At 69.8% G+C, this 56,643-nt stretch carries 51 protein-coding genes, 1 tRNA gene and 2 pseudogenes (1 of these 54 only partly in view); 38 read left to right on the top strand and 16 right to left on the bottom strand.

Annotation, left to right across the window (positions count from 1 at the left end):
- The first annotated feature begins 47 nt into the window (after positions 1-47).
- The gene (locus AC1RS9_RS05755; RefSeq protein WP_006943945.1) at positions 48-518 is read left to right on the top strand and encodes a GatB/YqeY domain-containing protein; all 471 of its coding nucleotides are present in this window, start codon (positions 48-50) and stop codon (positions 516-518) included.
- 88 nt (positions 519-606) lie between these two features.
- On the opposite strand, the gene AC1RS9_RS05760 is transcribed toward AC1RS9_RS05755, so the two are convergent.
- Entirely contained in the window at positions 607-939 is a 333-nt protein-coding gene (locus AC1RS9_RS05760; RefSeq protein WP_006943975.1) for a WhiB family transcriptional regulator, read from the bottom strand.
- Positions 940-1,137: 198 nt separating this feature from the next.
- On the opposite strand from AC1RS9_RS05760, the gene AC1RS9_RS05765 reads away from it, so the two are divergent.
- The 5 genes from AC1RS9_RS05765 (at position 1,138) to AC1RS9_RS05785 (ending at position 6,005) form a co-directional block, all read left to right on the top strand.
- Positions 1,138-3,525: a transglycosylase domain-containing protein gene (locus AC1RS9_RS05765; protein ID WP_006943977.1), complete on the top strand. Its 2,388-nt coding sequence runs from the start codon at positions 1,138-1,140 to the stop codon at positions 3,523-3,525.
- Positions 3,526-3,641: 116 nt separating this feature from the next.
- A complete protein-coding gene (gene sp36 / locus AC1RS9_RS05770; RefSeq protein WP_006943980.1) occupies positions 3,642-3,797 on the top strand; it encodes a Sp36 family protein in 156 nt (51 codons plus the stop codon).
- Positions 3,798-3,800: 3 nt separating this feature from the next.
- Complete coding sequence (locus AC1RS9_RS05775; protein ID WP_074041258.1) at positions 3,801-4,265, top strand: RidA family protein; 465 nt, start codon at positions 3,801-3,803, stop codon at positions 4,263-4,265.
- A gap of 8 nt (positions 4,266-4,273) precedes the next feature.
- Entirely contained in the window at positions 4,274-5,170 is an 897-nt protein-coding gene (locus AC1RS9_RS05780; RefSeq protein WP_074041257.1) for an NUDIX hydrolase, read from the top strand.
- Positions 5,171-5,183: 13 nt separating this feature from the next.
- On the top strand, positions 5,184-6,005 hold the full coding sequence (locus AC1RS9_RS05785) for an MBL fold metallo-hydrolase (RefSeq protein ID WP_492920800.1): 822 nt from the start codon (positions 5,184-5,186) through the stop codon (positions 6,003-6,005).
- A 72-nt stretch (positions 6,006-6,077) separates the two neighbouring features.
- Here the strand turns inward: AC1RS9_RS05785 and AC1RS9_RS05790 are convergent, their stop codons facing one another.
- A complete protein-coding gene (locus tag AC1RS9_RS05790; protein WP_492920802.1) occupies positions 6,078-6,755 on the bottom strand; it encodes a Crp/Fnr family transcriptional regulator in 678 nt (225 codons plus the stop codon).
- Between the two features lie 215 nt (positions 6,756-6,970).
- Here AC1RS9_RS05790 and nth point away from each other — a divergent pair, with 215 nt between their 5' ends.
- Complete coding sequence (gene nth, locus AC1RS9_RS05795; protein ID WP_006943929.1) at positions 6,971-7,804, top strand: endonuclease III; 834 nt, start codon at positions 6,971-6,973, stop codon at positions 7,802-7,804.
- A complete protein-coding gene (locus AC1RS9_RS05800) occupies positions 7,804-8,484 on the top strand; it encodes an NUDIX hydrolase (RefSeq protein WP_074041255.1) in 681 nt (226 codons plus the stop codon). Before nth ends, AC1RS9_RS05800 begins: the two co-directional genes overlap by 1 nt.
- Positions 8,485-8,611: 127 nt before the next feature.
- Here the strand turns inward: AC1RS9_RS05800 and AC1RS9_RS05805 are convergent, their stop codons facing one another.
- From AC1RS9_RS05805 to acs, 3 genes are all read right to left on the bottom strand, one after another.
- On the bottom strand, positions 8,612-9,016 hold the full coding sequence (locus AC1RS9_RS05805) for a phage holin family protein (protein WP_006943992.1): 405 nt from the start codon (positions 9,014-9,016) through the stop codon (positions 8,612-8,614).
- Positions 9,017-9,168: 152 nt separating this feature from the next.
- Complete coding sequence (gene nhaA / locus AC1RS9_RS05810) at positions 9,169-10,536, bottom strand: Na+/H+ antiporter NhaA (protein WP_115296936.1); 1,368 nt, start codon at positions 10,534-10,536, stop codon at positions 9,169-9,171.
- Positions 10,537-10,854: 318 nt separating this feature from the next.
- Positions 10,855-12,804: an acetate--CoA ligase gene (gene acs / locus AC1RS9_RS05815; RefSeq protein ID WP_281712292.1), complete on the bottom strand. Its 1,950-nt coding sequence runs from the start codon at positions 12,802-12,804 to the stop codon at positions 10,855-10,857.
- Positions 12,805-13,027: 223 nt separating this feature from the next.
- On the opposite strand from acs, the gene AC1RS9_RS05820 reads away from it, so the two are divergent.
- The 8 genes and pseudogenes from AC1RS9_RS05820 to AC1RS9_RS05855 all read left to right on the top strand — a co-directional run.
- Complete coding sequence (locus AC1RS9_RS05820; RefSeq protein ID WP_006944034.1) at positions 13,028-13,888, top strand: Fic family protein; 861 nt, start codon at positions 13,028-13,030, stop codon at positions 13,886-13,888.
- A gap of 402 nt (positions 13,889-14,290) precedes the next feature.
- Positions 14,291-15,265 (top strand): CpaE-like family protein, encoded by a 975-nt coding sequence (locus AC1RS9_RS05825; protein WP_006943999.1) that lies wholly within the window; start codon positions 14,291-14,293, stop codon positions 15,263-15,265.
- Positions 15,256-16,374, top strand: coding sequence for a TadA family conjugal transfer-associated ATPase (locus AC1RS9_RS05830; RefSeq protein ID WP_231729428.1), 1,119 nt, complete (start codon positions 15,256-15,258; stop codon positions 16,372-16,374). Before AC1RS9_RS05825 ends, AC1RS9_RS05830 begins: the two co-directional genes overlap by 10 nt.
- On the top strand, positions 16,371-17,069 hold the full coding sequence (locus AC1RS9_RS05835) for a type II secretion system F family protein (protein ID WP_006944015.1): 699 nt from the start codon (positions 16,371-16,373) through the stop codon (positions 17,067-17,069). The genes AC1RS9_RS05830 and AC1RS9_RS05835 overlap by 4 nt, the downstream gene beginning before the upstream one ends.
- A complete protein-coding gene (locus tag AC1RS9_RS05840; protein ID WP_006943927.1) occupies positions 17,066-17,686 on the top strand; it encodes a type II secretion system F family protein in 621 nt (206 codons plus the stop codon). Before AC1RS9_RS05835 ends, AC1RS9_RS05840 begins: the two co-directional genes overlap by 4 nt.
- A gap of 78 nt (positions 17,687-17,764) precedes the next feature.
- The gene (locus AC1RS9_RS05845; protein WP_006943941.1) at positions 17,765-17,977 is read left to right on the top strand and encodes a DUF4244 domain-containing protein; all 213 of its coding nucleotides are present in this window, start codon (positions 17,765-17,767) and stop codon (positions 17,975-17,977) included.
- 209 nt (positions 17,978-18,186) lie between these two features.
- A complete protein-coding gene (locus tag AC1RS9_RS05850; protein WP_038569562.1) occupies positions 18,187-18,507 on the top strand; it encodes a TadE family type IV pilus minor pilin in 321 nt (106 codons plus the stop codon).
- Positions 18,504-19,007 (top strand): annotated as a pseudogene (locus AC1RS9_RS05855) (Rv3654c family TadE-like protein); the annotation flags it as partial. The gene AC1RS9_RS05850 and the pseudogene AC1RS9_RS05855, both read left to right, overlap by 4 nt.
- A gap of 93 nt (positions 19,008-19,100) precedes the next feature.
- On the opposite strand, the gene AC1RS9_RS05860 reads toward AC1RS9_RS05855, so the two are convergent.
- Positions 19,101-21,641 carry a DEAD/DEAH box helicase gene (locus tag AC1RS9_RS05860; RefSeq protein ID WP_144694275.1) on the bottom strand — a complete coding sequence of 847 codons (2,541 nt, stop codon included), beginning with the start codon at positions 21,639-21,641 and terminating at the stop codon, positions 19,101-19,103.
- Positions 21,642-21,805: 164 nt separating this feature from the next.
- On the opposite strand from AC1RS9_RS05860, the gene AC1RS9_RS05865 reads away from it, so the two are divergent.
- Both AC1RS9_RS05865 and AC1RS9_RS05870 read left to right on the top strand, forming a co-directional pair.
- Positions 21,806-22,144, top strand: coding sequence for an STAS domain-containing protein (locus tag AC1RS9_RS05865; protein ID WP_492920808.1), 339 nt, complete (start codon positions 21,806-21,808; stop codon positions 22,142-22,144).
- A gap of 69 nt (positions 22,145-22,213) precedes the next feature.
- Positions 22,214-23,767 carry a DUF7059 domain-containing protein gene (locus AC1RS9_RS05870; protein WP_006943956.1) on the top strand — a complete coding sequence of 518 codons (1,554 nt, stop codon included), beginning with the start codon at positions 22,214-22,216 and terminating at the stop codon, positions 23,765-23,767.
- 104 nt (positions 23,768-23,871) lie between these two features.
- On the opposite strand, the gene AC1RS9_RS05875 is transcribed toward AC1RS9_RS05870, so the two are convergent.
- Positions 23,872-24,684 carry a dioxygenase family protein gene (locus tag AC1RS9_RS05875; protein WP_259878681.1) on the bottom strand — a complete coding sequence of 271 codons (813 nt, stop codon included), beginning with the start codon at positions 24,682-24,684 and terminating at the stop codon, positions 23,872-23,874.
- 314 nt (positions 24,685-24,998) lie between these two features.
- On the opposite strand from AC1RS9_RS05875, the gene topA reads away from it, so the two are divergent.
- Positions 24,999-27,821, top strand: coding sequence for a type I DNA topoisomerase (topA, locus tag AC1RS9_RS05880; RefSeq protein ID WP_115296943.1), 2,823 nt, complete (start codon positions 24,999-25,001; stop codon positions 27,819-27,821).
- 61 nt (positions 27,822-27,882) lie between these two features.
- Here the strand turns inward: topA and AC1RS9_RS05885 are convergent, their stop codons facing one another.
- A complete protein-coding gene (locus tag AC1RS9_RS05885) occupies positions 27,883-28,446 on the bottom strand; it encodes a dienelactone hydrolase family protein (RefSeq protein WP_115296944.1) in 564 nt (187 codons plus the stop codon).
- A gap of 95 nt (positions 28,447-28,541) precedes the next feature.
- On the opposite strand from AC1RS9_RS05885, the gene AC1RS9_RS05890 reads away from it, so the two are divergent.
- The 6 genes from AC1RS9_RS05890 to AC1RS9_RS05915 all read left to right on the top strand — a co-directional run bounded on the left by AC1RS9_RS05890 (position 28,542) and on the right by AC1RS9_RS05915 (position 34,055).
- Entirely contained in the window at positions 28,542-29,189 is a 648-nt protein-coding gene (locus tag AC1RS9_RS05890; RefSeq protein WP_115296945.1) for a hypothetical protein, read from the top strand.
- Positions 29,190-29,222: 33 nt separating this feature from the next.
- Positions 29,223-29,990, top strand: a complete 768-nt coding sequence (locus AC1RS9_RS05895) for a MerR family transcriptional regulator (RefSeq protein ID WP_062256044.1) — start codon at positions 29,223-29,225, stop codon at positions 29,988-29,990.
- Between the two features lie 236 nt (positions 29,991-30,226).
- Positions 30,227-31,033 (top strand): dTMP kinase, encoded by an 807-nt coding sequence (gene tmk, locus AC1RS9_RS05900; protein WP_082740423.1) that lies wholly within the window; start codon positions 30,227-30,229, stop codon positions 31,031-31,033.
- Complete coding sequence (locus tag AC1RS9_RS05905; RefSeq protein WP_062256042.1) at positions 31,030-32,211, top strand: DNA polymerase III subunit delta'; 1,182 nt, start codon at positions 31,030-31,032, stop codon at positions 32,209-32,211. Before tmk ends, AC1RS9_RS05905 begins: the two co-directional genes overlap by 4 nt.
- 23 nt (positions 32,212-32,234) lie before the next feature.
- Complete coding sequence (locus AC1RS9_RS05910) at positions 32,235-33,800, top strand: alpha/beta hydrolase (RefSeq protein ID WP_492920813.1); 1,566 nt, start codon at positions 32,235-32,237, stop codon at positions 33,798-33,800.
- 181 nt (positions 33,801-33,981) lie between these two features.
- A tRNA-Thr gene (locus AC1RS9_RS05915) sits at positions 33,982-34,055 on the top strand.
- Positions 34,056-34,172: 117 nt separating this feature from the next.
- Here AC1RS9_RS05915 and AC1RS9_RS05920 read toward each other — a convergent pair.
- From AC1RS9_RS05920 to AC1RS9_RS05940, 5 genes are all read right to left on the bottom strand, one after another.
- On the bottom strand, positions 34,173-35,894 hold the full coding sequence (locus AC1RS9_RS05920) for an AMP-binding protein (RefSeq protein WP_074045732.1): 1,722 nt from the start codon (positions 35,892-35,894) through the stop codon (positions 34,173-34,175).
- A gap of 60 nt (positions 35,895-35,954) precedes the next feature.
- A complete protein-coding gene (locus AC1RS9_RS05925; RefSeq protein WP_062256035.1) occupies positions 35,955-36,563 on the bottom strand; it encodes a response regulator transcription factor in 609 nt (202 codons plus the stop codon).
- A 55-nt stretch (positions 36,564-36,618) separates the two neighbouring features.
- Positions 36,619-37,827 (bottom strand): sensor histidine kinase, encoded by a 1,209-nt coding sequence (locus tag AC1RS9_RS05930; RefSeq protein WP_006943976.1) that lies wholly within the window; start codon positions 37,825-37,827, stop codon positions 36,619-36,621.
- Positions 37,828-37,933: 106 nt separating this feature from the next.
- Entirely contained in the window at positions 37,934-38,782 is an 849-nt protein-coding gene (locus AC1RS9_RS05935; protein WP_074040176.1) for an ABC transporter permease, read from the bottom strand.
- 166 nt (positions 38,783-38,948) lie between these two features.
- The gene (locus AC1RS9_RS05940; protein ID WP_062256031.1) at positions 38,949-39,869 is read right to left on the bottom strand and encodes an ABC transporter ATP-binding protein; all 921 of its coding nucleotides are present in this window, start codon (positions 39,867-39,869) and stop codon (positions 38,949-38,951) included.
- Positions 39,870-40,030: 161 nt separating this feature from the next.
- Here AC1RS9_RS05940 and AC1RS9_RS05945 point away from each other — a divergent pair, with 161 nt between their 5' ends.
- Together AC1RS9_RS05945 and AC1RS9_RS05950 are read left to right on the top strand one after the other, a co-directional pair.
- Positions 40,031-41,002, top strand: coding sequence for a hypothetical protein (locus AC1RS9_RS05945; RefSeq protein ID WP_143181503.1), 972 nt, complete (start codon positions 40,031-40,033; stop codon positions 41,000-41,002).
- 3 nt (positions 41,003-41,005) lie between these two features.
- Positions 41,006-41,158 carry a hypothetical protein gene (locus AC1RS9_RS05950; protein ID WP_171969913.1) on the top strand — a complete coding sequence of 51 codons (153 nt, stop codon included), beginning with the start codon at positions 41,006-41,008 and terminating at the stop codon, positions 41,156-41,158.
- Positions 41,159-41,246: 88 nt separating this feature from the next.
- On the opposite strand, the gene AC1RS9_RS05955 is transcribed toward AC1RS9_RS05950, so the two are convergent.
- A complete protein-coding gene (locus tag AC1RS9_RS05955) occupies positions 41,247-42,176 on the bottom strand; it encodes a bile acid:sodium symporter family protein (protein WP_253184159.1) in 930 nt (309 codons plus the stop codon).
- A 323-nt stretch (positions 42,177-42,499) separates the two neighbouring features.
- Here AC1RS9_RS05955 and AC1RS9_RS05960 point away from each other — a divergent pair, with 323 nt between their 5' ends.
- On the top strand, positions 42,500-43,888 hold the full coding sequence (locus tag AC1RS9_RS05960) for an MFS transporter (protein ID WP_131941699.1): 1,389 nt from the start codon (positions 42,500-42,502) through the stop codon (positions 43,886-43,888).
- A gap of 38 nt (positions 43,889-43,926) precedes the next feature.
- A complete protein-coding gene (locus AC1RS9_RS05965; protein ID WP_131941697.1) occupies positions 43,927-45,195 on the top strand; it encodes a TerD family protein in 1,269 nt (422 codons plus the stop codon).
- A 36-nt stretch (positions 45,196-45,231) separates the two neighbouring features.
- Here the strand turns inward: AC1RS9_RS05965 and AC1RS9_RS05970 are convergent, their stop codons facing one another.
- Positions 45,232-46,464, bottom strand: coding sequence for a CapA family protein (locus AC1RS9_RS05970; RefSeq protein ID WP_492920818.1), 1,233 nt, complete (start codon positions 46,462-46,464; stop codon positions 45,232-45,234).
- Positions 46,465-46,779: 315 nt separating this feature from the next.
- Positions 46,780-47,370, bottom strand: a complete 591-nt coding sequence (locus AC1RS9_RS05975) for an inorganic diphosphatase (protein WP_006943947.1) — start codon at positions 47,368-47,370, stop codon at positions 46,780-46,782.
- A gap of 126 nt (positions 47,371-47,496) precedes the next feature.
- Between AC1RS9_RS05975 and dacB the strand changes: the two genes are divergently transcribed.
- The 9 genes and pseudogenes from dacB to folK all read left to right on the top strand — a co-directional run.
- Entirely contained in the window at positions 47,497-48,894 is a 1,398-nt protein-coding gene (gene dacB, locus AC1RS9_RS05980; protein WP_131941693.1) for a D-alanyl-D-alanine carboxypeptidase/D-alanyl-D-alanine endopeptidase, read from the top strand.
- A 781-nt stretch (positions 48,895-49,675) separates the two neighbouring features.
- Positions 49,676-49,849: pseudogene (locus tag AC1RS9_RS05985) on the top strand (ferritin); the annotation flags it as partial.
- A 91-nt stretch (positions 49,850-49,940) separates the two neighbouring features.
- A complete protein-coding gene (locus tag AC1RS9_RS05990) occupies positions 49,941-50,996 on the top strand; it encodes a zinc-dependent metalloprotease (RefSeq protein WP_062256020.1) in 1,056 nt (351 codons plus the stop codon).
- On the top strand, positions 50,993-52,054 hold the full coding sequence (tilS, locus tag AC1RS9_RS05995) for a tRNA lysidine(34) synthetase TilS (protein ID WP_312295457.1): 1,062 nt from the start codon (positions 50,993-50,995) through the stop codon (positions 52,052-52,054). Before AC1RS9_RS05990 ends, tilS begins: the two co-directional genes overlap by 4 nt.
- A 73-nt stretch (positions 52,055-52,127) precedes the next feature.
- Entirely contained in the window at positions 52,128-52,679 is a 552-nt protein-coding gene (gene hpt, locus AC1RS9_RS06000) for a hypoxanthine phosphoribosyltransferase (RefSeq protein ID WP_144694260.1), read from the top strand.
- Positions 52,680-52,916: 237 nt separating this feature from the next.
- Positions 52,917-54,965 carry an ATP-dependent zinc metalloprotease FtsH gene (ftsH, locus tag AC1RS9_RS06005; RefSeq protein WP_006944042.1) on the top strand — a complete coding sequence of 683 codons (2,049 nt, stop codon included), beginning with the start codon at positions 52,917-52,919 and terminating at the stop codon, positions 54,963-54,965.
- A gap of 5 nt (positions 54,966-54,970) precedes the next feature.
- Positions 54,971-55,564, top strand: a complete 594-nt coding sequence (gene folE / locus AC1RS9_RS06010; protein ID WP_006944026.1) for a GTP cyclohydrolase I FolE — start codon at positions 54,971-54,973, stop codon at positions 55,562-55,564.
- Between the two features lie 29 nt (positions 55,565-55,593).
- On the top strand, positions 55,594-56,544 hold the full coding sequence (gene folP / locus AC1RS9_RS06015; protein ID WP_390614072.1) for a dihydropteroate synthase: 951 nt from the start codon (positions 55,594-55,596) through the stop codon (positions 56,542-56,544).
- A protein-coding gene (folK, locus tag AC1RS9_RS06020; protein WP_115296955.1) for a 2-amino-4-hydroxy-6-hydroxymethyldihydropteridine diphosphokinase crosses the window boundary here: on the top strand, positions 56,541-56,643 show its 5' end (the start). 869 nt of this gene lie beyond the right edge of the window; 103 of the gene's 972 nt are visible here — the first part of the coding sequence; its start codon is at positions 56,541-56,543; its stop codon lies off the right edge, out of view. Before folP ends, folK begins: the two co-directional genes overlap by 4 nt.

Below are 56,643 nucleotides of genomic sequence, written 5' to 3' on the forward strand. Positions count from 1 at the left end.
GGGAAACTCATGCGGGGATTCTCGCACCGGGGTGGAAGAATGACCGCATGAACGCAACCGGTGCCACCACCTTGAAGGCCACTCTCCACACCGACCTGACCGACGCGATCCGCGAGCGCGATCAGGTGCGTAGCGCGACGTTGCGCATGGTCCTGACGGCCGTGTCGAACGCCGAGGTCGCAGGCAAGGAGCACCGTGAGTTGAGCGATGACGAGGTGCTCGCCGTCATCGTCAAGGAGGCGAAGAAGCGCCGCGAGGCGGCTGACGCCTACGTCGGCGCCGGGCGCACCGAGCTCGCCGAGAAGGAGAACGCGGAACTCGCCTGCCTCGAGGGGTACCTGCCGAAGCAGCTGAGCGACGACGAGATTGACGCGATCGTCGCCGAGGCCGTCAGCGCCACGGGCGCATCCGGCATGAAAGACATGGGCAAGGTGATGGGCGTCGTCAAGCCCAAGATCGGCGAGCAGGCAGAGGGTGGGCGCGTCGCGGCGGCCGTCAAGAAGGCGCTCGCGGGCTGATCACTTGCTGCGGGCTCAGGTGCCCGAATGGCGGTGAGGGCCGTGCCGACCCCAGCGGTCGGCACGGCCCTCAGCGTTCGTGCACGTCTCAGCTCTCGCGGCGGATGCCTGCGGCGGCCTCGTCGGCGCGCGCCATCTTGAACAGGGTCGCCCACGACTTGACGTCCGGACGGCGACGCAGCAGCGCGCGGCGCTCACGCTCCGTCATGCCGCCCCAGACGCCGTACTCGGTGCGGTTGTCGAGCGCGTCGGCGAGGCATTCGGCGACGACGGGGCAGCGCTGACAGATCGTCTTCGCCGACTGCTGCGCAGCCCCCTTGGCGAACAGTTCGTCAGGTGCCGCCGCGGCGCACTGGGCGCGGGCGGCCCAGTTGTCGTCCCAGACGGGCGTCTGCATCTCTTCTTCGGCCATGATCGTCATCGGTGCCCTCCCCTTGTTGGTGCGGATGACGGTGTGGCGTGCGCCACATACAAAGGTTGCTATACGCACAGTAGGCGTGGTTACTGGTGAGTTTCCATGGGGATTGAGTACCAAAAACGTTAGTACACGCGGTCGGCGCGGGGCGCGCCGAACCACGCCTCGAAGGCTTTGACAGGCTGCCCCGATACGCTGAGCGGCATGCGTGGAAAGTCTCCTGGCGCCGATGCGTCGGCCAAGAAGCAAGCCCGGAAGAAATCTGACGGTGGCCGTCAGCGTTCTGCGATGGGCTCGGTTCTCAGCCTCCTCGGCGCGTTCGTCGCCACCTCGATGGCGCTGGGCCTGCTCTTCGCGGGCCTGCTCATCCCCGCCACGGGCCTCGCGGGCGCGAGCGTCAAGGGTGGCGTCAAGGAGTTCGACGACATGTCGGGCACGCTCACCGAAAACGCGTTGAGCCAGCAGTCGAAGATCCTGGCGAAGGACGGCTCCGTCATCGCCACCCCGTATGACGAGAACCGCATCGTGGTGCCGTCGTCGGCCATCCCGAAGGTGATGAAGGACGCGCAGGTCGCCATCGAGGACGAGCGCTTCTACGACCACGGCGCGCTCGACCAGCGCGGCATCCTGCGCGCTGTCGCCGCGAACCTCGTCTCCTCGAGCACGCAGGGCGCCTCGACGCTGACGCAGCAGTACGTCAAGGTCGCCGCGCAGCGCGCCGCGATCGAGAGCGGCGACAAGGAGGAGGCGAAGAAGGCCGTCGCGCAGCACGGCACCGACGCCTATGTCCGCAAGATCAAGCAGCTCAAGATGGCGGTCGAGCTGGAGAAGACGCACACGAAGGATCAGATCCTCACGAGCTACCTCAACCTCGTCTTCTTCGGTGACGGCACGTACGGCATCGAGGCCGCTTCCCAGCACTACTTCGGCCATCCGGCGAAGGATCTGACGCTGCCCGAGGCCGCCACGCTCGCGGGCGTCGTCAACCTGCCTGGTTCGACCGACCCGGTGCACAACCCCAAGGCTGCGGTGAAGCGCCGCAACATCGTGCTCGAGAAGATGATCAAGCAGGGGCGCGTGAGCAAGGCCGACGGTGAGAAGGCCATCGCCAGCCCGCTGCAGACTCACGTGACGAACATCGCCGGTGGCGGTGGCGGTGGCTGCCAGGGCAGCAAGTACCCGTACTTCTGCGACTATGTCACCGACTGGGTCGCCGACCAGCCCGCGCTCGGCGCGAACCGCAAGGAGCGCCTCGCCAAGCTGAAGACCGGCGGCCTGACGATCCAGACCTCGCTCGACCCGAAGAAGATGTCGGCCCTCGACTCGAACCTCAAGAAGCGCGTTCCCGTCGGCAACGGCGCGGACGTGCAGGCAGCGGGCGTCATCATCGAACCCGGCACGGGTCTCGTCCAGGCCATGTCGCAGAACGCCAAGTACGACGTCGCCGGATCGAACCACTTCTCGACGTCCGTCGACTGGGTCCGCTCGGGCTTCCCCATCGGTTCGACGGCGAAGATCTTCGCCATCGTCGAGGCGATGCGTCAGGGCCGCGCCGTCGACTCGACGGTGAACGTTCCCGCCATGAACGGCACGAAGGATGGGCGCCCGGTCTACAACTTCACGTCGAAGACGTTCCCCGGCCAGTGCGGTCAGGGTGCCGGCAACTGGTCCGTCGGAAACGACCACCCGGTGCCGTCCGGCCCGATGAGCCTGAGCAAGGCCACCGCCGAATCGGTCAACACCGCCTTCGGAGCCCTCGTGGCGTCGCTGGGGCCGTGCAAGGTGCGGGACACCTTCAAACTCATGGGTGTTCAGGCCCGTGACCTCAAGACGGGCGGGTGGCGCGACATCCGGCGCGACCCCTCGTCGATCGTGCTCGGCTCCGACTCGTCCTCGCCGATGATGATGGCCAACGCGTTCGCCACCGTCGCGGCGGACGGCAAGTACTGCGCACCCCGCCCCGTCGTCTCGATCAAGCAGGCGAACGGCAAGCCGGTGGCGCTCAAGGTCGAGCCGTGCAAGCAGGTCATCAGCCAGCAGGAGGCTCGCGGAACGGCGGAGATCTTCACCCACGTATTCGACAGCGACGGCACCGCCTCCGATGCCAAGCTGGCCGACGGGCGGGAAGCTTTCGGCAAGACCGGTACGGTCGACGGATCCCTGCACACGTGGTTCGTCGGCTCGACGAAGCAGCTCTCCACGGCCGTCTGGGTGGGTCGCGGTTTCGACAACAAGAACCCGATCAAGAACGTCTCCATCGGGGGCAAGCACATCGGCACCTTTTTGTACGGCGGCGACATCGCGGCGCCGGTGTGGAAGGCGACGATGGACACGATCTCGAAGGGCATGCCCAAGGCGAAGCTCGCCGAACCCGACAAGGCGACCAAGCAGGGCGACGAGGTGAGTGTCCCCGACGTCAAGGGCAAGAGCGAGGCGGACGCGAAGTCGACACTCGAGAAGGCCGGTTTCCTCGTCACCGTGTCGAAGCAGAACTCCGGTGACGTCTCCGGCGGCCAGGCGTTCAAGACCGACCCTGCGGCCGGCCAGAAGCTCGGCAAGGGCAAGAAGATCACGCTGTACGTCAAGCCCTGATCGTCAGGTGCTGGGCGCCGACTGACGCAGGCTCGCGAGGCCCACCCCGTCCTGGGGTGGGGTCTGCCTCGGGCCGCTTCGACCGTGATGGCGGTGGGTGGCTCTAGGGTGGAGGCATGCAGAAATGGGAATACTTCACCGCGCCGATCATGGTCCACGCCACGCAGCAGATCCTCAACAACTTCGGTGAGGACGGCTGGGAGCTCGTGCAGATCGTGCCCGGCCCCGACGGCAACGGTCTCGTCGGCTACTTCAAGCGCCCCAAGGCCTGAGCGATGAGCGCGATCGAGGAGCGTCTCGCAGAGCTCGGGTTCGAACTGCCCGAGGTCGCAGCGCCCGTCGCCGCGTACGTCCCGGCGGTTCGTGACGGCGACCACGTCCACACCTCCGGCCAGTTGCCCATGGTCGCCGGCAAGCTGCCGCTGACGGGCAAGGTCGGTGCCGAGGTCAGCGCCGAGCAGGCCAGCGAGCTCGCTCGCACGTGTGCGCTCAACGCGCTCGCGGCGATCAAGAGCGTCATCGGCGACCTCGATCGCGTGACGCGCGTCGTCAAGGTCGTCGGGTTCGTCGCCAGCGACCCGTCGTTCACGGCCCAGCCGGGCGTCGTCAACGGCGCCTCGCACCTGCTCGGCGATGTCTTCGGCGACGCCGGCGTGCACGCGCGCTCGGCCGTCGGCGTGGCCGTCCTGCCCCTCGACGCACCGGTCGAGGTCGAGATCACCGTCGCCGTTCGCGACTGAGGGGCCTCGTGACCACGTCGTCGCAGGTGCGCGAGTTCCCGATCGGGCCGTTCCGCGAGTCGGCCATGCGCTGGCTCGACGCCGTCGGCCGGGGCGAGCAGGGCGACGAGGCGGCGCCCTCGCAGGCGGCCACCGTCATGCTCGTTCGCGGTGAACCGCTTGAGGTCTTCATGATCGAGCGCGCCTCGACGATGGACTTCGCGCCGTCGACGTGGGTGTTTCCCGGTGGGCGGGTCGACGCAGCCGATGAGGACGTCGTGAAGGCCGGGTTGCTCGACGGTTTCGACGCCGGGGACGCGGGGCGCGACCTCGGGATCGACGCCGACGCGGCAGGCGCCGTCGTCGTTTGCGCCCTGCGGGAGTTGTTCGAGGAGGCGGGCGTGCTGCTCGTCGACACGAACGTACGCGGGAACGCAGTCGGCGACGGAGCCGAAGCTGGGCTCGCAGCTGAGACGGATGGCCCAGCCGAGGCTGCGGGGCCTGACTTCGAGCTACGCACGCGCCTCGAGGCGCACGAGGTGACGTTCGTCGACGTGCTCGCCGGGCGGCGACTGCGCGCCGACCTCGTCGCGGCCGTCGACCGCTGGATCACCCCGCCGTTCGAGAAGCGACGCTTCGACACGTGGTTCTTCACGGCGTTGCTGCCGGAGGGCGCCGTCGCCGATGCCGTCTCGCGTGAGTCGCAGCGTGGCCGCTGGGTGCGCCCGCGCGAGATGCTCGACGAGATGGCGGCCGGGCACGTCCGGCTCCTGCCGCCGACCCGCACCGGTCTGGAGCGGCTGACGCGCGCCGTGAGCGCGTCCGAGGCCCTGACGCAGGCGCGAGCTGCAGCGTTCGAACCGACCCGTCCCGAACCGCTCATGGGCCCCGACGGCCCGTACCTGCGAGCCCGCATCAACCTCTGAGGGAGCACCTTCCGTGACCGACCAGGCGACCACGCATCCACTGCCCCCTGGCGTGCTTCACGTGCGCTGCGACAACCCGAGCGCCATGACGCTGAGTGGCACGAACAGCTACGTCATCACGCGAGCTGACGGCGTTGCCGACGGCGGCGAGCGCGCGCTCATCATCGACCCGGGGCCGGACGAGCACGGGCACGTCGGTGCACTCGTCGACGCGGTGCGCGGCGTGAGTAACGTCGACGTCCTGCTCACGCATCATCACGACGATCACGAAGGCGGCGCCGCGAGGCTCGCCGAGCTGCTGTCCGAGGCAGGCGTCCGCGCGCGCGTCTGGGGCGGCGCACAGGGTATTACGCTCGTCGACGGGCGGATCTTCGACGACGTCCAGGTCGTCTTCGCGCCCGGTCATACTGCGGATTCGGTCGGGTATGTGCTCGAACGCGACGGCGATGTCGTGCTGTTCAGCGGCGACACGCTGCTCGGCGGCAGCAGTTCATTCATCGCCTACCCCGACGGCGACCTCACCGACTACCTCGTGACGCTCGACGTGCTCGAAGCGGCCCTCGAGGCAACCCCCGGCGCCGTGCTGGCACCCGGGCACGGCGACGTCGGCGGCGACGCCCTCGCCGTCATCGACGCATACCGGCATCACCGCGACGAGCGGCTCGACGAGGTGCTGGCCGCGCTCGCCCAGGCACCGTCCGACGCTGATGACGCCGCGCGCGTCGACGCCGTCATCGACGGTGTGTACGGCGGCGTCGACGCGGCCCTGCGCCCCGCCGTCGAAGCCGTCGTCGCGGCGCAGTTGGCGCATCTGACGCGTATTGGCGAAGTCTGAATCAAGCGCTGACGGACGTCGAAGGCCGCCCCACCGATTCGGTGGGGCGGCCTTCGCCGCGTGGGGGAAGCCTCAGCGAGCGCGACGCTGCAGACGCTCGACGTCGAGCAGCGTGACGGCGCGTGCCTCGAGCTTGAGCCAGCCGCGTCCGGCGAAGTCGGCGAGGGCCTTGTTGACCGTCTCGCGCGAGGCACCGACGAGCTGCGCCAGCTCCTCCTGCGTCAGGTCGTGTGCGACGAGGACGCCACCGTCGACCTGACGGCCGAAGCGGCTCGCCAGGTCGAGCAGCGCCTTGGCGACGCGGCCGGGAACGTCGGTGAAGACGAGGTCGCCGAGCGCCTCGTTGGTGCGGCGCAGGCGGCGCGCGATCGAACCGAGCAGCTTGACGGCGACCTCGGGGCGCTTCGAGACGAACTCGGTGAGCTCGGCGTGCCCGAGCCCGACGAGGTCGGTGCCGGCGACGGCGGTCGCCGTCGTGGTGCGGGCGCCCGGGTCGAAGAGGCTGAGCTCACCGAACATCTCGCCGGGGCCGAGTACGGCGAGCAGGTTCTCGCGGCCGTCGGGGGAGCGGCGGCCGAGCTTCACCTTGCCGGAGGTGATGACGTAGAGCCGATCGCCGGGCTCGCCCTCCTCGAACAGCACGTCACCACGTTCGATGCGCGCACGCGACATGCGCTGAAGAAGAGCCTGCGCATCCTCGTCGCTCAGCGCAGCGAAGAGGGGGGCCTGACGCACAACATCGATGTCCACCTCTCCATCCTGCCACGTTTCGCGTGACGGGCCGCACAGCACAGCTGTTTACTACTGGGCGACGTGATGTGACGGCCCCCACCCACGGGCCGTCGGAGGGGGTTGTCAGCGCTGCGTTCTAGGGTGTGAGCATGAGTTCTTCCCCGTCCGTTCCGGCCGGCGACGCCGACCCGGCTGCCTCCTCGTCAGGGCCCTCGACGTCGCCCGCGCGCAGGATGCCGCGTCGTGCTGCCGCGCGCCCCGAGACGCACACGGCGCTCGTGCGACAGGCGCGTCGCATCTACCGCACGCTCATCGCCCAGTACCCGTACGCGCGAGCCGAACTCGACTTCGAGTCGCCGCTCGAACTGCTCGTCGCCACCGTCATCTCGGCGCAGACCACCGACGTCGGCGTCAACAAGGTGACGCCGGTGCTGTTCGCGCGCTACCCCGACGCCGCGGCGCTCGCGGGCGCCGATCCGGCCGAGATGGAGGAGATCCTGCGTCCGACGGGGTTCTACCGGGCCAAGACGCGCGCCGTCATCAAGCTGAGCCAGGACATCGTCGAGCGCTTCGACGGTGAGGTGCCCGGCCGGCTCGACGACCTCGTGACCCTGCCCGGCGTCGGCCGCAAGACGGCGAACGTCGTGCTCGGCAACGCGTTCGGCGTGCCCGGCATCACCGTCGACACGCACTTCGGGCGGCTCGCGCGCCGGTTCGGGTGGACGACGTCCGAAGACCCCGTCAAGGTCGAGGCCGAGGTAGGTGCGCTGTTCCCGAAGAAGGACTGGACGATGCTCAGCCACGTCGTCATCTTCCACGGCCGGCGCATCTGCCACGCCCGCCGCCCGGCTTGTGGGGTCTGCCCGGTGGCGCAGTGGTGCCCGTCGTTCGGCGAGGGGGAGATCGACGCCGATGCAGCCCGCAAGCTGCTCAAGTACGAACTGGCCGTGCCGAAGGGCGGTGAGGCCCTCGTCGGCCTCCTCGTCGACGGCGCCGAACCCGACGCCTCGTTCTCGACCGGGCATCGGGGCACTCCGACCGTCCCGCGGCACTCGGGGCTCGCGTGATGACGGACGCGCCCGAGGCGCCGGCTTGGTTGCATCGCGTCCACGAGCTCGGCTCGTCGGACCGGCTGCGCGGTGCCTGGCCGTCGCCGGGGCCCGGGGCCCGTGAGTCGGCCGTCCTCATCCTCTTCGGGCCGACGGACGGCGCGATGGCGGGGCTCGAGTCGCTCGACGAGCAGGGCGGGGGCGTCGATGTCGTCCTCACCCAGCGCGCGGATGCGATGCGCACGCATGCGGGGCAGGTCTCGTTTCCCGGCGGGGGAGTCGAGCACGACGACGCGGACGCCGTCGCCACGGCGCTGCGTGAGGCGCACGAGGAGATCGGTCTGTCGCCGGCGGGCGTCGAGGTGCTCGGAGCGCTGGCACCCGTCGCGCTGACGGTGACGAACTTCGCCGTCACGCCGGTGCTGGCGTGGTGGCAGCAGCCGTCGCCGGTCGCCGCGCTCGACCCGATCGAGGTGGCACACGTCGCGCGGGTGCGCGTCAGCGACCTCGTCGATCCGGCCAATCGCCACACCGCGACGCATCCGCGCGGTTTCGCCGGGCCGGCGTTCACCGTCGACGGGCTGTACGTGTGGGGTTTCACAGCGTTCCTGCTCGACGCCGTGCTCACCGCTGCGGGGCTCACCCGCGCCTGGAACACCGGCGACCGCCGTCAGGTGCCGCAGCGGTTCCTGCGCTGACGTCGGCTGTCGCCTGGAGCGGTGGCGTTCCTGGGGGCGTCCAGATCGTGCGGGTATGACGAAGGCGGCCCCCCGCATGGGGAGCCGCCTTCGTCGAGCGTCCGACGCGAGCGTCAGACGTGGTGGATCACTTGGCGGGCTTGATGGCCGCGACCGTCGCCTGCGCGTTCTCGATCGTCTTCTCGGGCTTGCCCTTGATCTTCTTGAGGGCCTTGATGCCGATGAGCGCGAGCACCGCGGCGACGACGGCGAGGATGCCGGCGACGATGAGGAATCCGGCCCACGGGTTCCAGCCGAAGATGTTCGACAGGCCGTAGGCGAGGGACGTCAGCAGGAAGCCGAGCATGAAGAGTGCAAGGACGCCCGCCGCAGCGAGCATCCCGCCGCCCTTGCCGGCCTTCTGCGCATCCGCCTTGATCTCGACCTTCGCGAGGTCGATCTCACCCTTGACGATGTTCTGCAGGTCGGTGGTGGCGTCCGAGACGAGCTGACCCAGCGTGCGCTCGGTGCCTCGCGTGGTGTTGAGAGCCATGGGGTTTTCTCCTGTCAGCAGGCACTCGCTCGAGCTCGAGTGAGGTGGCCTGGCGCGTCAGACAATTCGTACTTGCCCCACAGACTACCGATTCGTGGGGTTTCGCGCCCACCGGGCCACAGGATGAGGCGTGTCGGTGGGCTGCGGGCGGGTCAGGCCGTGCTGGGGCGCTGGTAGACGTCGGGGATGCCGTCGTGGTTGTCGTCCCGCTCTTCCTCCTCGGCGAGCTGGGCGTAGACGCGGTTGCGTCGTGCCAGCACGATGCTGGCGAGCGCAGCCGACAGCAGGCTGCCGAGCAGGACGCCGATCTTGACGTGGTCGTCGGCGGAACTGCCTGATCCGAACGCGAGTTCACCGATGAGCAGGCTGACGGTGAAGCCGATGCCGCCGAGCAGGCTGAGGCCGAAGACGTCGCTCCACGTGAGGTTGTCGTCGAGTTCGGCGCGTGTGAACTTGCTGACGAGGAACGTGCTGCCGAAGATGCCGACCGCCTTGCCGAGCACGAGCCCGGCGATGACGCCGATCGTCACGGCGTCCGTCAGCGTGTCGGTGATGCTCGTGCCGACGACGGTGACGCCCGTCGAGAAGAACGCGAAGACGGGCACCGCGAAACCGGCGGAGTAGGGGTGCAGGCGCTGCTCCATGCGGTCGGCGATCGCGTGCTTGCCCTTGACCGGCACGAGCAGGCCGAGGACGACACCGGCGATCGTCGCGTGGATGCCCGAGTTGAGCACGCACACCCACGCGGCGATGGCCAGCACTCCGAGGACGACGGGGTTCTTGAGGCCCCGCTGAACGGCGACGCTGAAGAGCGCGATCGGCACGATGGCCGCGACGAGCCACGTCAGCGAGAAGCCGTGGCTGTAGAAGATCGCGATGATCGTGATGGCGATGAGGTCGTCGACGACCGCGAGGGTGAGCAGGAACGAACGCAACGCCGTCGGCAGGTGCGAGCCGATGACGGCGAGCACCGCCAGCGCGAACGCGATGTCGGTGGCCGTCGGGATCGCCCACCCCTGCGCGCCGTCGCCACCGGCATTGATGGCGGCGTAGATGAGAGCGGGGACGGCGACGCCGCACACGGCCGCGATCACGGGAACCGCCGCAGCCGAGGGGTTCTTGAGATCGCCGACGACGAACTCGTGCTTGAGCTCGAGGCCGACGACGAAGAAGAACAGTGCGAGCAGACCGTCGGCCGCCCAGTGCGCGACGGACATGTTGAGCCCGAGGAAGTGCGGGCCGATGTGCGCGTCGCGCAGCACCTCATAGCTGTGGCTCCACGGCGAGTTCGCCCACGTCAGCGCAGCCACGGCAGCCATGAGCAGCAGGACGCCACCGATGGTCTCCGTCTGGAGCAGTTCCTTGACGCGCCTCGCCTCGGGCCACGTGCCGCGGGTGAACATTCGCTTGGCCATGCGACCTGCCGTCGCGACGGGGGCTTGGTGCGCGTAGGTCTTGAAGTCCTCGAACTCCGGTGGCTCGTCACTCATCGGAGGGAGGGGGTTCTTGTTGCCGGGCATGGGCGGCTCCTCAGGGGTAGCGCTGAGCAGGGGCACCCGGTGGCTCGTGAGCACTCCTCGGGCGGCCGACCAGACTTCCCGGCACACCAATTGCTGAGAATTCTAGGGGAGTTCGCCCCACGTCCGATCCGACGTCCGGTGCGCGGGACGCCCCTGCCCCCGTCCAACTGGCCCCACCACGCGATGGCGGGTAACTCAACGCCGGCAGGCAAGTGCCCGCCTACCTGTGAGTTACCCGTCATCGTGAGCCGGTGAGCCGGTGAGCCGGTGAGCCGGTGAGCCGGTGAGCCGGTGAGCCGGGGTGCCGGAGGCGAAGAGCTACTTCTTCAACCCCGCCTGGATCTGAGCCATGACGCTCGGGTCGGCCAACGTCGTGGCGTCACCGGCTTCACGGCCCTCGGCGACATCCTTGAGCAGGCGTCGCATGATCTTGCCCGAACGCGTCTTCGGCAATTCGTCGACGACGAGCACCTGTCGCGGCTTCGCGATCGGCCCGATCTGACGACCGACGTGCGTGCGCAGCTCCTGGACGAGCTCTTCGCGGGCTGCGTCTTCGGCGTAGTTCTCCCGCGATTCTTCGCGCAGGATGACGAACGCGCAGACGGCCTGGCCGGTCGTCTCGTCCGCGGCGCCGACGACGGCGGCCTCCGCGACCGTGTCGTGGCTGACGAGCGCCGACTCGATCTCGGAGGTCGACAGGCGGTGACCGGATACGTTCATGACGTCGTCGACGCGGCCGAGCACCCAGATGTTGCCGTCCTCGTCGCGCTTCGCGCCGTCACCGGCGAAGTACATGTCGGGGAAGCGCGACCAGTACGTGTCCTCGTAGCGCTGACGGTCGCCCCAGATGCCGCGCAGCATCGACGGCCACGGGTCGCGGATGACGAGGTAGCCGCTCTCGCCGTTCGGCACGCTCTTGCCCTCTTCGTCGACGACGTCGGCGGTGATGCCGGGCACGGGTGCCTGCGCCGAACCGGGCACGAGCGCCGTGACGCCGGGCAGCGGCGACATCATGATCGCGCCAGTCTCCGTCTGCCACCACGTGTCGACGATCGGGGCCTCACCCGCGCCGATGACGTCACGGAACCACATCCACGCCTCAGGGTTGATCGGCTCGCCGACCGAGCCGAGCACCCGGATGCTCGACAGGTCGTACTCCTGCGGGATCTCCTCGCCCCACTTCATGCAGGTGCGGATCGCCGTCGGCGCCGTGTAGAAGATCGACACCTTCTTGTCGGCGATGATCTCCCACCAGCGACCCTGATGCGGGGTGTCGGGCGTGCCCTCGTACATGACCTGCGTCGCGCCGTTCGCGAGCGGGCCGTATGTGATGTAGCTGTGGCCGGTGATCCAGCCGACGTCGGCGGTGCACCAGTAGACGTCCGTGTCGGGGTGGACGTCGTGGACGACGGCGTTCGTGTACGCCGCCTGCGTCAGGTAGCCGCCCGAGGTGTGGAAGATGCCCTTCGGCTTCCCCGTCGTGCCCGAGGTGTAGAGGATGAACAGCGGGTGCTCCGCATCGAAGTTCTCGACCTCGACGACGGGTTCGGCGGCCTCGAGCGCCTCGTCCCACCACATGTCCTTGTCACCCATCGTGACGTCCTCGCCGGTGCGCTTGACGACGAGTACGCGCTGCACGCTCGTCTCGCCGCTGACGGCCTCGTCGACGGCCGGCTTGAGCGCGCTCGGCTTGCCGCGGCGATAGCCGCCGTCAGCGGTGATGACGACCTTCGCCTCACCGTCGGCGATGCGGGTGCGCAGCGCGTCCGCCGAGAAGCCGCCGAAGACGACGGAGTGGACGGCGCCGATGCGCGCGCACGCGAGCATCGAGATGACGGCCTCGGGGATCATCGGCAGGTAGATCGCGACGCGGTCACCCGCTTCGACGCCGGCGGCGCGCAGAGCTCCGGCGGCGCGCTGCACGCGCTCGGTGAGGTCGGCGTACGTGATGGCCTGCTCGTCGCCCGGCTCGCCGACGAAGTGGATGGCAACGCGCTCGCCGTTGCCCGCCTCGACATGGCGGTCGGCGCAGTTGTAGGCGACGTTGAGCTCACCTCCGACGAACCATTTCGCGACGGGCGCGTCGGACCAGTCGAGGACCTCGTCGAAGTCCTTGCTCCAGGTGAGGCGCTCGCGGGCCTGCTTCGCCCAGAACGCGAGGCGGTCGGCGCCGGCCTCTTCGTACAGCGACGCCTGGCCCACGGCCTGGGCCGTGAAGGCCTCGCTCGGGTGGAAGGGGCCGGGCGTGGGGTCGGGGGTTTCGCTCATGGCGGGCGCTCCTTGCTTCGTCTCGGACACTCCGGCGTCGGCCGCCGAGCGGGCGGGCGCCGGGCCTGCTCGCGCTCGGATCGGGGGAGGCCCCGGATCGTCGGCGCGATGAGGTGTGGATCACAGGCGTCAACCCTTTTCTATCGCATCGCCCGGGTGGCGCGTCGAGGGCGGTTCGCATACTGACGGGTAGCAAACGTGGGGCGCTGAGTACGCTTGCGCCATGACTGCGACCGTCGACGCCGTGCGTGCCCTTGCCGACCTGCCCGAGGTGGGCGAGAGTGTCGATCGTGCCCGTGAAGCCTGCACCGAACTGCGCTGGCACAACGCGTTGCGACGGCGCATCCCGCAGGCCGCCGCCGAGTCGCGTGTGCGCGGGGCGCGGGCCAGCGCCGCGCTGGACGGCGCCGAGGTCTCCGTCGACGTCGTGCGTGAGTTGGTCGTCGGGCTGACGTCGTGGCCCGAGGAGCCCGACCCGCTCGAGCGGGCGCTGCGCGGCGCGGTGCAAGCCACCGCCGAGACGGAGCATGCCCGAGACCTCGTGCTGACGTCCCCCGCTCAGGCCCTCGCACGCCTCCACGTCGCCGTAGCGGGGTCTTCGGCGGGTGTCGATCTGCCGCCCGACGCCGTAGGACGCCCCCGTCGCGATGACGAGGTGTGCGCCGAACTCGTCGAGGTCGGAGCGCCCGTGCCGGCACTGGAACTTCCCGCGCGGCTCGGAGGGCTCTACGAACTCGTCGCGTGCCATGACAAGGCACCGGTGGCGGTGGTCGCCGCCCTCGCTCATGCCGAGATCGCGACGATGCGCCCCTTCGTGCGCGGGAACGCGATCGTGGCGCGAGGTTTCGAGCGGGCCCTCGTGCAGGCCGCCGGGCTCGACCCGACGGGAGTCTGCGTGCCCGAGGTCGGCCACCTGCGCGAGGCGAGCGCGGGATACGTCGGGGCGCTCGCGGCGTATGCGACCGGCTCCGCGGACGGGGTTCGCCTGTGGCTGACGTTCTGCGTCGGCTCGTACGAGCGGGGCGCGCGTGAAGGCATGCGCATCGCGGACGCGGTCCTCGCCGGGCGGCTCGGCGGATTGTAAGCAATTGCCACCCACTTCAGGGTGGAGTCTTGGCGTAATGTGGGTGAAGTCTCAGTAAATCAACAGGTTCCGGCTTGGATTAGCGTGCCCACCGTGACATATTGAAGCAGTGCGCTCCCCTCGGGTCGAGCGCTGGCGTGCATGCCGCACCCCCAAGGGTATGCACGCATAGACAGCCCCCGTCGTCCCCCCGACGGGGGCTGTCGCTGTTCCTGGCCGGTGGGTGCGGCGGGGGCTGGAATTCGGCGGGCCCCGACGGAGGCGCTGAGGCCGCGACGGGCGGGTGCGTCATCCACAGGGTGTGACGGCTACGGCCGGTTTTTGCCCTCGCCTGCAGGCTGATCCACAGGTTCGGCTCTCGCGACCTTGGCCCGGGCTGGTGCCGGCCGTGACGGTGGAGCCATGAACGCATGGGACGACGCGGGGGCGAGATTCGAACTCCCCGGGCGGCATCGAAGCCGCAGTGAAGAGCAGTCCGCCGAGTCGGCGCGAGGCGACGGAGCGCGTGATGCCTGGCCGGATGGCGAGGTGTTCGCCGACGACGTCGATGATCTGGCCGGTTCGGGCGGTGGCATCGTCGGCGTCGGGGATGGGGCCCTCGAGGCCCCGCTCGTGCGTGGACGTCGCATCGCGGTGATGTGCCCCGATTCGAGCATCGACGGTGCGTGCTTCGGGGCTGCGCTCGCGGGGTATCTGGCGAAGGTCGCGGCGGCCAGCGGCTCGTCGAGACCGCCGGTGGCCCTCGTCGACGGTCAACCCGGAACGGGTGGGCTCGACGTGCTGCTCGACCTCGAGACGACGCCCGGTGCGCGCTGGCCGGCCCTGCGTGGCGCGGGATCCCACATCGACGGTGAGCGGCTGCTCGCCGCCCTGCCGCAGCGCGACGGGGTGGCGGTGCTCAGCCACACCGCCTCTCCCGCCGTCGTCGACGAGGAGTCGAGGCGCGCGACGCACGAGGCGCTCGCCCACGTCGCGGGGGACGTCGTGCACTGCCTGGCCGCGCATCCGCTGCCACGCCCGGGGGAGTTCGACGTCATCGTGCTGCTCGTGCGCGGCACGCTCGCGTCGACGGCTGCAGCGCAGCACACGGTGCGAGCGCTCACGGAGCTCGCGCTGGACGAGCCGGGCGGCTCGAGCATCGCGCCGGTCGCGCTCGTCGCGCTCGAGACGCCGGTGCGTACGCGCTCCGTGCTCGCCGAATCGCTCGGTGCCCCGCTTGTCGCGGCCGGCCCGACGCGGTGGCGCATGAGCGCCCACTGCCCGGCCGACCTGCTCGCGGGCCGATGGCCGGGGCAGCGTGAGACGACGATGACCCGCCTCGTGCGCGACGTGTCGATGTTCGTCGCGCGCCTCGAACGGGAGCCGTCATGGGCGTAGCCGAAGGCATGTGGAAGGAGATCCACGCCGGGCGTGCACCGAGCGCGCGCTCGCTCGAATCGCTCGTGAAGCTCGACGCGCCGGTGTTCGGGCAGGAGCAGCGCGTCGCACTCGAGGCGCGCCTCGACGCCGATGTCCTCGGCGCCGGGCCGCTGCGTGAAGCGCTCGAACTCCCCGGGGTGAGCGACGTGCTCGTCAACGGCACCCGGGGTGTCTGGGTCGATCGCGGATGCGGCGTCGAACGGATCGCGCTCGACCTGGGCGGCGAGGAAGACGTGCGGCGACTCGCCGTGCGCCTCGCTGCCGCAGCGGGCCGGCGCCTCGACGACGCGAGCCCCTACGTCGACGCCGTCCTGCCCGGCGGGGTGCGACTGCATGCGGTGCTGCCGCCGCTCGTCGACCACGGCGCACACCTGAGCCTGCGTGTGCCGGGCGGCTTGCGAATCGGTCTCGGCGACCTCGTCGCCCGCGGCGCGATGGACGACGAGGTGGCCGCGCTGCTGCTCGCCCTCGTGCGGGCCAAGGTGTCCTTCGTCATCAGCGGTGGCACCGGAACGGGCAAGACCACGCTGCTCGCGGCGCTGCTGCGTCACGTGCCCCACGACGAACGCCTTCTCGTCGTCGAGGACGTACGGGAGCTCGCCGTCGAACACCCGCACGTGGTGCGACTCGAGGCGCGCTCCCCGAACGTCGAGGGGGTCGGCGAAGTGCCGCTGGCCGCGCTCGTGCGGCAATCCCTGCGCATGCGGCCCGATCGGATCGTCGTCGGTGAGGTGCGTGGCGCCGAGGTGCGTGAGCTCATGACGGCGCTCAACACGGGCCACGAGGGTGGGTGCGGCACCGTTCATGCCAACGCGGCGGCCGACGTGCCCGCGCGTTTCGAAGCGCTCGGCGCGCTGGCCGGCATGAGCCCCGAAGCAGTGCGCACACAGCTGCGGCCGGCGATCAGCGTCGTCATCCACGTCGAACGCGTCGACGGGATGCGCCGCGTCGCGAGCGTCGGGGTGATGGGGGGCGACCATCACGGCTTGCGGGTCGAGGCAGCCTGGCAGCGCGGTGTGCGCGCGGGTGCCTGGCCCGCTCTGTGCGACCTGGCAGGTGTGCGATGAACGTCATGACCTTGGCGCTCGCGGCCGCCGTCGCCGTCATCGCTTGGCCGGCTCGGGTGCAGGCTCTTCCGCGGGAGGATCGGCGGCCGGTGCGAGGGGTGCGGCGCCTGAGCAGCAGCGATCCCGAGGCCGAATGCCTGCAGCTCGTGGACGCTCTCGTCACGGTGCTGCGCGCCGGGTCGGCCGTCACGCCGGCCCTCATCATGGCGCTCGATGGTGTGGGGGCCACCTCGGCGGGTGGGAGCGCGACGAGTGCCGGGTGGCAGCGGCTGCGCCTCGAAGCGGTGCGCGACGGTGATGTCGTGCAGGTCTGGCGCGACCTCGGACGCTTGTGGCGCAGCGCCGCGTTCGAGGAGGTCGCCGCGGCCTGGCAGCTGTCGGCGCGGCACGGATGCCCACTCGCCGACGCGATGGAGGGTGCCGCCCGCAGTGTGCGAGCACGGCGCTCGCATCGTGCGTGCGTGGACGGTGCGACGGCGGGTGCGAAGGCGAGCACGTCGGTGCTGCTGGGCCTGCCGGTGCTCGGGGTGGGCCTCGGGATGCTGCTGGGCGTCGACATGCTCGGTTGCTACAGCGGCTTCTCCGGGCTGGTGACGCTGTGGCCCGGGATTGCGCTCATGTTCGTCGGGGCGCGGTGGTCGCGTCGCATGACGGCGTCCGCGCTCAAGGCACCGACCGAGGCGGCGACGTCATGACGGTGTGGGTGCTGGTGGCGGCGAGCGCCGCTGCGATGGCGTTGTGGCCGAGTTCGACGCGGGCCGAGCGGCCCGTCCTCGTCACGAGCGACGAGAGCGACACGGCGGATCATCCGTTGGCGGTCGCCTCCTCCATCGATCTGCTCGCCCTCGCACTGGAAGGCGGGGCGCCCGCCGTCGTCGCGCTCGAGGCCGTGGGAGCGGCGCAGCGGGGAGGGCCGTCGACGGAGACGGCGTTTCGGGATGCCGGCGGGCTCGAGCTGCCGAACAGCGCAGGCTCGCCGGGGAACGCGGCCGGTGGCGTCAGTACGGTCAGCCGCGTCGCGGCGGCGCTGCGCTGGGGCGTGGACGAACGTAGCGCTTGGGCGCTCGCGCCGCCCGTCTGGCGTCCCGTCGCGACAGCCTTCGAACTGGCCGGACGTTGCGGCGCGGCGCCGAGCTCGCTGCTGCGGCAGGCGGCCGACGACCTGCGTCGCTCCGAGGCCGAACGTGTCACGCAAGCGGGCGCGAAGGCCGGCGTGCGCATCGTCCTGCCGCTCGGCTTGTGCTTTCTGCCCGCCTTCATCCTCATCGCCATCGTTCCGCTCGTGCTCGGGCTCGTGAAACTGCCCGCCTGAGTGCCCACACACTCCGTCGCCGCCGGCGCCGGGACGTCCACTCCGGACGACAACCGCACCACCTTCAAGGAGACAACCATGATCGCCACCACCCGCCGTACCCGTGACGAGCTGCTGCGCCGCTGGCGCGCCGCGAGCGAAGCCGCCGAGCACGGCATGTCGACCGCGGAGTACGCCGTCGGCACCATCGCCGCCGTCGCGTTCGCCGCTGTGCTCATCGCCATCGTCAAGTCCGACACCGTCCGATCCGCGCTCGAGGGCATCTTCTCCTCGGCACTGTCGACGCGCTGACGGCGAGGGCGACGATGACCACGCGGGCGACGGCGCTGGGGGTGGCGAGGGCGACCTCGTCGCGGGCGACGCTCACGGCGACGAGTGCTCCATCGACTCGAACGGCTCGGCCTGCGGCCGGTCGGGCGTCGACGAAGCCTGCGTCCGCGACCATGGGATGCAATCTGCCCACATGGTTGCGCCGTCGTTGGTTGGTCGACGAATCAGGCATGGCTACAGCGGAATTCGCCGTTGCGCTGCCCGCCGTTGTTGTCGTCGTCTCGCTCGTCGTCGCCCTCACGCAGTTGTTGTTGACCCATCATCGGACGTGGAACGCCGCCTCCGTCGCCGCCCGTTCGGCCGCCAGGGGTGACGGCGACGACGCCGTACGTCGCGCCGTCGCCGCGACGGGCGTGCCGGCGACGTTGAGCGTCGCTCGCGACGGCGGGTGGGTGACGGTCTCGCTCGTCGCCCGCCCGCCGTCGCCCCTCGGCTGGGTGCTGCCCGATGTCACGGCCCGTGCGGTGGCCGCTCAGGAAGAGGGCCCATGATCTGGCGATCCCGACAGCCGCGTCTACCCCAGCACGGGTCGACGCGTTCGTCGCAGCCGTCCCATCTGTGGCGCCAGCTGCCGCGCGCGTGTCGACGGACGTGGTCGCGGTCGTCCGCGCAAACACAAACACCGACACCGGCAAGGTCACGGACACCTGATCCGCGCGCACCTCGGACTCCGAGCGAGCGTGGTGGTGCGAGCGTCGTCATGGTGGGCGTCGTCGGGATGCTCGTCGCGCTGTTCGCGGGTGTCGCGACGTATGCGCGCATCGCCGTCGACGCCGAGCGCGTGAGGCTCGCGGCGGATCACGCGGCGCTGGCGGGTGCGTCCGTCGTGCTCGGCGCAGCGCGCCTGCCGGCAGGGGACGCCTGCGCGGCCGCCGGGCACAGTGCTCGCCTCAACGACGCGACGCTCGCGAGCTGCACCGAGCTGTCGACGGGGGTGCAGGTGACGGCACGTCGGGCCTCGGCCCTCGGGCACGAGGTGACAGCGACCGCCCGCGCCGGCGCGCCCGAAGACCACTCGGCCAGACAGACGTCAGCACCCCCGTCGCCGGTGTCAGGGCCGCACTCGACGGGTCGACAACCGGCCTCAGCCGCCCTCGAGGCGACGCGAGTCGTCGTCAGGCGCGTCGGCGAGGACGCACTCGAGCAGTGTGAGGGCGCCGGCCTTGTCGAGCGGGGAGTTGCCGTTGCCGCACTTGGGCGACTGGATGCAGGCCGGACAGCCGTGTTCGCAGCCACAGGAGGCGATGGCGTCCTGCGTGGCGCGCAGCCACGTCGCCGCCCGTTCGTAGGCGCGCTCGGCAAAACCCGAGCCGCCGGGCAGGGCGTCGTAGACGACGACGGTGGGCATGTCCGTGTCGGGGTGCAGCGCGGTCGAGACGCCACCGACGTCCCACCGGTCACCCTGCGCGACGAGCGAGATCAGCCCGATCGAGCAGTGCTCGGCCGCGTGCAGAGCCCCGGGCGCGCTCTCTGGTGTCACGCCGGCGTCGAGCAGGTGCTCCTCGGGAACCGTCCACCACACACCCTTCGTCATGAGAGTGCGCTCGGGCAGATCGAGCGGGTGCTCACCGATGACCTCGCCCGAGGGCAGCCGTCGCAGAAAGCTCGTCACCTGCGTGCGCACCCGAATGGTGCCGTAGTGGACGCCGACGGCACCCCATGTCTGCGACCGATCCTCCTCGAGGATGTCGAACGAGCTGACGGAGCGAGCCGCCGTCGACCACCCCGGGTTGCCGCGCACGACGTGCGCACTGCCGTCGTCGAGGTCGAGGGACGTCACGACGAACGTGCGCCCTTGATGGACGTACACCGCGCCCGGGAAGACGCTCGAGTGGGCGCGCTCCCCGTCGACCGTGCCGAGCACGGCCCCGGTGCGCGACTCGACGATGCGCACGTCACTGCCGCCGTCGCCCCGCAACGAGACGTGGTCGCCGGGCCGGTCGTCGCGCGCCCAGTACCAGCCGCTCGGACGCCGACGCAGGACGCGCTGGGCGACGAGCGCCTCGACGAGCGGCCACATGTCCGCGCCGAAGAGAGCCTCGTCGGCGGCCGTCAGGGGCAGTTCGGCAGCGGCGCTCGCGAGCTGCGGCCCGAGCACGTACGGGTTGCTCGGATCGACGACGGTCGCCTCGACCGGGCGGTCGAAGAACACATCGGGATGATGGACGAGATAGGTGTCGAGCGGATCGTCGGCGGCGACGAAGACGGCGAGCGCGTCACGCCCCGAGCGCCCCGCCCGCCCGCTCTGCTGATGCAGCGACGCGACCGTCCCCGGCCACCCGGCGAGCAGGACGGCGTCGAGGCCGCTGACGTCGATGCCGAGCTCGAGCGCGCTCGTGGCGGCCACCCCGGCGAGGGTGCCGTCGCGCAGCCCGCATTCGACGGTGCGGCGTTCCTCGGGCAGGTAACCCCCGCGATAGGCAGCGACGAGGTCGGGGTCGAACCCGTGGTTCCACAGGCGGTTTCGCGCCATGTCGGCCATCACCTCGACACCCACACGCGAGCGCGCGAACGCGAGCGTCTGCACGCCGCGCCCGACCAGTTCGCCGAACAAGTCGGCCGTTTCGGCGACGGCACTACGACGCCCGAGGTCTTCGACTGTGAGGCCATCGTCCGCGCCGCCTTCCTGGGCGGCGCCACGATCCTGGGCAGAGCCAGGAGCAGCCTGGGCCGCGTCGCCATCCCGCGCGGCGTCGCCATCCTCGTCGCTCATCGCATCTGTGGCTGCCGCCACGGCCTCACCCATGGCCTCTGCCGCGCCCGGGGGCGGGCCGGGCTCCCACAGCGCGAACGTCAGGGCTGGGCTCGGCGAGCCGTCGTCGGTGACGGCGTCGACGTCGAGGCCTGTCAGAGCGCGGGCGTGTGCGGCGGGTTCACCGGAGGTCGCGGAGGCGAGCACGAACGTCGGGTGACTGCCGTAGCGCGCGGCGACACGGCGCAGACGTCGGATGACGCCGGCCGTGTGGGCGCCGAACACGCCGCGATAGACATGGCACTCGTCGATGACGACGAGGCGCAGCGAGCGCCAGAAGATCGACCAGCGTTCGTGAGCGGGCAGCATCGAGTGGTGGAGCAGATCCGGGTTGGTCAGGATGATGCCGGCGTGGTCGCGGATCCAGCGTCGCTCGTCCGGGGGAGTGTCACCGTCGAGCGTCGCGATGCGTGCGCCCGGGATGGCGAGGGCGTCGAGGCGCGCGCGTTGGTCGGCGGCGAGCGCCTTCGTGGGCGAGAGGTAGAGCGTCGTGGCTCCGCGGATCGCCGCGAGCGCGCTGACGGGCGGGTCGCCGGGGCGGCGCGCGAAGTCGGCGCCGTCGACGGCAGCCGTCAGCATCGGCACCTGGTAGGCGAGCGACTTGCCCGAGGCGGTTCCGGTCGCGACGACGACGTGGCGGCGCTCGAACACAGCGTCGAGTGCGGTTCGTTGATGCGACCACAGATGGTGGATTCCCTTGCCCTCGAACGCAGCTCGAACCGCAGGCGCCACCGCGTCGGGCCACTCGGCGAGCGAGGCCTCACGGGCGGGGCGCGTGCGCACGTGGGTGACACCACCGGTGCCGGCGTCACGCAGCGCGTCGAGCCATTGCTCGGGGCCCGCACCGTCAGTGCGCGTGACCGCAGAACTCATGCGCACCCTCCACCCTGGATCTCACCTCGAAGGAGATGAATGTGAAATCAACTTGCATTGACTTTTCGGCTTCCTGTGACAAAACTGAATTCCCAGAGAGCAGGCCTCGCCTGCGCCAGGATGAACCGTCGAGCAGCAGGAGCCCGGGCCGCGTGGAACTCAGAGTGAACCTTCGCCGGGACGACGGCATCGCCGTCATCGCCTTCGCCGGGGAGGTCGACGTGTACACCGCCCCCGTTCTGCGGGACGCCATTTCGAAGGTGCTCGCCGCCGGTGACAAGGCGATGGTCGTCGACATGAGCGAGGTCAGCTTCCTCGATTCGACCGGCCTCGGTGTGCTCGTGGGCCGCCTCAAGGCCGTGCGGATGCTCGAGGGGGTCATGCGGGTCGTCATCACCAATCCCCGGCTGCTCCGCAACTTCCAGATCACCGGCCTCGAGAAGATCTTCACCATCGATTCCACCGCCGCTGACGCCGTCGCGGCGGTCAAGGCGGGCGCCTGACGCTCCGCCGGCGCGCGCCGGTCCTCATGGGGTCGGCGGCGTGCACCAGGTCAACGTCATACTGGGGTCATGTCTTCCCCGGCCCCTCACGTCGACGATTCCACGCGCGATCAGCTCGTCGCTCTGCGCGCTGACCTCGCTGCGGCGCCCTACACCGTCGAGGCGGTCGCCGACGTCCTCGGCCCGAGTGCGTCGGCCGCGCTGCACCGCGAACAGCCGACGGCTGCTCGCCGCATCCTGGCCGACGACGACAGTCCTGTCGCGACGATGGTGGCACTGTTCACGCTCGGTGGGCGTATGAGTCCGGCGCGGATCGAGGCGGCCTTCCCCGCCGCGGGGGTCGACGGTCTCACGGCGCTCGGGCTGCTCGCCGACGACGACACCCTCGAGCAGATGCGCGGAGACGGGGACGACCGCATTCTCGTCGCTACATGCGACCTGCGCCCGTACGGCGACGAGACGTCGTCATGGTGGCTGGCATCGGATCTCTCGGAGATCGCGACGGGCCAGGTGCTCGAACCCGATCATGTGCTCGGCATCGGTGGCGCGTCGACGACCCTCGCAAGATGGACCCCGCGACGCACCGTCCGCACCGCCCTCGACCTCGGCACCGGCTGCGGTGTTCAGGCCGCGCACCTCGCGGGCCACGTCGAGCACATCGTCGCCTCGGACCTCGCGACACGCGCGCTCGCCTTCGTCTGCTTCAACGCCGCTCTCAACGATCTCGACGTCGAGGTGCTCGCCGGTTCGATGCTCGAACCGGTCGCCGGCCGCCGATTCGACCTCATCGTGAGCAACCCGCCGTTCGTCATCACGCCGCGTCGCCCCGGCATGCCCGAGTACGAGTACCGCGACGGCGGTGCGGTGGGTGACGCCGTCGTGCGCAACCTGGTTCGCGACGTCGGCGCCCACCTCGAACCCGGTGGTGTCGCACAGTTCCTCGGCAACTGGGAGATGCGCGACGGCGAGACGTTCGAAGACGTCTGGGAGCGATGGCTCGACGGCGTCGACCTCGATGCGCTCGTGGTGCAGCGCGAGGTGCAGGATCCGTGTGAATACGCCGAACTGTGGGCGCGTGACGGTGGCGCGCCCGTCGGGTCGCCCGAGTACGACGCCATGTACTCGGCCTGGCTCGACGACTTCGCGGCGCGCGGCGTCGAGCGCATCGGCTTCGGCATCATCACGCTCCAGAGGCCGGCCGAACCCCGTCCCCGGTTCACCGATCTGCTCGACGAGCGCGGCTCTGTCGCCGCCGCCATGGGCCCGACGATCGACGCAGGTCTCGCCGCGCGGGCGTGGATGGCGCGTGTCGGAGACGACGCGGTGCTCGACTCGTTCTGGCAGGCCGCGCCGGACGTCACGGAGGAGCGTCACACGAAGCCCGGAGCGAGCGACCCGAGCGTCATCATGATCCGTCAGGGCGGCGGGTTCGGCATGTCGATCCAGGCCGACACCGTGCTCGCCGCGTTCCTGTCGGTCTGCGACGGATCGATGACGGCGCGCACGGCGCTGGAGGCCATCGCAACGCTCGTCGACGTGCCCGCTGACGACGCCGTCCGCGGCACGCTGCCGCTGCTGAAGCGCCTCGTCGCCAACGGTTTCCTCACCCGCGTCGAGCGCTGAGCACTTCTGTGATCCCTGTCCCCTTCTGCGCTTTTCGTCCACATTCGAATGTAGACGAAAAGCGCAGAAGGGGAGGTAGATCGCAGTTGGGTACGGCCGGGGCGTCAGGCCAGCTGCCAGCTGCGCTTGCTCAGGCCGTACCAGAAGCCGTCGACGGTGGTCTGCGCTGACGCCGACGCCGCTCCGTCCGGGTTGGCGGCGCCGAGCGCGACGTAGAGCGGTGCCCAGTGCTCGGTGCGCGGGTGCGCCTCATGGGCGGCGGGGGCCTTCGTCATGAAGTCGAACAGCGCGTCGAGGTCGCCGCTCGCCATCGTCTCGGCGGCCCAGTGGTCGAACTCCGACGACGGCGCTGGCGGGGCGCCGTCAGCGTCACCACTCGGACGGAACCACCGCAGGTTGTGGGTCGTGAACCCGGAACCGATGATGAGCGTCCCCTCGTCGCGCAGCGGCGCGAGCTTGCGGCCCAGCTCGAACAGCTCGACGGGGTCGAGCGTCGGCATCGACATCTGCAGGACGGGCACGTCGGCGTCGGGGAACATCTCGACGAGGGGGACGTACGCGCCGTGGTCGAGACCGCGTGATGGGTCCTGGTGCACGGGCCGCTCGGGTGTGCCGACGAGGCGGGCCACCGATTCGGCGAGTTCGGGCGCGGCGGGCGCATCGTACGTCACCTCGTAGTACTTCTGCGGGAATCCCCAGAAGTCGTAGGTGAGCCCGGCGCCGCTCGTCGACGACACAGTGACGGGCGCATTCTCCCAGTGCGCCGAGACCATGAGGATCTGCTTCGGCTTGGGCAGTTCCTTGCCCCAGGCGGCGAGTTCGGCGGTCCAGGTCGCATCGTCCGCGAGGGGCGGCGCGCCGTGGCTGAGATAGGCGACGGGGAGTCGGTCGTCGGTGGCCTGTGTCGAGGTGCTCATACTGACGAAACTAGTTGACGTATCAACTTTATTCCAGTGGGTCCTCGAGTAGCCGAAACACCGCTCTCGGCCGTCCTCGACATTCCGCTCCGCCCTCGGGCGTCGGTGCAGGGCAGCGCTGTGGGTGCGGGGCCGGGGCGGCGTCACGCGGCCGGACCCGTCACGTCTGGGTCGCGGTGCCCCTCCCGCGTCGCGACGGAGGTGCTCCCGCTGCCCCACGACCGGCTGTCGGTCCCGTCGGGTACGGTCTAGACGACCGCACGCGAAGGCGACGACGAATCCGTGGCCCGTGCGCGAACCGAAGGAGCACCCCAGTGGCGTCAGGCAAGAAACTCGTCATCGTCGAATCGCCCTCGAAGGGCAACAAGATCGCGTCTTATCTGGGCAGCGACTACGTCGTCGATGCCAGCGTCGGGCACATCCGTGACCTGCCGACGCCGAGCGAGATGCCGGCCGACATGAAGAAGGGCCCGTACGGCAAGTTCGCCGTCGACGTCGACAACGGTTTCGCGCCGTACTACGTCGTCGACGCGAACAAGAAGAAGAAGGTCGCCGAGCTCAAGCGCGCTCTGAAGGACGCCGACGAGCTCTACCTCGCCACCGATGAGGACCGCGAGGGCGAGGCCATCGCGTGGCACCTGCTCGAGACGCTGAAGCCGAAGGTGCCGGTCAAGCGCATGGTCTTCCACGAGGTGACGAAGGAAGCCATCCAGCGCGCCGTCAACGACACGCGCGAGCTCGACATGCAGATGGTCAACGCGCAGGAGACGCGCCGCATCCTCGACCGTCTCTACGGCTACGAGGTGTCGCCGGTGCTGTGGCGCAAGGTGCGTGCGGGCCTGTCGGCAGGGCGCGTGCAGTCGGTCGCGACGCGCATGGTCGTAGAGCGTGAGCGGGAGCGCATGGCGTTCCGCGCCGCGTCGTACTGGGACGTCGAGGGCGAGTTCGAGGCGAAGTCGAGCCAGGCGTTCACCGCCAAGCTGACGGGCGTCGACGGCGAGCGGGTCGCCTCCGGCCGCGACTTCGGCGACGACGGGCGCCTCAAGAGCTCGGGCGTGCGCCACCTCGACGGTGCGGCGGCCGAGAAGATCGCTGAGGCGACGCGAGCCGGCCACGCCGAGGTCAGTGCCGTCAGCGAGAAGCCGTACTCGCGCAAGCCGAGCGCGCCGTTCATCACCTCGACGCTGCAGCAGGAGGCCAGCCGCAAGCTGCGTCTGGGCTCGAAGGACACGATGCGCGTCGCGCAGCGCCTGTACGAGAACGGCTACATCACGTACATGCGTACCGACTCGGTCGCGCTGTCCGAGCAGGCCATCAGCGCCGCGCGTCAGCAGGCGCGCGACCTGTACGGCGCCGAATACGTGCCGGACGCTCCCCGCCGTTACGCGGGCAAGTCGAAGAACGCGCAGGAGGCGCACGAGGCGATCCGCCCGGCCGGTGATCGCTTCCGCACGCCCGCCCAGGTCGCCGGTGAGCTGCGCGGCACCGAGTTCGCGCTGTACGAGCTGATCTGGAAGCGCACCGTCGCCTCGCAGATGGCGGACGCGAAAGGTTCGACGGCGTCGGTGAAGGTCGCCGTCGGGGTCGAGAGTTCGGGTATCGCCAAGCGCGCCGAGTACTCGGCGAGCGGCACCGTCATCACGTTCCGGGGCTTTCTCGCCGCCTACGAGGAGGGCCGCGACGCCGATCGTTACTCGAACGATGACGGCGAGCGTCGCCTGCCCAAGCTGTCCGAGGGTGTCGGCCTCGACGTGCTGCGCGCCGAGGCGTTGGGGCACGAGACGTCGCCGCCCGCGCGTTACACCGAGGCGACGCTGACGAAGGCACTCGAGGAGCGCGGCATCGGCCGCCCGTCGACGTACGCCGCGACGGTCGGCACGATCCAGGATCGCGGGTACGTGCGAACGCGCGGCAGCGCGCTCATCCCGACATGGCTCGCGTTCGCGGTGACGAACCTGCTCGAGACGCACTTCCCCAGCCTCGTCGACTACGACTTCACCGCCTCGATGGAGGAGGGGCTCGACCGCATCGCCGCCGGTGACGAGGAGCGCGCGGCCTGGCTCACGCGCTTCTACTTCGGCGACGAGGGTGAGTCGGCCGAGGGCCTCAAGCAACTCGTCGACGACCTCGGCGAGATCGACGCACGCGGAATCTCCACCATTCCGATCGGCGAGGGTCTCGTCGTGCGCGTCGGGCGGTACGGGCCGTACGTCGAGGAGGAGGTGCCGAACGGCATCGATCCGGCGACGGGTGAGGTCAAGGAGGGCTTCGACCCCGAGAAGGTCGGCGAGAAGCCGCGGCGCGCGTCGATCACGGACGACATCGCGCCCGACGAGATGACGCCTGCGAAGATCCGCGAGCTGCTCGACGCCTCCGACGACGACGGCCGCGTCCTCGGCACCGACCCCGAGTCGGGCCACGAGATCGTCGCCAAGTCGGGACGCTACGGCCCGTACGTCACCGAGGTGCTGCCGGAGGTGACGCCTGCCGACGGTGAGAAGCCGAAGAAGAAGGCGGCGAAGCCGAAGCCGCGCACGGCGTCGCTGTTCAAGGACATGGATCTCGCGACGATCGAGCTCGACACCGCCCTCAAGCTGCTATCGCTGCCGCGCGTCGTCGGCGTCGTCGAAGAGAAGGCGACGGCCGAAGACGGCACGGAGACGACGAAGCAGATCGAGATCACCGCGCAGAACGGGCGCTACGGGCCGTACCTCAAGAAGGGCACCGACTCGCGCTCGCTCGAGAACGAGGCGCAGCTGTTCACGATCACGCTCGAGGAGGCCGAGGCGATCTACGCCCAGCCGAAGCAACGTGGCCGCGCCGCCGCGAAGCCGCCGCTCAAGGAGTTCGGCGCCGACCCGACGTCCGGCAAGCCCGTCGTCGTCAAGGACGGCCGCTTCGGCGAGTACGTCACCGACGGCGAGACCAACGCGACGCTGCGCAAGGACGACGACGTCGAGACACTGACGGCCGAGCGGGCCTACGAGCTGCTCGCCGAGAAGCGCGCCAAGGGCCCCTCGACGCGCAAGAAGGCCGCCAAGAAGTCGACGAAGAAGGCTGCGACGAAGAAGACCGCCGCCAAGAAGACGACGACGAAGAAGACCGCTGCGAAAAAGACGACGGCCAAGAAGGCCTGACGACTCGCAGCAGCGTCATGACGCCCCGGTTCGAGCGTTGCTCGAGCTGGGGCATCGTCTGTCAGCGGATGAACGCGTCGAACGCGGCGATGCTCGCGTCGCATGCGGCGGCGTCCCCGTCAGGGGTGGCGAGGTCGGTGAAGAGGTGGCCTTCGCCGGGCACGACGACGACGTCGTCGAACGGCGCGCCCGAGGCGGTGACGGCGTCGCGCAGCGCGGTGACGTCGGGTTCGCTGATGAACGGGTCGACAGCATGGCGATGCACCTGGACGGGGACGCCGTTCCATGTTCCGTCGCGCGGCGCCTCGACGTTGTGCAGGAGCACAGCGGCACGCGCGTCGGGCCGCTTCGCCGCGAACGCCTGAGCGAAGAACGCGCCGAGCGAGAAACCGGCGAGGACGGCGTCGGCGGGCGCGTCGTCGAGTGCCGTGCGCGCACGATCCATGAGGGCGCGAACGCCCACGGCGTCGCGGTGGGCGAGCCCGTCGTCGGTCGAGACGAACACGTGCCCGTCGTAGTAGTCGGGGGTGACGACGACGTGGCCGAGCCCGCGCAGGGCGTCAGCGAAGTCGAGGACGGCCGTGCGCAGGCCGAGCGCTGAGTGGAACAGGACGATGTGAGCCATGGTCCCAGTGTCGTTCTTGAACGTGTTCAAAACATGCGAGGATGGGTGAGAGATGCGGCGCCGATGGGCGCGGCAGGACGACCGGGAGAGACATCATGGCGAAGATGCTCGGCGCAGGAATGACGGGGGCGGGCGCGTCGAGCGCCGGCTCGCTTTCGGGGTCGCGAACGTCCGTGTGGCACACGGGCGGGCGGGCCGCCGTCATCGGTGTGGGGTCTGTGGCGGCGGGTTTCGTCGTCTCGTCGGTCGCTGTCGCCGTCGCCTGGGTCCGCGGCCCTGCCGATGCCTACTCGCCCGCGAACTGGCTGAGTGACGCCGGGCTGGCGCTGGCGCTGCCGTGCGCCGTCATTGCGTGGGGCCTCGCGGCGTGGTCGTTGCACCTGACACGGGGGCTCAACATGGGGGCGCGGCAGTTCTCGCTCGTGCTGTGGGGCGCGGCGACGCCGTGCGTCTACGGCTTTCTCGCGATGCTCTCGTTCGGTGTGTTCGGTGGCGACTGGGCCGGTGGCGGGCTCTTCTGGTCGGCGACGACCCTGATCGGCTTCTGCATCTGGTTCGTCACGTTGACGCCGATGTTCATCATGCTCATCGCACGGCCTCTGCTCTCGCGCGACCCGGCGACGGTGCCAGACTTGCCCGGGGCCGCTGCGGTGAACGGTCGCGACGAGCGCGACGAGGACATCGAAACCGGGATGATTGGCGCGCGCGCCTGCCTGCGAGAGGTCTTTCGGCGCGAACCTTGACCCTGACGTGACGTGAGGCGATGGAGTGAGGTCATGACCGACGAACTGACGGTGGGGCAGGTGGCGGCACGTTTCGGCGTCACCGTCCGCACGCTGCATCACTACGACGCGATCGGGCTCGTGCGTCCGAGCGAACGTGGCTGGAACGGATACCGGCTGTACACGCCGGCGGACGTGCAACGCCTCGCTCGGGTCGTGCTGCTACGGCGCCTCGAGATGCCGCTCGCGGACATCGCCGAGGCGCTCGACGAACCGGCCGTGCTGGCGGCACTCCTCGTCGAGCACAGGGAAGCGGTCATGGCCAGGCGCGACGAGCTCGATGCGCTGGTCGACGCGATCGACACCGCACTCACATCGGAGGCAACCATGAGCAAATATCAGATCAGCAGCGCCGAGATGAAGGAGATCTTCGGCACCGGTTACGACGAGGCGTACGACGTCGAGGCGCAACAGCGTTGGGGTGGGACGGAGGAATTCGCAGAATCCCGGCGCCGCGCCAAGAGCTACGACAAGGCGACCTGGCATCGCATCAAGGCCGAGTCGGACGAGGTGTTGGCGGCATTCGCCACGGCGATGCGTGACGGCGCGGCACCCGGCAGCGCGCAGGCCGACGCCGCAGTTCAGGCGCACCGCGACCAGATCGAACGCTGGTTCAATCCGGTGCCTCTGCCGATGCTCCGGGGGATGGGCGCCATGTACAGCACCGACCCACGCTTCGCGCAGACCTACGACGACGTCGAGCCCGGCCTTGCCGCGTACGTCACGGAGGTGATCGCCGCCTACTGTGACAGCCGGGGCTGACGGTCGACACGCGTCCCTCTCGCCGGGGCCGTGCTGCCGGCGGGCGTGGACCGCTGCCCGACTTTTGTGCATCTGCACGAGGAATGTGCCGCATATTCCTCGTGCAGATGCGCAAAAGTCGCGCAGCTGGCAGGCGGCGCTTGTCGCGACCCCGTACGGTGGCCCAGCGACGCTCCCCAGCAGGCGATTTCTGCGAGTTTCCGGGGTTGTCGGACGCACTGGGTAGGGTGAGCGCCATGCCCGACGACCTGCGCCTCGACGTCGAAACGCTGCGCGCCTCGAGTGACGTCATCAGCGACGCCACGACCGACGCCGTCGCAGATGTCGACGCCAACACCAAGGGCGCACCAAGTGTCAGCACCGCAGCCGGCGACGAGGTCGCGGCCGACGTGGCCGCGCACGGGCTGTTCGTCACGTTCGAAGGTGGTGACGGCGCGGGCAAGACGACGCAGATCGAGCGTGCCGCTGCGTGGCTGCGTGAACTGGGCCGTGAGGTCGTCATCACGCGTGAACCGGGCGGTACCCCGCTGGGCGTGGAGATCAGGCGGCTCCTGCTCCATGGCGACGACGTCGCGTCGCGCGCCGAGGCCCTGCTCTACGCCGCCGATCGGGCGCATCACGTCGAGACGCTCGTGCGACCGGCCCTCGCGCGCGGTGCGGTAGTGCTGCAGGATCGCTACATCGACTCCTCGATCGCCTACCAGGGCGCCGGTCGTGCGCTGGCCGCCGACGACGTCGAGTCCATCTCACGCTGGGCGACGCGCGGGCTGACGCCGGACGTCACGGTGCTCATCGACGTCTCGCCCGAGGTCGCGCGCGAACGTCGCGGCGCGCGCGGTGCCGAAGACAGGCTCGAACGTGAGGCCGACGACTTCCACACCCGCGTGCGCGAGCACTTCCTCTGCCTCGCCGCGCGCGACGAGGCGCGCTACCTCGTCCTCGACGCGGGTCGCTCGCGCGACGACCTCACCGCCGCCGTCCGCACACGACTCGAACAGCTCCTCAAGAGCGGCACGACGCGCGCATCAGGCGGCCCCTCATGAGTGACGTCGCGACGACCCGCCGGGTGCCGGGCGTCGGCGAGGGCGTATGGCGTGATCTCGTCGGTCAACAGGAGGCGGTGCGCACGTTGAGCGAGGCCGTCGGCGACGCCCGTCGCATGACGCATGCGTGGCTCATCACCGGCCCGCCCGGCTCGGGCCGTTCCAACGCGGCTCGCTCGTTCGCTGCCGCGCTCGAGTGCCCGCAGGGCGGGTGCGGGGAGTGTCGCGAGTGCCGGACGACGATCGACGGCTCCCACGCCGACGTGCAGATCGTCTCGACGAGCGGCCTCACGATCCAGGTGCGCGAAGCGCGCGATCTGGCGTTGCAGGCGCAGTCGTCGCCGACGGTCGGGCGCTGGCGCGTCATCGTCATCGAGGACGCCGACCGTCTCACCGAACGCGCCGCCGACGCGCTGCTCAAGGCGCTCGAAGAACCCGTCCCGCGCACCGTGTGGCTGCTGTGCGCGCCGAGCGTCGAGGACGTCATCGTGACGATCCGCAGCCGTTCACGCCACGTCCGCCTGCGCATCCCGCCGCCCGACGACGTCGCCGAACTGCTCGTGCGCCGCGACGGCGTCGACCCCGCCATGGCGGCGTACGCGGCACGCGCGGCGCAGTCGCACATCGGCATCGCGCGGCGCCTGGCGCGTGACGAGGGGGCGCGCATCCGGCGGCGCGAGACGATCCTGCTCGCGCTGCGTATCCGCGGGCTCGGCGACGCCATGAAGGCGGCAGCTGATCTCGCCTCGATCGCCGAGGACGAGTCGGGTGCATCGTCGGGGGAGCGCAACGCCGCCGAGAAGGCCAAGCTGATGGAGCAGCTCGGCGCCGACCCGAGCGCGCGCACGCAGCCGCCCCACGTGCGCTCGGCGATCAACCAGCTCGAGAAGGAGCAGAAGACGCGGGCGACGCGTTTCGGTCGTGACGTCATCGACCGCGCCCTCGTCGATCTCGCCTCGATGTATCGCGACGCGCTCGTGGTGCGCTGGGGCGATCCGGTGCCGCTCGTGAACGCCGACATCGTCGACGACGTCGGCCGGCTCGCGCGCGCGTTCACCCCCGAAGGGCTGCTGCTCGCGCTCGACGCCATCAGCACCGCGCGTGAGCGCATCGCCGCCAACGTCCCCCCGCTGCTGGCCCTCGAAGCCATGTGCATCTCGCTCGAACTGCCCTCATGAGGCAGCCGGATAGGAGTCGCCCCGTGAAGAACATCGCGCGCTCGCGCCTGACGCAGGTGGCCGCGCTCGCGGCTGCGTCGATGCTCGCCGTCGGTGGGTGCAGCACGTCGTCTCCCACCTCGTCGGCGTCGTCGGACTCATCGGGCGGCGGCGCTGCGTCCGCCTCGTCGGCCGCAGGAACGGCCGCGACCGGTCCGCTCAGTGCGTTCTACACGCAGCAGCTCGACTGGAAGAGCTGCGACGATGGCGAGTGCGCGAAGCTGCGCGTGCCCATCGACTACGCGAAGCCGAGCGGCCCGAGCATCGAGGTCGCCGTCAACCGCCTGAAGGCGACGGGGACGAAGAAAGGCTCACTCGTCGTCAACCCCGGCGGCCCCGGTGGCTCGGGCGTCGACTATGCCGCGGCGGCCGACCAGATCGTCAGCAAGTCGGTGCGCGACAGCTACGACATTGTCGGGTTCGACCCGCGCGGTGTGCAGCGTTCGGCCGCGATCACGTGCGTCGACGACGCGACGCTCGATCAGTTCATGGGTTCCGACCCCTCACCCGACGACAAGAGCGAGCAGAACGCGCTGCTGGCCGGCGACAAGAAGCTCGCCGACGCGTGCAAGAAGAACGCCGGCCCGCTGCTCGGCCACGTCAGCACCGAGGAGGTCGCGAAGGACATGGACGTCCTGCGTGCGGCTCTCGGCGAGCAGAAGTTGAACTTCCTCGGCAAGTCGTACGGCACGATGCTCGGCGCGACGTACGCCGACCTGTTCGCCAAGAACGTCGGGCGCATGGTGCTCGACGGCGTCCTGCCGCCCGATCTGACGATGCAGCAGATCAACGAGGGGCAGGCGACCGGCTTCGAGAAGGCGCTCGACGCCTACCTCGCCGATTGCGTCTCGGGCGGCAAGTGCCCGCTCGGGTCCGATGCCGCGTCCGCGAAGAAGAAGCTGCAGACCTGGCTCGCCGGCCTCGACGCCAAACCCATCAAGGCGAGCGGCGACAAGCGCCTCAGCACCCTGACGGAGGGCTGGGCGATCAACGGAATCGCCGCGTCGCTCTACGACCAGGCGAAGTGGGGTGAGCTGACGCAGGCGGTGCGCAGCGCACTCGGTGGTGACGGCACGCAGCTGCTCAGCGCGGGCAAGAGCTACGCCGAGCGCAACGACGACGGCACGTACCAGAGCAACATGATGCAGGTGCTCAACGCCGTGACGTGCCTCGATCGCCCGGCGCCGACCGGCGGCGTGGCCGAGTACGAGAAGGACGCGGAGGCGTTCTCGAAGAAGGCGCCGACGTGGGGCCGGCAGATGGCGTGGGCCGGCGCGGTGTGTTCCGACTGGCCGGTCAAGACCACGGGCAGACCGCACGAGGTGAAGGCTGCCGGGTCGGCGCCGATCGTCGTCCTCGGCACGACCCGTGACCCCGCGACGCCGTACGAGTGGAGCGAACGCCTCGCCGGTGAACTGCAGAACAGCCGTTTCATCAGCTACGACGGTGACGGCCACACCGCCTACGGGCGCGGTTCCCAGTGCGTCGACGATGCCGTCGACCACTACCTCGTCGACGGCTCCGATCCTGCGAAGAAGACCACCTGCTGAATCGGGCTGACGGCGCGTCCTACGCCGGGCGCACCGAGCCGCCGTAGGCGCCCAACCATGGGGAGGCGCCGCGGCTGCTGGGGTTGGTGCCCCCTGGGGCCAGCGAGCGGGCGGGATTGGCGCCCCCCGCGCCGCTCGTGTAAAGTTTTGCCTCGCTGCCGGAGATATCCGATCAGCGGTTGCCGCTTTAGCTCAGTCGGCCAGAGCGTCTCACTCGTAATGAGAAGGTCGTCGGTTCGATTCCGACAAGCGGCTCCGAAGAAAGGCCCCCGAAGATTCGGGGGCCTTTCGCGTGCCCGGGCCCGGCCGACGATACGGCCCGCCCACGACAAGCACCGGCACCGCGGCGAGCGCCGTGCCGTCCGTCGCAGGTCAGTGCTCGAAGTCGTCGTCGCGGAACTCGCCGTCGGGGCGCACCTCGTCGCGGGCGAGGTCGTTCTCACGACCGCGGAGTTCGACGCGGCGAATCTTGCCCGAGATCGTCTTGGGCAGTTCGGCGAACTCGAGTCGGCGCACGCGCTGCCACGGCGCGAGGCGCTCGCGGGCGAAGGCGAAGATGCTCTCGGCGGTCACCGCGTCCGGCGAACCGCCTTCGACGAGAACGAGATACGCCTTCGGGACGGCGAGTCGCACGGCGTCGGGGGCGGGCACGATCGCCGCTTCGGCGACGGCAGGGTGCTCGATGAGCACCGACTCCAGCTCGAAGGGGCTGATCTTGTAGTCGCTCGCCTTGAACACGTCGTCGGTGCGCCCGATGTAGCTGATGTACCCCTCGTCGTCGATCGCGGCGACGTCGCCCGTGTGGTAGAAACCACCCGCCATCGCGTCGGTGTTACGGGCTTCGTCGCCGAGGTAACCCGTCATGAGTGGCAGGGGGTGGGCGGCGAGGTCGAGGCAGATCTCGCCCTCACCGGCGCCGTCGAGCCGTTCGCCGCTCAGCGGGTCGACGATGACGACGGGCACGCCCGGCAGCGGGCGTCCCATCGACCCGGGCTTCACCGCCGAGCCGGGCGTGTTGCCGACGGCGGCCGTCATCTCCGTCTGGCCGTAGCCGTCGCGGATCGTCAGGCCCCACGCCCGTTCGATCTGCGTGATGACCTCCGGATTGAGCGGTTCACCCGCGCCGATCAGTTCGCGCAGCGCGCCGCGCCCACCGGTCAGGTCGGCGTTGATGAGCATGCGCCACACCATCGGCGGCGCACAGAACGTGGTCACCTCGCGGGCGCGCAGTTGCTGCAGCAGGGCGGCGGGGGAGAAGCGCGTGTAGTTGTAGACGAAGATCGTCGCCTCGGCGATCCACGGCGCGAAGAAGCACGACCATGCGTGCTTCGCCCATCCCGGGCTCGAGATGTTGAGGTGGACGTCACCGGGGCGCAGACCGAGCCAGTACATCGTCGACAGGTGACCGATCGGGTAGGATGCCTGCGTGTGCTCGACGAGCTTGGGGCGACTCGTCGTGCCCGAGGTGAAGTAGTACAGCAGCGGATCGCCCGGCGCGGTGCCCGGGTGCTCGGTGGGCGGGACGTCGCCGACGCGGCGATACGCCCCGTGCAGGTCGGACCACCCGTCCGCCGCGCCGACGCTGAGCCGCGTGTACTCCCCCGGCACGCCCGAGAACTTGTCGACGTCGCCCGCGTTGGCGACGACGTGCCGCACCCCGCCGCGCGCGATGCGGTCGCGCAGATCGGCGGGCCCGACGGCCGTCGTCGTCGGCATGATGATCGCGCCGAGCTTCATGACGGCGAGCAGGAGATCCCACAGTTCGATCTGGTTGCCGAGCATGAGGACGACAGGGTCACCGCGCCTCACGCCCTGCTCTGCGAGCCACGTGGCGACGGCGTCGGAGCGGCGCGCCATCTCGTCGTACGTCACCTCGAGCGACGAGCCGTCCTCCTCGACGATGACGATGGCTGTGCGGTGGTTGCCGCGCGCGACGGCGTCGAACCAGTCGATCGCCCAGTTGAAGCGGTCGCCGACATCGGGCCACGTGAACGTCGCCACAGCGTCGTCATGGCGTCCAAGCAGCTCGAGGAGTGAGTCGCGCGCGGCGCGGTAGGCCTCGGTGGGGGAGAGGTTGGAGGCGCTGGTCGTCATGGGACGACATTGCCGAATGCGAGCCCGGTTACTGCGTGGTACGTGTGAAGTGGGTCACGTTCACAGCCACCCGTTCTCCTGCGCGATGCGCACGGCATCGGCGCGAGTGCGTCCGCTCGTCTTGCCGATGGCTGACGACAGGTGGTTGCGCACCGTGCCCTCCGACAGGAACACGGCGCGGGCGATATCGGCCACGGTGCCGCCGGCTGCGGCGGCGCGCAGGACGTCGAGTTCGCGTGCCGTCAGCGGTGATTCGCCGAACACGAGACTGTCGGCGGCGAGCTGCGGGTCGACGACACGCAGGCCCGCGTGGACGCGGCGCACGGCGTCGGCGAGTTGCGTCGCCGGGGTGTCCTTGACGACGAACCCCTGCACCCCCGCCTGCATCGCGCGCCGCAGGAAGCCGGGCCGACCGAACGTCGTGACGATGAGGATCTTCACCGCGGGCAGCGCCTGACGCAGCGCGGCGCTCGCCTCGAGGCCGTCCATGCCGGGCATCTCGACGTCCATGAGGACGACGTCCGGCGCGTGCTCGCGGCACGCGTCGAGCACCTCGTCACCCCGCCCGACCTCGGCGACGACCTCGAGGTCGCTCTCCAGATCGAGCAGTGCCGCGAGCGCGCCACGCACCATCGCCTGATCGTCAGCGATGAGAAGTCGGATCGTCATGGTCGGCCTTTCGTCGTCGTTCCCCGCAGGGCGAATCCACCTGCGTAGGCGCGCCTCACTCGACGCCCCGTCGCCCGGCAGCTGCGCCGTCGTCGGTGCCCGAGGCCGGCGCATCACGCGTCAACACGTCCAGCGTGAACCCGTCGTCGCTGCGCGTCTCGACGACGGCACCGACGGCCGCGGCGCGTTCGCGCAGACCCGTGAGCCCGTTACCGTCGCCGGCGTTCGCAGCAGCGCCACGACCGTCGTCGCGCACACTCAGACGCGTCGGGGAGAGAGCGATCGTCACGTGCGAGGCGCCCGCGTGGCGGATGACGTTCGTCGTCGCCTCGCGCACGGCCCAGGCGAACAGTTCACGCAGGTCGGGGGAGACGTCGTCGACGTGGCGGGGCAGGTCGACGGCGATACTGGCGTCGGCGAATGCCCTTCTCGCCCGGGCGAGTTCGCCCGACAGCGACATCTCGCGATACCCCGAGACGGTCGTGCGCACGTCGGCCAATGCCCCGCGCGCCAGCTGCTCGAGCTCCGCGATCTGCGTCTTCGCCTTCTCGGGATCGACGTCGACGAGCTTGCCCGCGAGCTCCGCCTTCATCGTGATGACGGTGAGCGAATGACCGAGGATGTCGTGCAGATCGCGCGCCATCCGGTTGCGCTCGTCCTGCACGCGCAGCAGCGCTGCATCCTCGCGGGCCGCTTCCGCGTCGCGTGTGCGTTCGGCCGAGAACGCGCCGAGCCCGGAGGCCAGCCCCGACGCCACGGCCGCGAACAGCAGGCCCGGCTGCAGCGACGAACCGGTGAGCGCGTGGCTGAGCGACGCCGTCGCCGTGACGACGCTGAGCGCGAGCGCCGCGCCGAGCAGCGGCGTCATCCCGAGCATGAAGATGACGAGCGAATACGGCAACAGTGCGAAGGCGTCCTGGCCGATGAGGGGCGCTGCGCTCAGCATGCAGGCGGCGACGACGAGCGCCGACGTCGCGACGACGGCCTGCGTCGAGCGGGTGCGCGGGGTGCCGCTCCAGAGCCGACGCATCGTCGCCGCGATGACGGGGACATAGACGGCCGCGCCCGCAAGCAGCAGCAGGGCGCCGGCGGTGCGGCGGCCGCCGTCGGCGATGTTCTCCGTGACGGGTTGCACGAGGAAGATCAGCCAGAACACGACCCAGAACCAGGCGAGCATGCCGCGGGTGCGCGCGCGCCGGGCGCCGACGTTGCGGGTGCGGGCCTGCTCTCGAGGCCAGGCCAGGGCGGGTCGTCGCGGGCTCACGTGGCCCAACCTATCCGGGTCGCACGGGCCTGGTGGCGGATCGTGCACGCCGCCGTGCTGGCCGGCAGAGTCTCGATCCGGCACCGGGCGTCGGGGTACGCGTTGCTCACACGCGCGCCGTGTCGCGACGGAAGCTCCAGGCGGCGCCACCGATGAACAGCAGGCCCCACGCGACGAGGTTGAGCGCCCACACGAGGTGGAAGCTGCCGTGACCGCCCGACGTCGTGAGCGACAGCGGCCACTGGGCGAGCTTGCCGATGCCGTACATCGGCGTGAACTGGGCGAAGTGATCGAACGTCGAGCCGTCCTTGATCGGGAAGAAGATGCCGCCGAGCATCGACATGATGGCCATGAGCCCACCGAGCATCTGCATGACGGAATCACTCGGCAGCAGGTATCCGAGCAGCAACCCGAGCGCCGCGAACACGAGCGAACCCGCGACGATGACGGCGCCCGCCTCGAGCCACGACAGCACGTCGGCGTGCGCCTTGCCCGAACCGAGACCGGCCGCGAACGTCACGCTGACGGCGATGAGCGCCATGACGATCGCGGCGATCATCTTTATGACGATGTACGCGACCGGTTGCAGAGGCGTCAGGCGCAACTGCCGGGACCACCCCGCCGCGCGCTCGATCGAGACGCTCGCGCCGGCGCTGGTGGCCGCCATGATCGCGCCGTACAGCGCCATGTTCACCATGAGATAAGCGTTGACGTTCGCGACCACACCGTTGCCGATCACCTGATCGCCCTCGGAGATCGAACTCGCGACGAAGAAGAACATCGCGATGGGGAAGATGAGCGTGAAGATCAAGCTGCGCCTGTTGCGCAGCACCCGCCTCAGCTCCAGGCCCATGACGCGGGCGTTGAGGCCGCTGCCTCGCGGCGCTCGACGCTCCGACGGGTCGAGGGGCGCGCCGTCGAGACGCGGGGTGAAGGTGCTCGTCGTGGTGGACATGGCAGACCTGCTTTCGAGAGGGGCGCTCGTCCTCTGCGTGCAAATGCACCCGGGTGCATCTGCACGCAGAGAACAGGGTGCCGACGTGGTCGGGATGGGGAGCGAGAGGTGAAGTGAGGAAGCGCGAGAGAGGGTGAGAACCCGAAGGGGTGAGGGGGAAAGGCCGTCAGCGGGACACGGTGGCGCGCGCTTCGGACGGCGAGGTCAGCTCGACGAAGGCGTCCTCGATGCCGCGCGAGGTGATGTCGAGGCTGTGCGCCGTTGTGCGCGTGAGGAGTTCGCGTGCGACGGCGTCGCTGTCACTCGTGTGGACGACGATCTGGTCGCCGTGGACGTCGACGCCCGAGACGCCCTCGATCGCCTCGACGAGGGCGATGTCCGCGTCGGGCCAGGTCGCGCTCACGCGTCGGCCACCGCCCGCTGCGCGGATGTCGCTGCTCGAGCCGTCGGCGACGATCTCGCCGTCCCGCATGACGACGACGCGGTCGGCCCACGCGTCGGCCTCCTCGAGGTAGTGGGTGGCGAACAGGATCGTTCGGCCGCGCGCGGCGTCGGCATGGATGGCCTCCCAGAAGGCCCGGCGGGCGTTGACGTCCATGCCTGTCGTCGGTTCGTCGAGCACGATGAGCGCGGGGTCGGGCACGAGCGCCATCGCGAACCGCACGCGCTGCTGTTCGCCCCCGGAGCACTTGCCGAGGCGCCGGTCGGCGAGGTCGGTGATGCCGGCGGTGGCGAGGACGTCGTCGACGGGCCGGGCGTCGGGGAACAAGGCGGCGACGTACTCGACGCTCTCGCGCACCGTCAGATCCTTGAGCAGTCCGCCGGTCTGCATGACGGCGGCGACGAGGCCACGCGCGACGGCCGCGTGCGGCGTCATGCCGAAGACGGTGACGTTGCCCGTCGTCGGTTCGCTCAGGCCGAGGATCATGTCGATCGTCGTCGTCTTGCCCGCGCCGTTGGGGCCGAGGAACGCGACGACCTCGCCGGGCGCGATCTCGAGGTCGACCCCACGGACGGCCTCGACGCGCCCGTGCTTGCCGGGGAAGGTCTTCGTCACGCCGGTGAGGGTGATGGCTGCGTTGTTCATGCCTCCAGCCTCGTCGCGGTGGGCGGAGCGGGCCTCGGGCGGACGTCACGACCGCGCCATGACAAGTGTCACGAGTCGACGCTGCGGCGGCGGCCGGCCGTCAGTATCGGCGGTTCAGGGGTCACGCTTCACCGCGAGATCGCGCGTGACAGAGTGAAGGCATGCCCAGTCCGCCGACGAAACCGACGCGTAGCCCTGTGACGAAGGCGGGCGCGGGCACCGCTGTCGGCTGGATGAGTGTTGCCGCCGTCATCACGATCCTCGTGACGCGCGGCTACCTGCTCGCGACGGGTTACCCGCAGGTTGGCGGCGAGATCTTCCACATCGCACACGCCGTGTGGGGTGGGTTGCTGCTCATGATCGCGTTGACGGTCGTGCTGTCCCTGGCCAATCGGTGGGCGACGGCGTTCGCCTCGATCGCGGGTGGCATCGGCATCGGGTTGTTCGTCGACGAGATCGGCAAGTTCATCACGAAGGACAACGACTACTTCTTCCCTCTCGCCGCGCCCCTGTGCTACGCGATTCTCGCGGCGCTCGGGGTGGCCGCGATGCGGGTGGGCTCGCAACGGCCGCCCCACGCTCGCAATCACCTCTACGCCGCGCTCGAACTCATGAAACCGGCGGCTGACGGGCCGCTCACGCGCAGCCAGGTCGAGACGATCGAGGGTCACCTCGACGCCGTCAGGCGCGACGAGCCGACGGGGCAGGAGCGCGCCATCGCCGAGGGGCTGGCGCAGGCTCTCGACGTGGCGCGAAGCCAGGCCGTCCCCGATGACGAGCGTCGCGTCGGGCGGATGATGGAGCGTCTCGACGCGGTCGAGGAGCGGCTGCTGCCGCCGAGCCGTCAGCGCAAGCTGAGCCGTCTCGCGCTGGGCGTGCTCGCTGTCGTCGGTGTCTTCGCCGGTCCGGGCGTGTTCGTCTACTCGCTGTGGCAGGCCTACGGCCCGGACGCCGTCAGCGGCCACAACAGTCTCCTCGGCGACCACCCGGGCAAGGTCGCGTGGACGGCCGCGAGCGTCGCCGCGCTCATCGGCACCGTCGCCGCGTTCTTCGCCTGGCGAGCGGTGAAACGACTCGGTGACGACAGCAGCAGCCTCGCCGACGGCGCCCGCTGGGGCATCGCGGCGCTGTAGCTCATGCTCGGCGGCGTCAATCTGCTCAACGCCTACTTCAACCAGTTCCTCGTCTTCATCAATGCCTGCCTCGAGGCGGGTGTCGTCGGGCTGCTCGCCCGCGTGAAGAGCCGCGCCGACAAAGCCGCGAAGACGTTGGGGCACGACCACTCCTGACGGCGGCCGAACTCCGTGGTCGCGCGCTTGCACGCACGAACGGAGACGGCCGGGCGCACTTGCCCGGCGCGCCCGCGGGCCGACGGTGTCAGCCCTGGGACGGCTCGCGTTCGCCGACCGGCTGGCGCGCGAACCACGCCGCGAGGATGGCGCCCGAGACGTTGTGCCACACCGAGAACACCGCCGACGGCAGCGCGGCCAGCGGCGAGAAGTGCACCTTGGCCAGCGTCGCGGCGAGGCCGGAGTTCTGCATGCCGACCTCGAACGCGAGCGCGCGGCGCGCCTTCACGTCGAGCCCGGCGAACCGGGCCGCGATGTAGCCGAGCAGCAGCCCGAAACCGTTGTGCAGCACGACGGCGAGGAAGACGATGCCGCCAACCTTCGCGAGCTTTCCGGCGCTGCCCGCCACGACGATCGCGACGATCCACGCGATGACGAACGCGCTGATCCACGGCAGCGCGGGCGCGATGGCGCGTATGCCCTTGTCACGGATGATGAGCCTGACGACGACGCCGAGCACGATCGGCACGAGCACCGTCTTGACGATGTCGACCATCATCGACCCCGCATCGACGTGCAGGTACGACCCGGCGAGGAACGCCGTCAGCAGGGGTGTGACGATGGGTGCGACGAGCGTCGAGACCGTCGCGACGGAGACGCCGAGGGCGACGTCTCCCTTCGACAGGAACGTCATGACGTTCGACGCCGTCCCGCTCGGCGCGCAGCCGACGAGAATGAGCCCGACGGCGAGCTCGGGGGAGAGGTTGAGTGCGTGCGCGATGATCCAGCCCGCTCCCGGCATGATGACGTAGTGCGCGGCCAGCCCGATGAGCACGGCCCACGGGCGGCGCAGGACGGCGGCGAAATCGCGCGGCGTCAGCGTCAGCCCCATCGTGAACATGACGACGCCGAGCAGGTACGGCACCCACGACGCGTGTGACGTGAACGTCGACGGGCTGTTGTACCCCCACAACCCGGCGATGACGACGACGATCGGCAGCACCGTCACCGCGATCATGGCGGCGCGACGCTGCGCGGGCGTCTCGACGGCGTCGGCGCCGCTCGTCGAGTGGGTGGTCGCTGAGTCGGTGGTCACCGAGTCGGTGGTCGCGGGAGTGGGGTGCTGCTCGTTCGTCACATTCGTCAGAGTAGAGGCGGGCGCCGACAGCAGTTGGCGATGTTCACGCAGCGGGTCCAGCCGTGCCGACGGTGCGAGGTGGGAGGTGCGCGAAAAGCGTTGCCGCCGGGGCCCGCTCAGAGCATCGTGGCTGCGGCGGGGTCGCTCGCATGCGTAGAAGCGACGCCGGGCAACATCGAGAACCGAACTAAACTGGCGTCACCATGACGTCCCACACCGCCGCGCCCGTTGACACGCCCACCTCGAAACTTGTCGCCCCGCTCGGTGGGCGACGCGCCTGGGCGATCTGGACCGCGGCGGTGAGCGTCTACGTCCTCGCCGTGTTCCACCGCACGTCGCTCGGCGTCGCGGGCATCCTCGCGGCGCAGCGCTTCGGGATCTCGAGCGGACAACTCGCGACGTTCGCGATGGTGCAGTTGCTCGTCTACGCCGTCATGCAGGTGCCCGTCGGCGCGATGCTCGACCAGTTCGGTTCGAAGAAGCTGCTGGCCGCCGGAACGCTGACGATGACGCTCGGGCAGGCGTGGTTCGCGTTCGCGTCGACGTTCGCGCAGGGCATCTGCGCGCGCGTCCTCGTCGGCATGGGCGACGCGATGATCTTCGTGTGCGTCCTGCGCATCGCGGCGTTGTGGTTTCCGGTGCGACGCGCGCCGATGGTCACGCAGATCACCGGGTTCGCCGGCCAGCTCGGCTCACTCCTCGCGGCAGGCCCACTCGCCGTCAGCCTGCACAGCCTGGGGTGGCGCACGACGTACCTCGGCGCGGCGGCGTTCGGCGTCGTCCTCGGCGTCGTCATGTGGTTCGTCGTCATCGACTCGCCGACGCACGACGAGCGCCGCGACTCGATCCGCCTGCGCGCCGTCGGGCAGACACTCGCGCAGGTGTGGCGCGAGCCCGGCACGAAGCTCGGCCTGTGGGCGCACTTCACCGCGCAGTTCTCGATGAATGTGTTCATGCTGCTGTGGGGTTTCCCGTTCCTGACGAAGGGGCAGGGCCTGTCCGAGGGTGCCGCCAGCACGCTGCTCAGCATCATGGTCGTGACGATCATCGTCACGAGCCCACTCATGGGCACGTTCACCGCCCGCTTCCCGCACCGACGCTCCGTCGCCGTGTTCGCCGTCGTTCTCACCGTCATCACGCTGTGGACGATCGTGCTGCTGTGGCCCGGCCGTGCACCGTTGTGGTTGCTCGTGCTCCTGTGCATCGCAATGGCGTTCGGCGGACCAGGCTCGATGGTCGGCTTCGACGTCGCCCGCTCGTTCAACCCCGCCGCACGCATCGGCAGCGCCAACGGCATCGTCAACGTCGGCGGCTACGTCGCGTCCGTGACGTGCATCGTCCTCATCGGCCTCGTGCTCGACCACGTCGCCCCCGGCGGCCCGGCGACGTACGACGTCGAGGCGTTCCGCAAGGCGATGAGTGTGCAGTACCTCGTGTGGGCACTGGGCCTGGCGATGATGTGGCACTACCGCCGCCGCACCCACGACGTCGTCCTCGCCGACGACGACTACGCGCACCTGCGAGCGGGCGTCTCCCGCCGCCGCACCGAGCGCGCCGGGGCGGCCGAACACCGAGGTGCTACCCGCGCGTAAGCCCCTCCGCCGTCGCGAGCCTGTGCCAGGGTGGCGGAATGAACGAGTTGAGCAAGGGAGCCAACGCGCCCCTCGGCGGCACCCGCCTCGCCATCACGGTCGTCGGCACCCAGCCGGGCACGGTCGACCTCATGGTGCTGCAACTGACCGCAGACGGGGTCGTGCGCACCGACGACGACTTCGTCTTCTACAACCAGCCCCGCTCACCCGAGGGCGCGGTGCGTCTCGATGGTGGTGACATCACCGTCGACCTGTCCGCGCTCCCGCCGCAGATCGAACGTCTCGCCGTCGCCGTCGCGATGGATGACGCGGCGCCGGGCTCGCTCGCCTCGTCCCCGCAGCTCGCCGTCACGATCGACGCGCACGGTGAGCAGTACGCCGTCACCGCAACCGGATTCACGAGCGAGCGCGCGGCGGTGCTCGTCGAGATCTACCTGCGAGGCGGCGCCTGGAAGGTGCGCAACGTCTCCGCAGGATGGGACGGCGGGCTGCCCGCGCTCCTGCGCGAGCACGGCGTGAGCGTCGAGAACGACACGCCTCAGACGCCCCTCGCGGCCGCCTCGACAGCTGGACCGCTCCCCGCCACGCCTCCTGTGGCTGCGCCTCCTGTTGCTGCGCCGCCTGCCGCTGCGCCGATGCCGTCGTCGAGCGGCCCGGTCGATCTCGGCAAACGCACGGGGGCGATCAGCCTGACGAAGGGGCAGCGTGTCTCGATCGAGAAGTCGCCCGTCATCACGGCTCGCATCGAGTGGCCGGCCGCCACCGACTACGACGTCTTCGCTCTCGTGCGCTACGCCGACGGCCACGACGAGACGGTCGCGACGTTCGGGACCAAGGAGCAGCCCCATGCCACGCAGCGCTCCTCGGACGGCGCCGTCACGCATCTCGGCGACGTCGGACGAGCACGGACGGCACGCACCGGTGGGGGACTGTTCGGCCGCAAGAAGCAGAGCCCGCCTGCGCCGATGACGAGTGAGACGATCGAGATCCGTCTCAACCCGAAGGTCGTGGCGGTGCTGCCCGTCGTGTACTCGGCGCAATCGAACGGCACGGGGTCGTTTCGCCGCTACCAGGTGTCCATGTCGATCGACAACGGCGCCGGCACGAGTGTCCGCATCGACGCGAGCAACGCGAGCGATCACGACAACATCTACACCTGCGTTCCGGGGATCGTCGTCAACAGCCCCGACGGGGTGATCGTCGACTCGCTCGAGTTGTACTCCGCGCCGACCTCGGAACTGCGCCCCGTCCTCGACGACCACCTCACCGTGCACATGGACGCCGGGGGGCTCAACCTCTACAAGTGAGAGTGGAGCGCTCGCTCAGCTGGGCGACACGTCGAGTCAGCTCGCGGGGGTGGCGTCGCACTTGCTGCCAAGCTGCGTCATCGCAGCCTTGACACGGCCGTAGGCGTCGGCGTTCTTCGTCGGCGTCGCGAGTTCGATGACGTGCCCGGCGAGGTTGACGTGCGTCGGCTGGTAGGTGAGCTGCTGCGTCACCTTGCCGTCGTCACCCTTCGTCAGCTTCACGTCGACGATCATGCCGTCCTGCGTCGACGGTTTGAGGCTCGAATTGACGCTCGGACCCTGGTTGCTCAGGAAGTTGCCCATGCCGTAGACGACGTACTTGCCGTTGATCTTCTCGCACGACTGCGGCACGTGGACATGCGTGCCGAGGATCGTGTCGACGTCGTCGCTCGCGAGCAGTTTCGCTGCGAGTTCGCGTTGCTCGGTGGAGGCCGGGATGCTGTACTCCTTGCCCCAGTGCATGCTGAGGACGACGACGTCCGCGCCCGCAGCCTTCGCCTTCTTCGCGTCGGCCAGGATGCCCTCGGCCTTGACGACGGGGAACTGCCAATACTTGAGCCAGGGCCATTCGGGCGGCACGACGGTGTTCGAGGCGTCCGCGTTTCCGGTCGTGTACGAGTACGCGAGCTGCGCGACCTTGACGCCCTTGACGTCGTACATCACGGCGCTCTGGCCGGTGCTCGGCGTCGGCGTCGGGCCCTGGTTCTTCAGACCCGCGTCGTCGAGCGATTTCTTCGTCTCGCCGACGCCCTGGATGCCGCGGTCGATGACGTGGTTGCCGACGCGGTCACAGCCGTCGAACCCGGCACGCTTCAACGATCCGGCGACCTCGTGCGGGACATTGAAGCTGAGCGTCGCGGGGATGGAAAGGTTCGTGTTCGTCGTCGACAGCGGCGTCTCCATGTGGCAGATCGCGAGATCGAGCGCACTGATCGGCTTGGTGACGTTGGCGAACATCGGGTCGAAGTCGTAGCCCTTCGCGCCCTTCGCCGCCGCATTGTGCGCGGCGTCGTCGCGCACGGGCACGTGGACGAGGATGTCGCCCGAACCACCGATGTCGATGCTCTTGCCGGCCGCGAGGCCCGGCGCGTTCGACGAGCCGGGTTGCGCCGACGACGCGCCCGAGGCGCCCTGAGAACCGCTGGCCCCTGACGCCTTGGACGACCCGGCGCCTGACGACCCGCTGCTCTTCGATCCGTCGTCGTTCGATGAGCATGCCGCCGCGCTCAACGTCATGGCCACCGCGAGCATTGTCGCGGCCTTCCGCATGCCGTGGTTCCTCGCCCCCTGGTTCATGTGCCAACGATAGACGGGGTATTGACCGCCGCAGCAGCAATTGAAGGCGTTCCGGTGACGCAGCACTCTCGTGCCCCCGCAGGTCGCGCAGACCCGCCTGCGCCCCTGCGATTCATGTCCACATCGGCGATCTACGTCCACATTCGCGCAGGTTGGTTGACGCTGCCGAAACCACGTCGGATCTCATCTCGCATCGTCAACCCTGCCCAAGAGCCAGAACACGCCGCAGCCCCCGTCCGAACTCGGACGGGGGCTGCGGCGTCGCTGAGCGTGACGCTCAGGGGTGGGTCACTTCGTCGGCTTCTCGGCCTGGGAGTCGCCGGGTGCCTTGTCGATGGAGCGCTCGGTCTCGTGGGCGTCGTGGCCCGGCATCGCCCAGCGCGCCGTCGTCATGCCCTCGGCCTTGGCGCGCTCGAGCGCTTCCTCGACGGTCTTCTGCGCGGCCGCGGCGTCGACCCAGTGCGAACCCTCTTCGACGGACTTGCCCGGCTCGAGCGCCTTGTACGTCTCGAAGAAGTGCGACATCTCCTTGAGCGTGAAGTCGGAGACGTCCTTGATGTCCGTCACGTGGTCCTGACGCGGGTCGCCCGCGGGGATGCACAGGATCTTGTCGTCGCCGCCGGCCTCGTCGACCATGCGGAAGACACCGATGGCGCGGGCGCGCACGACGCAGCCGGGGAACGTCGGCTCGTCGATGAGCAGCAGCGCGTCCAGCGGGTCGCCGTCCTCACCGAGGGTGTCCTCGATGTAGCCGTAGTCGGCCGGGTAGTGCATCGCGGTGAACAGGATGCGGTCGAGGCGGATGCGGCCCGTCTCGTGGTCGACCTCGTACTTGTTGCGTGTGCCGCGCGGGATCTCGATGGTGACGTCGAACTCCATGGTTCGTGCCCTCCGGATAGCTGGTGTAATGGTCGTTCCTTAGTGTTCCGTACCGGGGCGCGGATGAAAAACTCGTCATCGACGTGCGATGGCGCGGCAGCAGGACGCGATTAAGGTGGTGCCCCGATGAAGAAGCGGACGTGGGCCGTCAGCGGTGCGCTCGTGGCGGCGCTCGCGGGGTACGGCGCGCTCGATGCGTACGACGTGGTGCCCGGCGTCCTGACGCTCGCGCCGACGAACACCCCCAAGGCCGTGACGGTCGAGGGCAAGACGTATGAGCCGTTGCAGAAGGCCGCGTCGGCGTCGTTGCCGTCGGCGAGCGTCGGGGCCGCGCCGAGCGCGAACGAGGTGAAGAAGTCGGTCGAGGCGTCGCTGAAGAACCCGTGGTTCGGTTCGCCGACGGCGGTGACGGTACGCGATGCGTCGACGGGAACTGTTCTCTACGAACACGATTCGAGCAAGGCGACGACGCCGGCGTCGGTGACGAAGCTCGCGAGTGCCTTCGCGATCGCCCATAGCGAACTCGACCTCGACAAGGGGCTGACGACGCGGGCGACGCTCGAGGGCAGCACCCTCGAGCTCGTCGCCGGCGGTGACATGACCCTCGCCGAGGGGGTGGGCGATGCGACGAAGGTCGCCGGCCGCGCAGGCCTCGGCGACCTCGCGGCGCAGAGCGCGGCGGCGCTGAAGAAGCAGGGCGTCACGAAGGTCACCGTCGACACGAACACCTCCTACGCGCCCGGGCCGAACAAGGCGAAGGGGTGGGAGGACGCGCTGTTCGGCTACGGTTTCACGGCGCGCATCACGACCTTGGCGCTCGCCTCCGAGCGCGCCGACAACCGCACCCCGGCCGTCGCCGACCCGACGAAGGACGCCGCGCAGGCATTCGTCAAGGAGCTCGGCAAGCGCGGTATCACGGCGACGTACGGCAAGAACGTGACGAAGCCGGCGGCGGGGCAGCAGCTCGGGTCGGTGACGTCGGCGCCGGTGCTCGACCTGCTCGGGCTCGCCTTGCAGGATTCGGACAACTCGATGGTTGAGTCCCTCGCCCGTCAGGCTGCGGCGCTCGACGGCGTGCACGGCGATTCGGCCGCGGGGGGCACGTGGGTGACGTCGGTGCTCAAGCGTGAGGGCGTCGACGTCAGCGGCGTCAAGCTCGTCGACACGAGCGGTTTGTCGTCGGGCACGACGCTGCCGGTGCGGGTGCTCGGCGACGTGCTGACGCGCGCATCGACGGGCAAGGATGCGACGTATGCGCGCGTCATCGAGCGGTTGCCGGTCTCGGCGTGGAACGGCACCCTGCACGATCGATACATGCGCGCCGAGTCGCAGGACGGCGCCGGTCTCGTGCGGGCGAAGACCGGGTCGTTGCCTGACGCGTCATCGCTGGCGGGCCTGGCGACGACGAAGAGCGGCCACCCCCTTGTGTTCGCGGTGACGACGAACGGCACGTTCTCCGACGGCGCCATCGGCGCCAAGACGGCCGTTGATCACCTCGTCACCGAGTTGACGAAGCTGCCCTGAACTCAGCACGTGTTGACGCTCGGCAGCATGCGTTGTCGAATCGCCGGCTGTCGCGTCGCCGCTCATGTTGACCGTGGATTCAGGCTGCCAGAACGGACGCACCGCTCAGGCGCTTCGGCGCAGTTCGTGCTCGACGGCTCGGCGGCTCGGCGGATTCAAGCCGAGACCGACCGATCGTCAGCTCGAGCGGCGCTCCTGACCTCTTCGAGCAGCTCGGGTGGGAAGCGGACCGGAACGGGTGTGCTCAGCCGTTCCCTTCCGCCGACGAGGCGCGCCTTGGGGCTGCTGGTTGGCTGCGTCGGCATAGAAGTCGTATTCCTGCTGCGCGCTCATGGGTTCAGACGTCATGACGGTCCTTCCGGTAGGTCGCGGCCAACGCTGACGAGGCGACGTAGCACCCGATGGGGCGGCACCTCGACGGGTCGCCCGAACGAGATGGCGCCAGCGCCACCATGGGCGCCTCTCCGGTCACCTCGGCCATCATCGGCGCCGCCCTCGGCATCGGTCGCCAAGCCGCGCAGCAGTGCTTCGCCTCATAGGCGACGACCCTGACGCTCACAGTGACTTCGGCGGGGATCGTGCTCGCCGTTGGCCGCTGTTCTTGCTGCCACGGTGCAACAGCTCTCACCGAACAACCTCGACGTAGAGGTGCTCGTGACGGCGACGGACGTCGCCTCTCTACGGGATCTCACGCCCTACCGCTGGCCCGTCGACTGACCTCGGTGCGCGAACCGTTTTGGGCGTCACGCGATGGAGTCCGTCGAGGTGGCGGGCTCACATCGGCGACCTCGACTCCCGTCCGCTGCTCAGCTGGTTCCCGTTCGAGCAGATCGAGGAAGAAGCCACCGTCTCGCAGATCGTCGGGCGTCTGAAGTTCATCGACGGCGACGGTCCCGGCCTGCTCCGTCTCGAAGCCGAACTCGGCGCCCGCCCCGTCAAGACGACGGAGGTCTGAGCGTGCCGCCCCGTCGTGGGCTCTCGGACTCGACGCCGGGCGATTCGCGACCGTCAAGGGGCTGTCAGCGCCGCGCGGTAGCGTGAGCAGCATGGGTGAACCGAGCTACATCGACTGGCGTTTCGCCGCGACGACGGGCAAGAAACTGCATCGCGGCGGCCCGCGCCTCAGTGCCGCCGAAGCGAGCGACGCCGTCGCCGAACTGCGTGACGCCGCCTGCCGCGCCCACGATCCAGTCGCGCAGACGGCGCAGCTCGTCACGCCCGACGACATCGGCGCGGTGCGCGTCGTCGACCGCAGCGCGTGGGTCGACGTCAACATCGCCTCCCTCGACGGCATGATCGCGCCCGTCGTCGACAAGATCACCGCCAAACGCGCCGCCGGGCCGGTCGCGCGCGCCATCACCGCCAAGGTGAGCGGGGGAGAGATCGGCGGGCTCATGGCGTTCATGTCGAGCAAGGTGCTCGGTCAGTACGACATCGCACCCGGCGGCACGCCGTCGCTGCTGCTCGTGGCGCCCAACATCGTCCAGGTCGAACGCGAACTCGACGTCGACCCGCACGACTTCCGCCTCTGGGTGTGCCTGCACGAAGAGGCGCACCGCGTGCAGTTCACCGCCGTGCCCTGGCTACGCGAGCACGTCGTCAGCGCCGCCCGAGACCTGCTCGTCGACATGGCGCCGACGCCCGAGGAGATGGCGACGCGCGTCGGCGAGATCGCCAAACGTGTGCCCGAGGCGTTCAAGGAGGGCTCGATGGGGCTGAGCGACATCTTCGCCACCCCCGAACAACGCACGCGCATGGCCGACCTCGCCGCCGTCATGTCCCTGCTCGAAGGCCACGCCGACGTCGTCATGGACGACGTAGGCCCGCAGATCGTGCCGAGCGTCGAGACGATCCGCGCCCGCTTCGGCGACCGCCGCGCCGGTCTCGGCAACATCGACAAGCTGCTGCGACGCCTCATGGGCCTCGAGGCCAAGATGCGCCAGTACCGTGACGGCGCAGCGTTCGTGCGCGGCGTGCAGGAAAAGGTGGGAATCGACGGTTTCAACGCCGTCTGGGCCGCCCCCGAGAACCTGCCGACGCCCGCCGAGATCCAGCGCCCTCAGCTGTGGGTCGAACGCATCCACGGGTCGCTGTTCCGATGAGTGGCCCGCACCCCAGCGTCGCTCTGACGCGCCTCGCCGTCCGCACCGCGCTGCAGCGCACGTTCTCGAGTGATGCCGCGGGTGAGCGGCGCGTCGTCGCCGGCGTCAGCGGGGGAGCCGACTCCATGGCGCTCGCCGCGGCCCTCGCGTTCGAGGCGCCGAAGCAGGGCGTCGCGGTCGACGTCGTCATCGTCGACCACGGGCTGCAGGCGGGCTCGGCGGACGTCGCCGAACGCGCGCGCCGCGCCTGCGTCGACCAGCTCGGCTTCGCGGACGACGACGTGCGCACCGTCGCCGTCATCGTCGACGCGGACGCGCCGGAAGGGCTCGAAGCGGCGGCCCGCGCGGCCCGTCGTCGAGCGCTGTTCGACGTCGCGGACGCAGTGGGCGCGGCGCGCGCCGTACTCGCGCACACGGCCGACGACCAGGCCGAACAGGTGCTGCTCGGCCTCATGCGCGGCAGCGGCACCCGAGCGCTCGCCGGCATGCGCGCCGACCGTGCGCGCCTGCTGCGACCGTTCCTGCTCGGCCCCGAGATCGTGCCAGGTGGGCCGGTGCGGCGCGTCGACACCGAGCTCGCCTGCGAAGCGCTCGGCCTCGAACCATGGCACGACCCGCACAACGACGACCCGGCCTTCAGCCGGGTGCGCGCGCGCCACACCCTCGCGGCACTCGAACGTGAACTCGCGGCACCGACACTGCGCCGCAGCCTGTTCCGCACGGCAGCGGCCGCCGGCCGCGACGCCGACCTGCTCGACCGCCTCACCGACGAGGCGCTCGCGCGCTCCGCGGGCACCGATGACTCGCGCGCCTGGCCAGCGACGTGGAGCGTCGTAGCGCTGGTCGGGCTCGACCCTGCGCTGCGCATCCGTGCGCTGCGCCGGCTCCTGGTCCTGCACGGCGCCCGCGACGCCGAACTGTCGAGCGGGCACCTGTTCGACGTCGAACGGCTGCTCGTCGCCTGGTCGGGGCAGGGGCCGATCGATGTCCCGGGTAGCGTTGAGGTTCGACGCGTCGGGGGCGAGATGATCATCAGCCCACGCCGCAAGGGAGAATGACGTGGACGGCCGCCCGCGAGCACGCGTGGTGGCGAGCGCCGGCAAGACCGGCAGAGACGACGAGGAGCCGGTGATGGACTCTTCCCAGATGGGAAACGACCTCGAGAACGTGTTGTTCACCGAGGCACAGATTCACGCGAAGCTCGAAGAGCTCGCTGCGCAGATCTGGCATGACTACGAGGGCAAGGACGTGCTGCTCGTCGGCGTGCTCAAGGGCGCGATCCTCGTCATGGCCGACCTCATGCGAGCGCTGCCGGGCTCGGTGCCGATGGACTGGATGGCCGTCAGTTCCTACGGCTCGGGGACGAAGAGCTCCGGCGTCGTGCGCATCCTCAAGGATCTCGACGCCGACATCTCCGGCCGCCACGTCCTCATCGTCGAGGACATCATCGACTCCGGCCTGACGCTGAGCTGGATCCGCAGCAACCTCGAGTCGCGCAACCCCGCGTCGGTCGAGATCTGCACGCTGCTGCGCAAGCCGGAGGCTGCGAAGGTCGAGATCGACTGCAAGTACGTCGGATTCGACATCCCCAACTCCTTCGTCGTCGGCTACGGGCTCGACTTCGACGAGAAGTTCCGCAACCTGCGCGACATCGGCACGCTCGCGCCGCACGTGTACTCCTGATCGAGCGTCCTCGCGGCGCTGACGCCGGCGTCGCCACCGGCCGCGCCGGACGACGCACGGTTGCGCTGTGCGCGAACCCGCGGCGCAGCGGCGCGTTCAGTGGGTCACACTGTCCTATCGAGACGCATCTGCTGTCGTCGCGCGCAGGGAGCGGGAACATCGCCGCCGCGCCGCGCGTTGGCGGTTTGTTGACTGGCACTTCTTCGATGAGAGGGTCGGGGCTCGCCCCGCAAACAGATGAACGCTAAGAAAATCATGCGCACGCCGGGCCTGTACGTGGTCCTCGCGCTCGCCGTGGCGCTGCTGTTCTACATGTTCAGCAACATCGGCGGGTATTCGCGCATCGACACCTCGCAGGCCATTTCCCTCATCAACGCCGAAAAGGTCGAGAGTGCGAAGGTCACGCCCGACAGCGTCAGTCTGACGCTGAAGGACAAGCAGGACATCGGCAAGCTCAAGGACGTCAAGCGCGTCGAGGCCGACTACGTCGACGCGCGCGGCAAGCAGGTCGTCGACTCCCTGAGCGCGCACACGCCCCCGAAGGGATACACGGACGACCCGCAGCGTCAGGGCATCTTCGTCACCCTACTGATGAACATCCTGCCGATCCTGCTGCTCGTCGGTCTGTTCTGGTTCCTCATGAGCCAGGCCCAGGGCGGCGGTTCGAAGGTCATGCAGTTCGGCAAGTCGAAGGCGAAGCTGCACAGCAAGGACATGCCGACGACGAAGTTCAGCGACGTCGCGGGCGCCGACGAGGCAGTCGAGGAACTCAAGGAGATCAAGGACTTCCTCGCCGACCCCGAGAAGTACGAGAAGATCGGCGCCAAGATCCCCAAGGGCGTGCTGCTGTACGGCCCGCCCGGCACGGGCAAGACGCTGCTCGCACGCGCCGTCGCCGGCGAGGCGAACGTGCCGTTCTACACGATCTCAGGTTCTGACTTCGTCGAGATGTTCGTCGGTGTTGGTGCGAGCCGTGTGCGTGACCTGTTCGCGCAGGCCAAGGAGAACAGCCCCGCCATCATCTTCGTCGACGAGATCGACGCCGTCGGCCGCCACCGCGGCGCCGGCCTGGGCGGAGGCCACGACGAGCGTGAGCAGACGCTCAACCAGCTCCTCGTCGAGATGGACGGCTTCGACGACCGCACGCGCGTCATCCTGATCGCGGCGACCAACCGCCCCGACATCCTCGATCCGGCACTGCTGCGTCCCGGCCGTTTCGACCGTCAGATCGCGGTGGAGGCGCCCGACATGGGCGGCCGCCACCACATCCTGCAGGTGCACGCCCAGGGCAAGCCGATGGCGAAGGACGTCGACCTCATGTCGGTCGCGCGCCGCACACCGGGCTTCTCCGGCGCCGAGCTCGAGAACGTGCTCAACGAGGCTGCGCTGCTCACCGCGCGCACCAACGGCACGATCATCACGAACGAGGCCCTCGACGAGGCGATCGACCGCGTCATGGCCGGCCCGCAGAAGAAGTCGCGCCCGATGAGCGCGAAGGAGCGCAAGGTCACCGCGTACCACGAGGGTGGCCACGCCCTCGTCGCCGCGGCGATGAACAACACCGACCCGGTCAGCAAGATCACGATCCTGCCGCGCGGGCGCGCGCTGGGCTACACGATGGTGCTGCCGACCGACGACAAGTACTCGACGACGCGCAACGAACTGCTCGACCAGCTCGCGTACGCCCTCGGCGGCCGTGTCGCCGAAGAGATGGTGTTCCACGACCCGAGCACCGGTGCGAGCAACGACATCGAGAAGGCCACCGACATCGCCCGCAAGATGGTGACGCAGTTCGGCATGAGCGAGAACGTCGGCGCCGTGCACCTCGGCAACTCCGGCGGCGAGGTCTTCCTCGGCCGCGACATGGGCGGCAACAACCGCGAGTACTCCGAGCAGGTCGCCGCGATGGTCGACGTCGAGGTCCGCAAGCTCATCGAGGGCGCACACGACGAGGCCTGGCGCGCGCTCAACAACAACCGCGACATCCTCGACGCCCTCGTGCTCGAACTGCTCGAGAAGGAGACCCTCGACGCGCCGCGCCTGGCTGAGATCTTCTCCGCCGTGCGCAAGGAGCCGGTGCGTGAGGTGTGGCTCTCGAGCGAACAGCGCCACGTCAGCACGCGCGGCCCGGTCATGACGCCCGCCGAACAGCGCGCTATCGACCTCGGCAAGAACCCGCACGCCGATGAGCGTCCCGACGGCGAGATCAGCCTCTACCCGCCGCAGCCGCCGGCCGGCCCTGGCCTGCAGGGCCCCAGCGACGTCGGGCCTGGCCTGGGTGACTGAGCGCCGTGGCTGAGACGCACGACGTGGTCGGCGCCGAGGTCGACCTTGCGCGCCTCGAAGCGGCCGTCCGCGAGATCCTGCTCGCGGTCGGGGAGAACCCCGACCGCGAGGGGCTCGTCGAGACGCCCGCCCGCGTGGCACGCGCCTACGCGGAGATCTTCGCGGGCCTGCGACAGAACCCCGAGGACGTGCTCGTCAAGACGTTCGACGTCGACCACGAAGAGCTCATCCTCGTGCGCGACATCGAGGTCTACTCGACGTGTGAGCATCACCTGGTGCCGTTCCACGGCGTCGCGCACGTCGGGTACATCCCGTCCACGTCCGGCCGGGTGACGGGGCTGAGCAAGCTCGCGCGGCTCGTCGACGTGTTCGCGAAGCGCCCGCAGGTTCAGGAGCGGCTGACGACACAGATCGCCGACGCGCTCGTCGAACACCTCGACGCGCAGGGCGTCATCGTCGTCATCGAAGCCGAGCACCTGTGCATGTCGATGCGTGGCATCCGCAAGCCGGGCGCGCGCACGATCACCTCGGCCGTCCGCGGCCAACTGCGCAACCCCGCGACCCGCGCCGAGGCGATGAGCCTCGTCATGGGCAAGTGACGCACTCGTCGGAGGAACGCATGAGTGAGATGCGCACGGATCGTTCGTCTCCAGGTGATTCGAACGGCAATGCGCTCGACGGTTCGTCGCCGCGTGCGGATGGACCGGTGCGGCGTCCGCTCGTCATGGCAGTCGTCAACGTCACGCCCGACTCGTTCAGCGACGGCGGACGCTGGTTCGACGCGGCCGCCGCGGTCGAGCACGGCCTGCAGCTGGTGGCGCAGGGCGCCGACATCCTCGACGTCGGCGGCGAGTCGACCCGTCCGGGAGCCCAGCGTCCCAGCGCTGACGAGGAGGCCCGACGCGTCATCCCCGTCGTGCGTGAACTGGCCGCCGCGGGTGCGCGCGTGAGTGTCGACACGATGCGCGCGAGTGTCGCCGAGGCCGCCGTCGCTGCCGGAGCGGACATCATCAACGACGTCAGCGGCGCGCTCGCCGACCCAGCGATGCGCGACGTCGCCTCCGCGAGTGACGCGACGTTCGTCGCGATGCACTGGCGCGGGCACTCCGTCGACATGCAGCAGCACACCGCGTACGACGACATCGTCACGGATGTGTGTCGCGAGCTGGCCGAGTCCGTGGCCGCGCTGCGGGAGGCCGGCGTCCGCGACGGCAGGCTCGTCGTCGACCCCGGCTTCGGGTTCGCGAAGACGGCCGAGCAGAACTGGGAACTGCTCGCGCGCATGGGCGAGTTCGACGTCGACGGGCTGCCGGTGCTGTGGGGCACGTCGCGCAAGAGTTTTCTCGGCGTCGCAGGGCGGACGCCGCAGCTCATCGCGGACGGCGCGTCCGTCCCGCCCGCCGCGCGCGACGCCGCGACGGCGGCGACCAGCGTCCTCGCCGCGCAGCACGACGCATGGGGGGTGCGCGTGCATGACGTCCCGTCGACGCTCGCAGCGCTCGACGTCGTCGCCACGGCGCGCAGGGCCGTGGCGCCTCGGTCGTCCGGGGAGCGAGTGAGCGGAGGTATGCCCCGATGAGTGACCGAATCACCCTCACCGGCCTCGCCGTGACGGCGTGCCATGGCGTGCTCGACTTCGAGAAGCGCATCCCCCAGCCGTTCGTGCTCGACATCAGCC

It is taken from the genome of Dermacoccus sp. MPR-E5, from assembly GCF_058809565.1.

Coding starts and splice junctions, on each gene's coding strand:
- AC1RS9_RS05805 (WP_006943992.1), bottom strand. CDS start 9,016: ATGGCTCTCAACACCACGCGAGGCACCGAGCGCACGCTGGGTCAGCTC.
- AC1RS9_RS05860 (WP_144694275.1), bottom strand. CDS start 21,641: ATGAGTTCTGCGGTCACGCGCACTGACGGTGCGGGCCCCGAGCAATGG.
- AC1RS9_RS05890 (WP_115296945.1), top strand. CDS start 28,542: ATGGCGAAGATGCTCGGCGCAGGAATGACGGGGGCGGGCGCGTCGAGC.
- AC1RS9_RS05905 (WP_062256042.1), top strand. CDS start 31,030: ATGAGTGACGTCGCGACGACCCGCCGGGTGCCGGGCGTCGGCGAGGGC.
- AC1RS9_RS05870 (WP_006943956.1), top strand. CDS start 22,214: ATGTCTTCCCCGGCCCCTCACGTCGACGATTCCACGCGCGATCAGCTC.
- nhaA (WP_115296936.1), bottom strand. CDS start 10,536: ATGCCCGGCAACAAGAACCCCCTCCCTCCGATGAGTGACGAGCCACCG.
- AC1RS9_RS05990 (WP_062256020.1), top strand. CDS start 49,941: ATGGGTGAACCGAGCTACATCGACTGGCGTTTCGCCGCGACGACGGGC.
- AC1RS9_RS05820 (WP_006944034.1), top strand. CDS start 13,028: ATGACTGCGACCGTCGACGCCGTGCGTGCCCTTGCCGACCTGCCCGAG.
- AC1RS9_RS05840 (WP_006943927.1), top strand. CDS start 17,066: ATGACGGTGTGGGTGCTGGTGGCGGCGAGCGCCGCTGCGATGGCGTTG.
- AC1RS9_RS05940 (WP_062256031.1), bottom strand. CDS start 39,869: ATGAACAACGCAGCCATCACCCTCACCGGCGTGACGAAGACCTTCCCC.
- tilS (WP_312295457.1), top strand. CDS start 50,993: ATGAGTGGCCCGCACCCCAGCGTCGCTCTGACGCGCCTCGCCGTCCGC.
- AC1RS9_RS05970 (WP_492920818.1), bottom strand. CDS start 46,464: ATGCGGAAGGCCGCGACAATGCTCGCGGTGGCCATGACGTTGAGCGCG.
- AC1RS9_RS05760 (WP_006943975.1), bottom strand. CDS start 939: ATGACGATCATGGCCGAAGAAGAGATGCAGACGCCCGTCTGGGACGAC.
- nth (WP_006943929.1), top strand. CDS start 6,971: ATGCCGCGTCGTGCTGCCGCGCGCCCCGAGACGCACACGGCGCTCGTG.
- AC1RS9_RS05885 (WP_115296944.1), bottom strand. CDS start 28,446: ATGGCTCACATCGTCCTGTTCCACTCAGCGCTCGGCCTGCGCACGGCC.
- AC1RS9_RS05965 (WP_131941697.1), top strand. CDS start 43,927: ATGAACGAGTTGAGCAAGGGAGCCAACGCGCCCCTCGGCGGCACCCGC.
- folP (WP_390614072.1), top strand. CDS start 55,594: ATGCGCACGGATCGTTCGTCTCCAGGTGATTCGAACGGCAATGCGCTC.
- AC1RS9_RS05955 (WP_253184159.1), bottom strand. CDS start 42,176: ATGATCGCGGTGACGGTGCTGCCGATCGTCGTCGTCATCGCCGGGTTG.
- AC1RS9_RS05835 (WP_006944015.1), top strand. CDS start 16,371: ATGAACGTCATGACCTTGGCGCTCGCGGCCGCCGTCGCCGTCATCGCT.
- AC1RS9_RS05945 (WP_143181503.1), top strand. CDS start 40,031: ATGCCCAGTCCGCCGACGAAACCGACGCGTAGCCCTGTGACGAAGGCG.
- AC1RS9_RS05775 (WP_074041258.1), top strand. CDS start 3,801: ATGAGCGCGATCGAGGAGCGTCTCGCAGAGCTCGGGTTCGAACTGCCC.
- AC1RS9_RS05765 (WP_006943977.1), top strand. CDS start 1,138: ATGCGTGGAAAGTCTCCTGGCGCCGATGCGTCGGCCAAGAAGCAAGCC.
- AC1RS9_RS05755 (WP_006943945.1), top strand. CDS start 48: ATGAACGCAACCGGTGCCACCACCTTGAAGGCCACTCTCCACACCGAC.
- sp36 (WP_006943980.1), top strand. CDS start 3,642: ATGCAGAAATGGGAATACTTCACCGCGCCGATCATGGTCCACGCCACG.
- AC1RS9_RS05895 (WP_062256044.1), top strand. CDS start 29,223: ATGACCGACGAACTGACGGTGGGGCAGGTGGCGGCACGTTTCGGCGTC.
- AC1RS9_RS05845 (WP_006943941.1), top strand. CDS start 17,765: ATGATCGCCACCACCCGCCGTACCCGTGACGAGCTGCTGCGCCGCTGG.
- AC1RS9_RS05850 (WP_038569562.1), top strand. CDS start 18,187: ATGGCTACAGCGGAATTCGCCGTTGCGCTGCCCGCCGTTGTTGTCGTC.
- ftsH (WP_006944042.1), top strand. CDS start 52,917: ATGAACGCTAAGAAAATCATGCGCACGCCGGGCCTGTACGTGGTCCTC.
- AC1RS9_RS05825 (WP_006943999.1), top strand. CDS start 14,291: ATGAACGCATGGGACGACGCGGGGGCGAGATTCGAACTCCCCGGGCGG.
- AC1RS9_RS05920 (WP_074045732.1), bottom strand. CDS start 35,894: ATGACGACCAGCGCCTCCAACCTCTCCCCCACCGAGGCCTACCGCGCC.
- AC1RS9_RS05875 (WP_259878681.1), bottom strand. CDS start 24,684: ATGAGCACCTCGACACAGGCCACCGACGACCGACTCCCCGTCGCCTAT.
- acs (WP_281712292.1), bottom strand. CDS start 12,804: ATGAGCGAAACCCCCGACCCCACGCCCGGCCCCTTCCACCCGAGCGAG.
- AC1RS9_RS05935 (WP_074040176.1), bottom strand. CDS start 38,782: ATGTCCACCACGACGAGCACCTTCACCCCGCGTCTCGACGGCGCGCCC.
- AC1RS9_RS05830 (WP_231729428.1), top strand. CDS start 15,256: ATGGGCGTAGCCGAAGGCATGTGGAAGGAGATCCACGCCGGGCGTGCA.
- AC1RS9_RS05925 (WP_062256035.1), bottom strand. CDS start 36,563: ATGACGATCCGACTTCTCATCGCTGACGATCAGGCGATGGTGCGTGGC.
- AC1RS9_RS05800 (WP_074041255.1), top strand. CDS start 7,804: ATGACGGACGCGCCCGAGGCGCCGGCTTGGTTGCATCGCGTCCACGAG.
- hpt (WP_144694260.1), top strand. CDS start 52,128: ATGGACTCTTCCCAGATGGGAAACGACCTCGAGAACGTGTTGTTCACC.
- AC1RS9_RS05975 (WP_006943947.1), bottom strand. CDS start 47,370: ATGGAGTTCGACGTCACCATCGAGATCCCGCGCGGCACACGCAACAAG.
- tmk (WP_082740423.1), top strand. CDS start 30,227: ATGCCCGACGACCTGCGCCTCGACGTCGAAACGCTGCGCGCCTCGAGT.
- AC1RS9_RS05950 (WP_171969913.1), top strand. CDS start 41,006: ATGCTCGGCGGCGTCAATCTGCTCAACGCCTACTTCAACCAGTTCCTC.
- dacB (WP_131941693.1), top strand. CDS start 47,497: ATGAAGAAGCGGACGTGGGCCGTCAGCGGTGCGCTCGTGGCGGCGCTC.
- AC1RS9_RS05960 (WP_131941699.1), top strand. CDS start 42,500: ATGACGTCCCACACCGCCGCGCCCGTTGACACGCCCACCTCGAAACTT.